The organism is Micromonospora sp. ZG13, assembly GCF_059359355.1.
Window position 1 is genome coordinate 571347 of the sequence record NZ_JCADBQ010000003.1, and the last position, 57671, is coordinate 629017.

Genomic DNA, 57671 nt, shown 5'->3' on the forward strand with positions numbered 1-57671 from the left:
CGGCTGGAGCGCCGGCAGCAGGAGAAGATCCCGCCGCACGGCGACGGGCTGGAGGAGCCCCGCGACGACCTGGACGACGACCGGTTCCGGGACGGCCATCCGGAGGCCCACAGCCGGGAGCCCGAGGGCTGAGCCCCGGGTGGGGCCGCCCGAGCGGCGCGGCCGACGACGCCGGGCGGGCGTGCCCCGGCGGCGGGCGGGGCCCACTCGATCGTCCCGTTTCGCCCGGTACGCCGCCCGGCCAAGCCGTCGTCATCGATTCGCTCACACCGGCCCCCGCTGGCGGCGGTGGGGCAGGGCCGCCGACGTAGCATTGCGGGCATGTCAGCACCCGTCAGCACCGTCTCCGACGCGATCCAGGCCGCGCTGGCCACCGTCAACGACCCGGAGATCCGCCGGCCCATCACCGAGTTGGGCATGGTCCGCTCCGCCGAGGTCGGCGACGACGGCGTCGTACGGGTCGAGCTGCTGCTCACCGTCGCCGGCTGCCCGCTGAAGGACAAGCTGCGCTCGGACATCACGGCCGCCGTCGGCGCGGTGCCCGGGGTGACCGGCGTGACGATCGAGTTCGGCGTGATGAGCCCCGAGCAGCGCCAGGAACTCCAGGCGAAGCTGCGCGGCGGCGGCGCCCAGGAGCCGGTCGTCCCGTTCGCCCAGCCGGGATCCCGCACCCGCGTGTACGCGGTGGCCAGCGGCAAGGGCGGCGTCGGCAAGTCCAGCGTCACGGTCAACCTGGCCGCCGCGCTGGCCGCCCGTGGGCTCTCCGTCGGCGTGGTCGACGCGGACATCTACGGCCACTCGGTGCCCCGGATGCTCGGCGCCGACGGGCGCCCCACCCGCGTCGAGGACATGATCATGCCGCCGCAGTCGCACGGCGTGAAGGTCATCTCGATCGGCATGTTCACCGCCGGCAACGCCGCCGTGGTGTGGCGCGGCCCGATGCTGCACCGGGCGTTGCAGCAGTTCCTCGCCGACGTCTACTGGGGCGAGCTGGACGTGCTCCTGCTCGACCTGCCCCCGGGCACCGGCGACGTGGCCATCTCCCTGGCCCAGCTGCTGCCCAACTCCGAGATCCTGATCGTCACCACCCCGCAGACCGCCGCCGCCGAGGTGGCGGAGCGGGCCGGCGCGATCGCGTTGCAGACCCACCAGCGCGTGGTCGGCGTCATCGAGAACATGTCCTGGCTGGAGCTGCCGGACGGCTCCCGGATGGAGGTCTTCGGCGCGGGCGGCGGGCAGGCGGTCGCCGAGTCGCTGACCAAGACCATCGGCGCCCAGGTGCCGCTGCTGGGGCAGATCCCGCTCGACACCCGGGTCCGCGAGGCCGGCGACGTGGGCACCCCGATCGTGCTGGCCGAGCCGGAGTCGCCGGCCGCGAAGGCGCTGGGTCAGGTCGCTGACCGGCTCGCCGTACGGCGGGAGTCGCTGCTCGGCAAGCCGCTGGGCCTCAAGCCCGCCGGCCGCTGACCGTACGCCGGCCACGGGCCGGCACCGTCGCCACCCGCGCGGGGGCGGCGTTCCCCCGGGAGCGCCGCCCCCGTCGCCGTCTGCGGCGCGGCACGGCGGGCGGGGTCAGGTCGCGTCGTCGTAGCTGACCCGGGGGGCGGGAGCCGGGGCGGCGCCGGTGGCGGTGGCCGGGCGGCCGCCGCCCGCGCGCAGGTCGGCGGCGGAGGCGACGTCCTTCAGCTCGTTGTGCACGCCGGTCACGTCCGCCCGCAGGTTGTCGTAGACGCCCTGCAACGGCTTCCGGATCGCCTGCTCGTCCTCCTCGCTGAGCAGGTGCTTGCGGATGAACGCCTTCGGGTGCAGGTCCTCCAGCTGGATGTCGGTGCCCAGCTCGCGACTGAGGTCGGTGGTGGCGTTGCTGGCCATGGCGCGCAGGTTGCGCACCATGCGCAGCCCGTCGCTGATCACCGCGGGCAGCCGGTCACCGAAGATCAGCAGCGCCAGTAGCAGCAGCGCACCGATCTCCCACCAGTTCAGGTTCTCGAACACTGCGCGGGCCTCCTTCGGCGTCAGCAGCAAGACTACGCACGTCGGGCACCGCCCGGGGAGGGGTGGTGGGGCCCTACTTGGCGTCTGCGGCCAGCGTCACGGAGGCATTCTGCCGGTTGGCGCCCCGGCGGTACTCCACGGTCACCACCGCGCCGGGCGCGAACTTGCGGACCAGCGCGATGAGGTCGGTCGGCTCGGTCATCGGCCGCCCGGCGAGCTTGAGGATCACGTCACCGGCCTTCAGCCCCGCGCCGGCCGCCGGGCCCGACGGCTCCACCGCCGCCAGGCGTACGCCGGTTCCTCCGGTGCCCGCGCCGGCCCCGCCGACCTGGGCGCCGATCACCGTGCGCCGGGCCTTGCCGGTGCCGATGATGTCCTGCGTGATCCGCTTGGCCTGGTTGATCGGGATGGCGAAGGCGAGGCCGATGTTGCCCGCCTCCTGCCCGTCGGAGACCAACGACTTGATGGTCGAGTTGACCCCGATCACCCGGCCCGCGCCGTCGACCAGCGGGCCGCCCGAGTTGCCGTGGTTGACGGCCGCGTCGGTCTGGATCGCCGCGTAGTAGCGCGTGGGACCGCCCGGCTCGCCGGCCCGCATCGTGCGGTCCAGGGCGCTGACGATGCCGGCCGTGACCGTGTTGGCCAGCGAGAGCGGCGAGCCCATGGCCAGCACCGGGTCGCCCACGGCCAGCGCGTCGGAGTCGCCGAACTCGACCGGCCGCAGGCCCGTCCGGGAGACCTTGATCACCGCGATGTCGGACTCCGGGTCCTGCCCGACGACGGTCGCCGGGGCGGAACTGCCGTCGTTGAAGACCACCGACGCCTTGCCGGTCGCCCCCGCCACCACGTGGTCGTTGGTGATGACGTGCCCGTCGGCGCTCGCGATGAAGCCCGAGCCCTCGCTCGTGCCGCCGAGGCTCGCCACCCGGACGGTCACCACGCTGGGCAGCACCCGCTCGGCGACCCCGGCCAGCGACTCGGGCCTGCGCTGGGCCAGGCCGGGCGCCTGCGGGTCCGCGCCGAGCACCGTGTTGGCCACGGCACCCCCGCGCACCGCGAAGGCGTACCCGAGCGCGCCGCCCAGGCTGCCCGCGAGCAGCGCGGTGATCAAGGGGATGAGCAGCAGTTGCCGCAGCGTCGGCCGGCCCGGGGCGTCCGGGTCGAGGACCCGCTCCGGCTCGGTGCCGGGGCTCGGCGCGGCCGGCAGTACCACGGCGGCCGGCGCCGCCGGGTCGCGCCACGGGTCGGCCAGCGCGTCGGACCACCAGGGCGAAGTCGTGCCGCCCCCGCCGCCCTCAGGCGTCGGCGGCCGGCCCACCGGCGGGTGTCCGGGCAGCGGCGGTCTCGCCGGTGCCGGAGTTCCCCCGGGCTGGCGCCAGTCCCAGCCGTCGGTCACGTCGGTGCCCTCCCAGTCCGTCCCCGGGTCCCGCGCTCGACGGACCCGGCGACAGCGTCGCCCGGTCGCGCTCGCCGGAACACCGCTTCCAGGATTACACGGATGCGGCGGATGGAGTCACCGGTTGCCGACCGTGATCGTCGGGTGGCGGACGCGCGGCTGCGCCCGTTCGACGTCGCCTCTAGGCTCACAGTGCCCACCCGCCCCCGCACCACGCATGCCGCCCGGAGGTGTCCCATCGCCACGGTCGCCGGTTCCGGCACTTCGACGGCCCAGACCCTGCACTTCGCCGAGTCGTACGTGACCGAGGATCTCGTCCTGCGCACCGCCCGCAGCCTGGCCCACGAGGTCGGCCTCGAGGCGGTGACCCCCGGCGCCGGCGCGGCGCTGCGGCTGCTCGCCGCCGCCGGCAGCGCCCGGGCGGTGGTGGAGATCGGCACCGGCACGGGCGTCAGCGGCGTCTGGCTGCTGCGCGGGATGCGCGCCGACGGCGTACTCACCACCATCGACGTCGAGGTCGAGCACCAGCGGATCGCCCGGCGGATCTTCACCGAGGCGGGCTTCGCCGCCGGCCGCACCCGGATCATCACCGGCCGGGCGCTGGACGTGCTCCCCCGGCTCGCCGACGGCGCGTACGACCTGGTCTTCGTGGACGCCGAGGCGACCGGGTTCGCCGCCTGCGTCGACGCCGCGCTGCGGCTGCTGCGCCCGGGCGGCGTGGTCGCGCTCAACGGCACGCTGGCCGGCGGCCGGATCGGTGACCCGGCCGCCCGCGACGTGGAGACGGTGACCGTCCGCGAGGCCATCAAGGCGATCCGCGAGTCCGAGCACTGGATCCCGGCGCTGCTGCCGGTCGGCCACGGGCTGCTCGCCGCCGTGAAGTGCTGACCCGCCGCTGACCGGGGGCCCGCCGGGGGCGGGCGCCGCCCGGCGGTCAAGCCAGCGAGCCCAGCCAGCGCAGCAGCGAGCGTACGCCCCAGCCGGTCGCGCCCCGGGTCAGCTCGGCGTCGTCGCCGTCGGCCCAGGACGGCGCGGACATGTCCACGTGCAGCCACCGGTCGCGCAGCTCACCGGTGAACTCCCGCAGGTAGAGCGCCGCCATCACCGACCCGGCGCCCCGGTCCGGCGAGCTGTGCAGGTCGGCCAGTTCGCTGCCGAGGTGCTCGGCGTAGTCGGCGGGCAGCGGCATCCGCCAGGCGGCCTCGCCGGCGGCGGCGATCGCGGCCAGCACGTCCGCCGCGAGCGCGTCGTTGTCGCTGTAGAGGGCGCCGGTGCGCTTGCCCAGCGCCACCGCGTTCGCCCCGGTGAGCGTGGCGAGGTCGACCAGCAGGTCGGGCCGCAGCTCGGCCGCCGCGTACGCGAGGGCGTCGGCCAGCACGAGCCGGCCCTCGGCGTCGGAGTTGGTGGTCTCGCTGGTGGTGCCGCCGTAGTGGCGGATGATGTCGCCGGGGCGGAACGCCGACCCGCTGAGCATGTTCTCCGCCAGCGGCGCGAGCGTGGTGACCCGGACCGGCAGACGCAGGGCCGCCGCGCCGAGGGTCGCCGCGACCACCGCCGCCGCCCCGGCCATGTCCTTGCGCATCAGCTTCATCGCCGCCACCGGCTTGATCGAGATGCCGCCGGTGTCGAACGTGATCCCCTTGCCGACCAGCACCACGTGGGTACGGGCGTCGGCCGGCCGCCAGTCCAGCTCCAGCAGGCGCGGGGTGCTCGCGGAGCCGCCCCCGACGGCGAGGATCCCGCCGAAGCCCTCGGCCGCCAGCTCGTCCGGGCCGCGTACGCGCAGGTGCAGGTCGGGCACGTCGGCGGCGTGGGCGGCGACCTGCTCGGCGAACCACTGCGGGTTCTTGACCGACGAGGGGGTGTTGGTGAGGTCGCGGGCGAAGCGGGTCATCCGGGCCGTCGTCCGGGCCGCCTCGACGGTCGCGGTGTGCGCGCCCGGGTCGGCCACCAGCACGTCGACCTCCGCCAGGGCGGGGGCGGTGCCGGCGTCGGTCAGCCGGAACCGGTACGAGGCCAGCAGCAGCCCCTCGACGAGTCCGCGTACGGCCGCCTGGGTGGCGTCGGCCGACATCGCCAACGTGACGTGTGTCTCATCCTTCGCGGCACGGGCCAGGGCCGCCCCGGCCGCCCGCCAGCCGGCCTCGTCGCCCTCGCCGACGCCGAGCAGCAGCAGCCGGCCCGGCTCCCGCCCGGGTCGCAGCTGCGCCTGAACCTCGCCGGGGCGCCCGGTCAGCCGGGCCGCCGGCGCCAGGGCGGCAGCCTCCTCGGTCACGCCGTCGGGCAGCGCCGACGCGGTCGGGGCCGGTCGGGCCGGGTCGCCGTCGGCCGGGCCGGGCCGGACGGGCAGAACGAGCGTGTCGAGCCGGTCGGGCTCGGCGAGCAGACGGATGGCGAGCACGCGGAGCCGTACCTCCAGGGAAGCTCGCGGAGCGCGGCTCCGCGGGGAATGAAGACCCTGAGCCACCGGCGGGGCCGGTGGCTCAGGGGTTGACGAAAGGCCCGCGCGGGCGCGCGGACCGTTCCTCGGTCAGCCGGCGGCTGCCTTCAGTGCGTCACCGAGTGCGTTGGCCTCGTCGGGAGTCATCTCGACGACGAGCCGGCCACCACCCTCCAGCGGGACGCGCATGACGATGCCCCGGCCCTCCTTGGTGACTTCCAGCGGACCGTCGCCCGTCCGCGGCTTCATCGCCGCCATGTTGTCTCCCCTCAGACCTACACCAGGGTCGGTGGGTTGCCCCACAGCCACTTCGTCTTGACCACCCGCAACCTACGCGGGGGTGTCGACCAACGATTTTCCCTGATGAACACCGCCGGACCCAAACCGAAGCAGCATTGATGTAACAGCATCTAGCTTATCCTGAGAAGGCCTGTCACAATGTGCGGTCATGCAGGCACGGTCGGCACTCTTCGACCTGTACGGCGACCACCTCCGGGCGAGGGGCGGCCGGGCACCCGTCGCCGCCCTGGTCAGGCTGCTGGCGCCGCTCGGGATCGCCCCGCCCGCCGTGCGCACGGCGGTCTCCCGGATGGTCCGCCAGGGGTGGCTCGACCCGTGCCGGCTGACCTCCGGGCCGGGATATTCGATCACACCGAAAGCCGCCCGCCGGTTGGACGAGGCGGCGGCGCGGATCTACCGGACCGGCCGGATCACCTGGGACGGACGGTTCGACCTGCTGGTGCTGGAGGCCCCCCTGTCCCGCCGGGACCGGCAACGGCTCGCCGCCAACCTGACGTTCCTCGGCTACGGCGCCCTGGACGAGTGCACCTGGGTGGCGACCCGGCCGGGCGAGGACGTGGACGTGCTGCTCGACGAGGCGGGCGTGCGCTACGAGCGGTTCACCGCCGCGCACACCGCCGGCACCCCCGGCGCCATGGGCGTCGTGCGCCGGGCCTGGGACCTCGCGGAGATCGGCCAGGCGTACGAGCAGTTCGTCGCCGAGCAGCGGCCGTTGCTGGCCGGGGTCACGGTGCGCAGCCTCGACGAGGAGGCGTACGCCGCCCGGTTCCGGCTCGTGCACGCGTGGCGTACCTTCCTGTTCCGGGACCCGCAGCTGCCCCCGGCGCTGCTCCCCGAGCGCTGGCCCGGCACCGCCGCGGCCAGTTTCTTCGACCGGCACGCGGCCCGGCTGCGGCCGGCCGCAGACCGGTACGTCGAGCAGTGCCTCGACTCCGGCAACCGCATCGCCCGACAGAAGGGTCGTTAGAAGTGACCGAGCCGCTGCTCGTCGACCGCACCGACGCCGTCGTCACCCTGACGCTGAACCGCCCGACGGCGATGAACGCGCTGGACGTGGCGCTCAAGGAGGCGCTGCGCGACACGCTGGCCGAGCTGGAGACCGACCGGTCCTGCCGCGCGGTGGTGCTCGCGGGCGCGGGCCAATCGTTCAGCGCCGGGCAGGACCTGCGCGAGCACGTGCAGACCCTGGAGTCCACCGACGGCAACCCGCTGGACACCGTGCGCGCGCACTACAACCCGATCGCCGCCCGGCTGGCCAACCTGCCCAAGCCGGTGGTCGCCGCCGTGCGGGGGATGGCCGCCGGGGCGGGCGCCTCGCTGGCGTTCCTCGCCGACATCCGCATCGGCGGGCCGTCGACCAGCTTCCTGATGGCGTTCGCCAAGGTCGGGCTCGCCGCCGACACCGGCGCCTCCTGGACGCTGCCCCGGCTCGTCGGCCACGCCAAGGCCATCGAGCTGCTGATGCTGGCCGAGCCCGTGCGCGCGGCGGACGCCTGCCAGCTCGGGCTGCTCAACCGCCTGGTTGAGGACGACGAGCAGGTGCTGCCGACCGCGCAGGAGTTGGCCGCCCGGCTGGCCGCCGGCCCGACCGTCGCGTACGGGGCGATCAAGCGTCAGCTCTCCATCGCCGACGCGGGCACGCTGGCCGACGCCCTGGCCGCCGAGGCGCAGGCGCAGTCGATCTGCGGGGGCACCGCCGACCACCGCGCGGCCACCCAGGCCTTCGTCAACAAGCAGAAGCCGGTCTTCGAGGGCCGCTGACGCCCTCCCGGGCCGACCGGCCCCCGCCACACCGGCAGGCGGCCGGTCGCGCCTGACAGGGCTCGTGAGCCGGCGCGTACGGCGATCACCGGCGGCAGCCACCAGGGCTCGGCGCGCGGACGCCGCCGGAGCGGATCAGTCGTCCTCCTCCGGGTCCTGGTTGGCCTCCGCGCCGAGCACGAACGCCTGCATGGCCAGCTCGTCGCCCGAGGGCGAGACGAACGCGGGCAACTCGCGGGGCCCCAGCTCCTGCACGTACGCCCAGAACAGGCGGACCGCCTCGGCGGGCGACGCGGCCTCGATCGGCAGGTCGAGGCTGACCAGCCAGGTGCGCCGTCGTGGTGGCGGGCCCAACCGGTCGGCCAACTCCTGGAAGGCCGAGGGGTCCAGCGCGGTCACCGGCCCGTCGAGCACCAGCGCGTCGGCCGGCACCGGCTCGTCGAAGGCCCGCCGGGTGTACGCGACCACCAGCGGCGCCTCGACCCGCTCGGACTGGGGATCGTCCGGGTCCTCCCGCTCCTGGCCGGCCGCCGCGGCGACCCGGCCCAGCGCCACCAGCCGGGGCGGCGCGTCGACCAGCACGGCCACCCGGTCGCCGGGGCGGGGCCCGGAGTCGTCGGTCAGGCCGGTCAACTCGAGCGTGTCGTGGTGGACGAGCCGCTCGGCCTCGTAGCGCCCGGTGGGCAGCAGCACCGCCCAGGCGCCCGTGCCGTCGGCGGGGCGGGCCCCGTCCACCCGGTGCGCGGTGTCGGTCGTCATGGCCTCCATCCCATCACGCCGCCCGCGCCGCCACGACGTGGCAGCCCGCAAGGTGGTCGTCGACCATCCCGGTGGCCTGCATGAGCGCGTAGGCCGTGGTCGGGCCGACGAAGCGGAAGCCCCGCTTCTTGAGCGCCTTGGCCATCGCCGTGGACTCGGCCGTCAGCGCCGGCACCTCCGCGAACGACGCGGGTCGGGCCGGCCGGGGCGGCGGGGCGAAGGACCAGAGCAGCGCGGAGAGCCCTTCCGGAAGCTCCAGCGCCGCCCGGGCGTTGGCGATCGCCGCCTCGATCTTGGCCCGGTTGCGGACGATGCCGGCGTCGGCGAGCAGCCGGGCGACGTCGGCGTCGCCGTAGCCGGCCACGGTCTCAATGCGGAACTCGTCGAAGGCCAGCCGGAAGGCGGGACGTTTGCGGAGGATGGTCAGCCAGGACAGCCCCGACTGGAACGCCTCCAGCGTGAGCCGCTCGTAGAGCGCGTCGTCGCCGCGCAGGGGGCGGCCCCACTCCGTGTCGTGGTAGGCGGCGTAGTCGGGGGTGCTGTGCCCCCAGCCGCATCGCGGCAGCCCGTCGGCGCCGATCACCAGGTCAGTCACGCGTCCACGCTAGGACACCGTACCGACGGGCCCGCGCCCCACGGTGCCGCGTCGTGCCTCGGTCGGCGGGCCCGTACCGCCCGGGGTCGGCGACATCGGGGCGTCCCGGGCGGGCCGACACCCCGATGTCGGCGACGTCGAGCCGATCAGGGGAAGCCGCTCGACGAGGGCACGCGAACCGGCCCGCCCACCGTCAGGGCAGCCGGCCCTGCTCCACCAGCCGGCCGAACTTCTTCAACGCCTGGGTCAGGCTGAACTTCGACCCGGGCCAGAGCACCGGCCAGGCAACCCGGCCCGCCGGGCCGCCCGGCAGGTGGAACCACTCGTGCCAGACGACCTGGGTGCGGTCGCGCTCCAGCGGCGTGCAGCGGAGCACACCGGGCCCGCGCAGCAGCTTCCCGCAGTGCACGACGCCCACCTCGTAGGGCGCGTCCACCCGCACCACGCGCATCTCGTCGCGCAGCACGGCGGGGCCGAACGCCGTGACCGCCTCGATCAGGCTGCCCTCGCCGCCGTCGCCCTCGACCACCCGGACGGTGGTGAACGGGATCCAGTCCGACTGCCGTTCCCAGGCCGTCAGCGCCGCGAAGACCCGGTCCGCCGGCGCGTCGACGATCACCGTGGCGGTGACCTCGCCCGCGCCGGGCTGCGTGACGTCGCGCAGGTCCTCGCCGGGTTCCGGCCCGGTCACTTCGACTCCGACCCGACCACCGGGCCGGGACCGGTCGCGTCGCCCGCCGTCCGCGTCGGGCCGTCGTCGCCCGCCCCGGTCCGGGCCGGGGCACGGTCGGCTTCCCCGGTCCGGCCGACGGCGTCGTCGCCCACGTCGGTCCGGTCCACGGCCTCGTCGCCCGCGTCGGCGGTCGGGCCCGCGAACGCGGGGATCGGCTCGACGACCACGTCGGTGCCCCCCGCCGCGTCCGGCCGGTCGGCCCCGACCGGCACCGTCCCACGGGCCGCCGACGACGGCTCGGCGGCTGCCTGCTCCCGCGCCTTGCGCAGGTCGTCGGCGTCCGCCGTCCGGCCCTCGCGCAGCGCGGCGACCTCCGCCTCCAGCACGCCGATCAGCTCGGACTTGTAGCCGATGTCGTAGGCCGCCCGGCGCATCGCGTGGTCGACCTGGGCCATACGGTAGCCGCGCAGCGCGGTGTCGAACCGGACCTCGCCCACGTCGGACTCGCGCAGCGGTCGGGCCGCCGGCAACGGCACGGCCCGCCCGTCCGGCTCGGCGGGCGCCAGGCCGGGATCCCGGCCGGAGACCAGCACCGTCACCCCGAACACGACCGCCGCGACGGTCAACGCCACGACCAGCAGGAGCAGAACCTGACCCATGCACAGATCGTGGCACGTCGAACCGCCCGGAGCGACCCCACCACCCCCAGCGTCCCGGATCCGCGTCACAGCAGCCGCCCCCGGCGCCCGCTGCGGGCGCGACGCGCCGCCCCGGGGCACGAAGCCGATCGTCCTGCTCAGGGGAGTCGAGGGGGACCGCTGCCGCCGGAACGCTGATACCTGCGCGGCATGAAGATACCTGTGTGGTGTCAGACGAGGGGACTACACCGCCGGCCGTCGAGGTCCGGCGCAGCCAGGCACGGTATGTGAAACCGACCGTGGCCCCGCGCCAGCCGTGGCTGGAGGTGCCGTCGCGGTCGTCGGGGCCGCCGGACCGGCGGGGCCCGGCCCGGGCCGACCGGCTAGCGTCGTGACCGGCCGGCGGCGGGCACGGGTCGGCGGCGGTGGACCTTCAGGAGGCGGCATGGCCGGGGCGCTTCGGCTCGGTGGGCGCACGTTCGGCCCCGACGAGCTGGTGGTGATGGCGATCGTCAACCGCACGCCGGACTCGTTCTTCGACCGGGGCGCGACCTTCGCCCAGGACAGCGCGCTGCGCGCCGTGGAGCGGGCGGTCGGGGAGGGCGCTGAGATCATCGACATCGGCGGGGTCAAGGCCGGTCCGGGCGCCGAGGTCGACGTGACCGAGGAGATCCGCCGCACGGTGGAGACCATCGCCGCCGTCCGGGCCGCCTTCCCCGACGTGGTGATCTCGATCGACACCTGGCGGGCCGAGGTGGCGGTGGAGGCGGTGGCGGCGGGCGCCGACCTGCTCAACGACACCTGGTCCGGCGCGGACCCGGCCCTGGCCGAGGTGGCGGCGCGCACCGGCGCCGGGCTGGTCTGCTCGCACGCCGGCGGGCTGGCGCCCCGCACCCGCCCGCACCGCGCGGCCTTCCCCGACGTGGTCGCCGACGTGCTCACGACCGTGACCGGGCTCGCCGAACGCGCGGTCACGCTGGGCGTACGCGCCGACGGGATCCTGATCGACCCGGCGCACGACTTCGGCAAGAACACCCGCCACTCCCTGGAGATCACCCGCCGGCTCGGCGAGCTCTCCGGCACCGGCTGGCCGCTGCTGGTGGCCCTGTCGAACAAGGACTTCATCGGCGAGACGCTGGACCTGCCCGTGGCCGAGCGGCTGGAGGGGACGCTGGCGGCCACCGCGGTCTCGGCCTGGCTGGGCGCCCGGGTGTTCCGCGCGCACCAGGTGGGCCCCACCCGCCGGGTGCTCGACATGGTCGCCTCGATCCGGGGCGACCGCCCGCCGACGCTGACCCGGCGGGGCCTCGCCTGACCGTCGCCGCACGGGGGCGGCAGACCGACCGTCGACCACCCGGGGGCGGTCAGGACCAGCGCAGGATGTTCTTGCGCCAGGCGTAGAGGATGCCGAGCGCCAGCACCGCGACGAAGACCGCCATCTCCACGACGGTGACCATGCCGAAGCCCGGCCGGTTGAAGACGACCGCCCAGGGGAAGAGGAACACCGACTCGACGGCGAACAGCACGTAGAGGTACGCGTACACGTAGTAACGGATCTGCATCTGCGCCCAGTCGGCGCCGACGGGGTCGAGGCCGCACTCGTAGGTGGCGCGCTTGCCGAAGGGATCCGCCGGTCGGGCAGGACGTAACACCCGGTTGGCCGAGAACGCCGTAACGAAGAAGAGGACGCTGGCGAGCAGGAGCAGCCCGAGCGTCGCGTACGAGCCCAGGTAACCGGTCACGGTCGCCGAGCCTACCGGTCCTCGACGCCGCCCGGGTCGAACCCGTTACGGATTTGTTTCCCGCGGGGACTAGTGCCGCTTGGCAACAATTGTCGAATATTGGGATCTCACTCATCGTCACCGGAGGACAGATGGCGCGCGTGGACGTACGGCCCGGCCGGCGGGCGCGTGACCGACGCGCCGTACCCCTGCTGGTGATCGGCCTCGCGGTCGGGCTGACCGTCACGGCGACGCCAGGCTGGGCGACCGCCGCGCCCGCCGTCGCGCGGGTCGCCTCGCCCACGACCGAGCCGGCCGAGGAGCCGGGCGGGGACCCGCCCACGGCGGATCCGACCGAACCCGGACCGGTGCCCACCGAGGCGCCCTCCACCACGGCGCCGCCGCCCGAGAGCCCGTCCCCGCCCGCCACGACCGAGCCCGCCCCGACCACGGCGGCCCCGGAACCACCCCTGCCGACCACCGCGGCGCCCACCACCACCGGGGCGCCGCCCCCGGCGCCGTCCGTGCCGCCGGTGCGGCCCTCCGCGCCCGCCCCCACCCAGCCGGCGCCGGCGGCGGCGGGGGTCAGCGTCACGACCGACGACATCACCCTCACCGCCGGCTACTGGAACGCGCCGAGCACGGTGACCACGCTGCGGGTGACCATCACGAACACGGGCGCCACCCCGGCCCGGATCCGGCTCGCCTACACGCTCCCGGCGGGGCTGACCGACGCCGGCACGGGGGGCTGCGCCCCGGTCGGCGGCGGGGAGCACCGCTGCGGCGAGTGGGCGAGCGCGCCCGGCGCCCGGTTCAGCACCCTGCTCCGCGTACGGGTCGACGGCGACGCGTGGCAGCGGATGCCGCTCAGCGGCTCCGTACGGGTCACCGCGACCGCGCCCGGCGTGCCCGGCACCGTGGGCGACGACGAGGGCTTCGCGGTGCTCTTCCCGCCCGGCCCGCCGGTGCCGGGGATCAGGCTGGACGCCGAGGCGGTCTCCTTCGACATCAGCGGCGGGTCGAGCGGGCTCGACGTACGCCTGGGCAACACCGGCCGGGTGGACGCCGAGGGCCGCGTCGAGGTGGTCCTGCCGGCCGGGGTGACCGTGCCAACTCCCCCGGCCGGCTGCACCCCGGTCGACCCCACCCGTACGCGCTGCGAGCTGGGCACCCTCGCCGCCGGCCGGACCGCGCAACTGCGGCTGCCGGTCTCGGCGACCCCCGAGGCCCAGCGGCAGGCCCCGCTGGCCGGCGCGGTGCTCGGGCAGCTCGACCCGCGCAGCGGTCGGGCGAAGAAGGTGCAGATGAGCTTCCGGATCACCGCCGCCGCCGCGCTGGCGACCCCGGTGGCCTCGCCGCCCGCGCCGACCGGGTCGCAGGGCGTGCTGGCCGCCGACGTCCCGGCCGTCGGCGACGGCGGAGACGGCTCGGTGCGGCGTACGGCGATCCTGCTGATCGTGATCTCCACGCTGCTGGTGGTGTTCGCCCTCGCGTTGGCGACCACGTCGCTGCGGCGGCGGATGGCCGCCCCGGCCGCCGGACCGTCCACGGCGCCGACGGAGTGACCCGGACGGCCCCGACGACGCCGGCTCGGCGTCCCCACCGCTGCGCCACCGGTGATCTGGATTACGGCGGGCGGATGGAAACACCTCAAATCGGGGTGGAATCTCGCTGGATCGCATCCCACAGGGCGGCCTCCGAGAAGGTTGGGGCGGCGATTCGACGTAGGCTCTCAGGTGAGGTAACTACAGCGGACCGGGCCCGCCTCCGCGGGTTCGGTGCAGCGGTGCGTCAAGGAGGTCACGTGGCCGGGCAAGGCGAGGTCACCATCATGTTCAGCCGCCCGCGCGACCGCGCCCAGCGAAGCGAGGTGCAGGCGTGACCAAGCAGATCCGTCAACTGGACCGGGTGGTCATCCGCTTCGCCGGTGACTCCGGCGACGGCATGCAGCTCACCGGCGACCGGTTCACCTCGGAGACCGCGCAGCTGGGCAACGACATCTCCACGTTGCCGAACTTCCCGGCCGAGATCCGGGCCCCCGCCGGCACCCTGCCGGGCGTGTCGAGCTTCCAGGTGCACTTCGCCGACTACGACATCCTGACCCCCGGCGACTCGCCCAACGTGCTGGTGGCGATGAACCCGGCGGCGCTCAAGGCGAACCTGGCCGACCTGCCGCGGGGCGCGGACATCATCGTCAACACCGACGAGTTCACCAAGCGCAACCTGGCCAAGGTCGGCTACCAGTCGAGCCCGCTCGAGGACGACTCCCTCGCGGGTTACGTGGTGCACCCGGTGGCGCTGACCTCGATGACGGTCGGCGCGCTCGCCGACCAGGCGGTGTCGAAGAAGGACGCCGAGCGGGCCAAGAACATGTTCGCCCTCGGCCTGCTCTCCTGGATGTACAACCGGCCCTACGAGTCGACGCTGCGCTTCCTGGAGCGCAAGTTCGCCGCCCGCCCCGAACTGGTCGCGGCGAACGTCGCGGCGTTCCGGGCCGGCTGGAACTTCGGCGAGACCACCGAGGACTTCGCGGTCCGCTACGAGGTCAAGCCGGCGAAGATGCGGCCGGGCACCTACCGCAACATCACCGGCAACGCGGCCCTGTCGCTCGGCCTGGTGGCCGCCGGCGTCCGCTCGGGGCTGCCGGTCTTCCTGGGCGCCTACCCGATCACCCCGGCGTCGGACATCCTGCACGAGCTGAGCAAGCACAAGCGCTTCGGCGTGCTCACCATGCAGGCCGAGGACGAGATCGCCGCCGTCGGCGCGGCGCTGGGCGCGTCGTACGGCGGTTCCCTGGGCGTCACCACCACCAGCGGCCCGGGCGTGGCGCTCAAGAGCGAGACGATCTCCCTCGCGGTGGCGCTGGAACTGCCGCTGGTCATCGTCGACGTGCAGCGGGCCGGCCCCTCGACCGGCATGCCCACCAAGACCGAGCAGGCCGACCTCAACATGGCGCTCTACGGCCGCCACGGCGAGGCCCCGGTCGCGGTGATCGCGCCGAAGTCGCCGGCGGACTGCTTCCACGCGGCCCTCGAGGCGGCCCGGATCGCGCTGACCTACCGCACGCCGGTCATCCTGCTGTCCGACAACTACGTCGCCAACGGCTCCGAGCCGTGGCTGCTGCCCGACGTCGAGTCGCTGCCCGACCTGCGGGTCGAGTTCGCCACGAAGCCCAACGGCGACGACGGCACCACGTTCCTGCCCTACCTGCGCGATCCGCAGACCCTGGCCCGGCCGTGGGCCGTGCCGGGCACCGCCGGGCTCGAGCACCGCATCGGTGGGCTGGAGAAGGCCGACAAGACCGGCGACATCTCGTACGACCCGGCGAACCACGACTTCATGGTGCGTACCCGGGCGGCCCGGATCGAGACGATCCCGGTGCCGGACATCGAGGTCGAGGACCCGGACGGCGACGCCCGGGTGCTGGTGCTCGGCTGGGGCTCCACGTACGGGCCGATCGGCGCGGCGTGCCGGGGCCTGCGCCAGCGCGGCCACGCCATCGCGCAGGCGCACCTGCGGCACCTCGCCCCGATGCCGGCCAACCTCGGCGAGGTGCTGCGCTCCTACGACCGCGTGGTCATCCCCGAGATGAACCTCGGCCAGCTCGCCCACGTGATCCGGGCGAAGTACCTGGTCGACGCGATCGGCTACAACCAGGTCCGCGGCCTGCCGTTCACGGCCGCCGAGCTGGAGACGATGCTGGAAGAGGTCCTGAAGAATGTCTGAGCCCGTCACCCTCAAGCTCACCGCCAAGGACTTCAAGTCCGACCAGGAGGTGCGCTGGTGCCCCGGCTGCGGCGACTACGCGATCCTCGCCGCGATCCAGCAGTTCATGCCGGAGCTGAACATCCCGCGCGAGCGGATCGTCTTCGTCTCCGGCATCGGCTGTTCGTCGCGCTTCCCGTACTACATGAACACCTACGGGATGCACTCGATCCACGGCCGCGCCCCGGCGATCGCCACCGGCCTGTCGGCCAGCCGGCCCGACCTGTCGGTCTGGGTGGTCACCGGTGACGGTGACGCGCTCTCCATCGGCGGCAACCACCTGATCCACGCGCTGCGCCGCAACGTCAACCTGAAGATCCTGCTGTTCAACAACCGGATCTACGGCCTGACCAAGGGGCAGTACTCGCCGACCTCCGAGGTCGGCAAGGTCACGAAGTCGACGCCGGCCGGCTCGGCCGACGCGCCGTTCAACCCGCTGTCGCTCGCCCTCGGGGCCGAGGCCACCTTCGTGGGGCGCACCATCGACTCCGACCGCAAGCACCTCCAGTCGGTGCTGCGGGCCGCCGCGGAGCACCAGGGCTCGGCGTTCGTGGAGATCTACCAGAACTGCAACATCTTCAACGACGGCGCGTTCGACCAGCTCAAGGAGCCGGCCACCCGCGACGACTTCCTGATCCGGCTGGAGCACGGGCAGCCCATCACGTTCGGCAAGGACGGGCAGTTCTGCGTCGTACACCCGCCCGGCGGGTTCGGCCTGGAGGTCCGGGAGACCGCGTCGGTCAGCCCGGGCGAGATCGTCGTGCACGACGCGACGGTCACCGACCCGGCGTACGCCTTCGCGCTGTCCCGACTGCCCGGCCTGGACCTGCGGAACACCCCGATCGGCGTGTTCCGCTCGGTGGACCGTCCGTCGTACGACAGCGTGGTGCAGGAGCAGCTCGCCGAGGCGAAGGCGAAGGTCACCGAGACGCCCGAGCAGCAGCTCGCCGGCCTCCTCGCCAGCGGGGACACCTGGACCATCCTCTGACCGACGCGGCCGACCGCCCCTGAGCGCGAGCCGGGCAGGCGCACCGCCGGTTTGCCGGAACGACAGGAGGGCCCGCAACCCGAACCCGGGTTGCGGGCCCTCCTCGCTCACGTGTGGGCCTCTTCCACCGGGGCCGGTCTCCTCGGGACGTGAGCCGGTCGATCTGCAAACCGCCGACGACCCCCGGCGCGCTCCTCCGACGCCCCGGCCTGGTCACGGTAAGCAACGGGACCCACCTTTCCGCCACTTGCTACGGTGAGTGACGATTCCCCTCGGCGCGGCGAGGGCGGGCACCCGTCATCTTCGAGGTAGAAAGCCCGTGACCAGCACCTTCAGCGAAGGTCGCTCTCAGGCACGACCAAACCCCGCGCGCCCTTTGCTCTGCATCCTCATACGCAACAGGCACTCAGGGTTACTGGTGCGCATGAGGATGCAGAGCAAAGCGTCCGGAGGGCGATGGGCGTCGACCACAGACCGAACACTGAGCGTAACGGCGCGCCAGCCCGACGAGCATGCTGCGCATGTTGCTCCGCGCCCCGTTGTGCCGCACCGGGCGGGCGCCGGGCCCGACGCGCGAGGTACCCGCAGCCGACACCTGCGCCGGGGAGGCATCGCAACGACACCAACCCGGTCGGGCGGCAGCCAGGACGGCCCCGCCCGGACCGTCCGGGTCAGGGCGGGCCGCCGGTCAGGGGGCTGCCGCCGCCTGGGGGCGGTCGTCGCGTACGTGCACCAGCATGTCGCCGGTCTCGATGACCGCGCCGGCCTTGTCCGCCAGGGTGACCACCTTGCCCCGCCGGACCAGCGCGATGACCAGCGAGTCCAGCTCGCGGGGGGAGCGGCCGACCTCGGAGCGCTCGGCGGAGCGCATCGCCAGCGCCATGCCCTGGCCGGGGGTGAGCAGGTCCTCCACCACGTCGATCAGCGGCGGCGCCGAGGTGGACAGGCCCAGCAGCCGGCCGGCGGTGGCCGAGGAGACGATCACGTGGTGGGCGCCGCTCTGCTTGAGCAGCGGGGCGTTCTCCGCCTCGCGGGCGGCGGCGATGATCCGTACCTGCCCGGCGGTGAGCTGCCGTACGGTCAGGGCCACCAGGACCGAGGCGTCGTCGCTGTCCGTCGCGATGATCACCGCCTTGGCGTTGCGTACGTGCGCCTCGTTGAGCACCGACGAGCGGGTCGCCGAGCCCTCGATCGCCACCAGGCCGGCCGAGGTGGCCTGCCGCAGCGCGGGACCGCTGCGCTCCACCACGACGATCCGGGACTTGTCGAGCCCGTTCTCCAGCAGGGCGGAGACCGCGCTGCGGCCCTTCGTGCCGTAGCCGCAGATGATGACGTGGTCCTTCACGGCTCTCCTCCACCGCGACAGGCGACGCCCGGTGCGGTACTGCTCGGTCAGCACTTCGAGGGTGGTGCCGACCAGGATGATCAGGAAGATCACCCGGGCCGGCGTGATGTAGACGACGTTGATCAGCCGGGCGCTCTGGCTGACCGGGGCGATGTCCCCGTAGCCCGTGGTCGAGAGGGTGACCACCGTGTAGTAGAAGCAGTCGAGGAGGGTCATCCCGTCCTCGTTGACGTCGCGGTAGCCGTCGCGGTCGAGGTAGACCACGGCGACGGTGGCGAAGACCAGACCGATGGCGGCGGCAAGCCGGAGACTCAGCGCGCTCAGGGGGCCACGTCGCTGCGCGGGAAAGTGGATCACGTGGGGGCCCGCCCCGGCCCTGTCATCGCCTGCACGACCACAACATAGCCGCCCGCGCGGATCTCGCACGGCGAGGTCGCCCACCGGGGGGTGACGCCCCTCGGGTCGACCCGACGAAGGGCAGGTCCGGGCCCGCGACACCCGGCTGCGGGCACGACGCGCGGCAGGACGGGACGACCCGCGCACCCGACAGGGGGCATGATGAAATCGTCCCTGGACGACGAGCCCGAGAGCGAGGCCCGCATGTCGTTGCTGCGACGAGTGATCGGCGGGGTGCTGCGTCGGCTGCGGCTGAGGCAGGGCCGCACGCTGCGCGAGGTGGCCGAGGCGGCCGGGGTCTCCGTGCCCTACCTGTCGGAGGTCGAACGCGGCCGCAAGGAGGCCTCCTCGGAGGTGCTGGCGGCGATCTGCCGGGCGCTCGGCATCCACCTGTCCGACCTGCTGGAGGAGGCGCGCGACGACCTGCGCCGCGTCGAGCCGCGCATTCCGGCCGCGCCCCGGGCGGGCCTGTCCCGGCTGGAGCGGGCGGAGGGCGGCCGGCCCGACGCCGCCACCCCCGTCGCGTGGGTCGGCCCCCGTACCGGCGGCCCGCTGCTGCACCTGGCCCCACGCACGGGCGGTCCGACCCTCCGGGTCGGGCGGCCCGCCTCCACCGTCGGCGGTCGCCGTGGTCCGCGTACCCGTGTCGCGCTCGGCTGCGCGCGGACGCGGGCGGGCGCGTGGGCATCGACCCTCGCCTAGGCCGGCCGGTTCTGCCGCAGGCTGATCTGCCGCCGGCAGAATCGTTGGCTCCGCGCGGGCGGCTCCGCGCAGGCTGGAGGGGCCGGTCCCCCGGGCGTCCTCCGGTCGCCCGCCGGCGCTGTCGGAAGGACGGACGCGATGATCGGTCTCGACGTGCGGATGCTGGACGGTGGACAGCCGTCCTTCGGTGACCAGGTGTTCGATCGGCTGCTGAAGGAGCGGATCATCTTCCTCGGCACCGAGGTGACCGACGCCTCGGCGAACCAGATCTGCGCGCAGATGCTGCTGCTCGCCGCCGAGGACCCGGAGCGGGACATCGTGCTCTACGTCAACTCGCCGGGCGGCTCGGTGAGCGCGGGGATGGCCGTCTACGACACGATGCGGTTCGTCCGCAACGACGTGGCCACGGTCGCGCTGGGCTTCGCCGGCTCGATGGGGCAGTTCCTGCTCTGCGCGGGCACGGCCGGCAAGCGTTACGCACTGCCCCACTCGCGGATCATGATGCACCAGCCCTCCGGCGGGATGGGCGGCACCGCCGCCGACATCACCATCCAGGCGGAGAACATGCTGCACGTGAAGCGCACCATGCAGGAGCTGATCGCCCGGCACAGCGGGCGCAGCCTGGAGGAGATCCAGCGGGACTGGGACCGCGACCGGTGGTTCACCGCCGAGGAGGCCCGCGAGTACGGCCTGATCGACCGGGTGGTCACGAAGGCCGAGCAGCTCCCGGCGAACTGACGGGCCCGGGCCGCGACGGGAGAGGCCCCGGCAGCGTCAGGTCACACCGGCGCCGGACGCGCCCCCTCGATCCGCGTCCGACCCCCCGGTACGCGAGGGCCGCCGCTGTGCCGGCCGTCGATACGGGAAGCCTATTGCGGCCGCTGGGATTCCGCGCGGATCGCGGGGCACAGCGTCTTGCCGACGAATCTCGTTACATCAGGCGACGGCCCGCAACCGCCCCCACCCGGTGGCGTCGGCCGGTCACGTCGTCACCGGCTCACCCCGATGCCGTACGCGCGCATCCAGGTGTCGATCTCCAGCAGCGGCAGCACCAGGTGGGCCGCGTTGACGTGCGTCATCGTCCGGTTCCCCGACTCGATCAGCGCGCGGACGCGGTCGGGGTCGAACAGGCCGTGCAGCGGCGAGGTCTCGTCGACGACGAGCTTGTTGACCGCGCCCAGCACCGCGGCGTCGTACCCGGGGTCGTGCATCGCCGGGTAGGCGCTCTTCCGGCGCCGCAGCACCTCCTCCGGCACCAGGTCGGCGACGGCCATCCGCAACAGGCTCTTCTCCCTGCCGTCGGCCTTCTTCATCGACCAGGGCGTGTTCCACACGTACTGCAACAGCCGGTGGTCGCAGAACGGGACCCGGACCTCCAGGCCCGAGGCCATGCTCAGCCGGTCCTTGCGCTCCAGCAGCACGGACAGCGGCCCCTGGAGGCTGAGGTAGAGCGCCTCCCGTACACGCGCCTCCGCCGGGTCCTCGCCCGGCAACCGCGGTACGGCGGCGCAGAGCCGCCTGTAGTGGTCGCGCTCCAGCTCGTCGGGCCGGATCCGCCTGAGCACGTCGGGTGCCAGGCACTCCCACAGCCGTGGTGCGTCGCCCAGCCACGGGAACGTGTCCGCGCTGAGGGTGGCGGGATCGTGGAACCACGGGTACCCGCCGAAGACCTCGTCGGCCGCCTCGCCGGAGAGCAGGACGCGGGCGTCGGTGCGCTCCCGCACCCCCGCGAAGAGCAGGTACATCGAGGCGTCGAACTGGCCGCTGATCGGCCGGTCCATGGCGCGCATGGCCAACGGGCGCGCGTCCGCGACCGCCGCGGACGACAGCGCGACCACCGTGTGGTCCGTACCGATCCGCTCGCTCGCGATGCCCACGTAGGGCGCGTCGCGTTCGGGCCGCAGGACGGTCGGGCGGAACGACGCCTCGTCCTCGGGGAAGTCCACCGAGAAGGTGGCCAGCCTGCCCTCACCGCGCGCAGCGAAGGCGCGCGCGGCGATCGCGGTGGTGGCCGTGGAGTCCAGCCCGCCGGAGAGCAGCGTGGCGATCGGCACGTCGGCGACCAACTGCTGGTGCACCACCTCGTGGAGCAGGTCCCGCACGTTCCCCACCGTCGTGGGCAGGTCGTCGGTGTGCGGATCGGTGGTGAGCCGCCAGTAGCACTCCTGCCGTACGCCCGCGCGGTCCACCGTCACCACGTGTCCCGGCTCGACCTCATGCAGTCCCCGCAACGGGGTCTGGCCCGGCAGCGCGAGCCGCCGGTTCAACAGGACCGGCAGCATCGCCTCGTCCACCGACGGGCGGAACACCGGGTTGGCGAAGATGGCCTTCGGCTCGGACGCGAAGAGCACGCCGTGCGGCAGCGGCGCGTAGAAGAGGGGCTTGATGCCGAGCCGGTCGCGGATCAGCACGAGTTGCTGCCTCGGTGCGTCCCACACCGCGAAGGCGAACATGCCGACGAGGCGTTCGGCGCAGGCCGGCCCCCACTCCCGGTATGCGTGCAGCACGACCTCGGTGTCGGAGCGCTCGACGAAGACGTGCCCGCGTCGTTGCAGTTCGGCGCGTAGCTCCCTGAAGTTGTAGACCTCACCGCTGTAGGTGAGGACGGTCGCGGCGTCGGGCGCGACCATCGGCTGGCGGCCACCGACGAGGTCGATGATGGCCAACCGGCGGTGCCCCAGCGCGACGTGCCGGTCGACCCACACGCCGTGGTCGTCGGGGCCGCGCTGCCGCATCGTCCCGGTCATCTCCCGGATCAGCTCGACGTCCTCCCCGAGGTCACGGGTGAAGTCGAGCCAGCCGACGATTCCGCACATTTTCCCTCTCCCCAGAAGTCACGCGGCCGCGGTCCGAGTCAGACTCTTCGCTCGGCGCATCGGTTTGCTCAGCGATGGAACGAGACACGTCGCGACGACGGCCACCGACGTCACCATCGCGACCCGCAGCCCGAACCGGTCGCCGACGATGCCGGCGACGACCGCCCCCACCGGCATGACGCCCCAGGTGACGAACCGGTGCACCGCGGTGGCGCGGGTCGACATGTGGTCGGGGGTCACGAGGTGGCGGATGGTCAACGCGTTGGTCTTGAAGGCCCCCGAGCCCGCCCCGTAGACGAACGTGCCGACGCTGATCATCACGGCGGCGTACTCGCCGAACGCGCAGACCGTGGTGACCAGTCCCGCCACGATCGGCACGCTCACGATCCCGAGGGTCGGCCCGATGCCGAAGCGCCGGGTCAGCCACCGGGCCAGCAGCGTGCCCACCGGGAAGCCGGCTCCGCCGAGGCCGACCGCGAGGCCGAAGACGGCCGGGGACAGGTGCAGGTGGTTGACCGCGAAGATCGCCACCATGGCCATGTACATCGCGATGCCGAGGTTGTAGACCAGGCCGGACGCCATGATCAGGCGCAGCAGCGGCTGCTGGAGCACGAACCGGATCCCGGCGCCGACCTCCTGCCAGACCGGTTTGCGGTCCACGACGGGCACCGGCGCCGCACGGTGGCGGATCAGCAGCAACGTGACCATGCTGACGAGGAACGTCACGGAGTCGGCGAGCATCGCCCGCACCGCTCCGGTCAGGCCCACCACGAGGCCCGCCAGACCCGGCCCCAGCAGCAACGCCATCGACTCGGAGAGGGTCAGCCGCGTGTTGGCCGCGTGCAGCCGGTCGCTGTCGGCGATCAGCAACGGCGCGTACGACTGGTAGGCGATCTGGAAGAAGACGCTGCACACGCCGGTCACCAGCGCGGCCACCACCAGGTGCGCGAAGCTCAGCACCCCGGCGAAGCCGGCGAGCGGCACCGACAGCACGGCCAGCGCGCGGATCCCGTCCGCACCGATCATCGACCGGCGCAGACCCACCCGCGCCACCCAGACGCCGGCGGGCAGCCCGATCAACAGGTACGGCAGCTTCACCGCCGCCGCCAGCAGGCCGACGTCGAACGCGCTGGCACCCAGCGCCTGCGTCGCCGCCAACGGCAGCGCGAGCATCAGGATCTGGTCGCCGACCAGGCTGACGCTCTGGCCGCCCCACAGCCACCGGAAGTCGCGCCAGCCCTGCTTCGCGTCCTCGCGTCCCCGTACGCCGACACTCATGACCGGGCACCTCCCGGTCGACACCGCGCCACGGTCATCGGTCGGCCGCTCCCAGCAGACAGCCGAGCATCGCGCCGCTCTTCACGGTGACCGCGCCCGGCCCGGTGGCCGTGTCGAACCGCATGAGACAGCCGGTGGGCACGCCCCCGACGCAGAACGGGCTGATCACCGGGTTGGCGAGCACCTCGTCGGTGCGACCGGACTCGTCCAGCATCACCCGCACCGGACGCCGGACCGGCGTGACGAGCTCCTGCGCCACGTAGTACTCGGATTCCGTGCCGGTACGCACCAGCTCGGCCCAACGCTCCGGCCCGGTGTTCGCGCCGAAGAACACCTCCAGCGACGACAGTCCGGCCGCACCCTTGAGCACGAAGTGCTCCTGCCGCTCGACGAGCAGCCGGGGCAGCTCGTACGCGCGCCCCCGCCAGTGCACCCGGCGCTCCCCCAGCACCCTGCTCCACGGCACGAAGCGCCGTACCAGCTCCCGGTCCTGCTCGGACATCCACGGCAGGCCCTCGGACAGCCAGGCCAGGACCTTCTTCGAGTCGACGAGCCGGGAGGTCTGCGACGGCACCGCGTGCATCCCGCCCTTGATGGCGGTCAGCAGCGGCGTCATGTCCCAGCCGAGCTGCCCCGCCTCGTCCTCGCAGAACTGGACGACGCCGAGCAGGTCGGTCGGCCGGATCTCGTCGAGCAGGTGCGGCAGCCGCGCGAAGCGGGCGGGCAGGCCGTGTTCGCCCAGCAGCTGGACCTGCATGTCGTTGACCCGGCCACGTTTGCCGGGGTCCTCCAGCGTCCCGATCAACAGGGCGCCGGCCGGGAGGCTCAGCTCGGCGCAGGTTCTCCTGAGCAGCTCGGCGAAGAGCGCGAAGATGTCCTCGCCCGCGAGCGGCGGCAGCCCCGCCGCCGAGCGGACGCGGTGCCAGGCGCGACGCTGCTGCTCGAACTGCACCATGCCGCCGATGCCGGCGCCCACGTTGATCTCGACGAACCGGGGGCCGTCCTCGCCGATGACGACGTCGGCGCGGACCACGTCACCGGTGTGCCGCAGCTCGAACGCCTCGTCCGGGTTCGCCCGCTGGTATTCGGCCGGGTCGACCCGCAGCGCGGCCATCCGGCCCGCCAGGTCCGGCGCCAGGCGCAGCACCGTCTGGTGCGACAGCTCGACCAGGCGCCGGGTGGCCGCCAGCAGCTCCCGGTACGCGTCGAGCGGCATGACGACGGGCTCGGCCGCGATCGGAAAGCCACCCATGGGAATGTCCCGCATGTGATCGGCGAGGATCTCGGCCACCCGCGCCGACGGCAGTCCGCTGAATGTCATGCGATGAGGCTCCTCGTCGACGATCCTTCGGGTACGGGTGCGAGAAACTCGTCGAGGTCGACGTGGCGGGCGCGCCGTACGCCGGGAGAGTTCGCGGGGTAGTCGAGCCGTGGGGGCCGTTGGGCGTCGTGGAAGTAGACGGCCTCGAGGAAGCCCTGCGCCGTCTCCGCCACGAACGGGTTCGCCACCAGGAAGTCGCGCACCGCCGGGGTGTCCCGGCGGACCCGCAGCCACAACCGCTTGCCGCCGAAGTGGTTGGGCGGCAGGATCACGCGCGTACCGATGAGGCGCTTCGACTGGTACGTGCCCTTGCTGAGGAAGGGCTCCGTCCCCTGGAAGTCGAGCTGACGCACCCCGTTGGCCGCCGCCCACTCGATGAGCAGGACGTTCATCGCCTTGATCGCGCCGTTCGAGTAGTGCACGTCGGCGCCGTCGCGCACTCCCACCAGCCGCGACGTCAGCACGCCGGTGGCCGGGTTCCAGTGGCACATCCGCCCGGCGATGCGCTCGCCGTCCTCGGTCAGCACGAACAGCCGGCCGGTGCGGAACAGGCATTCGTACGCCGACTCCCTGGATTCCGTGCGCTGCCGGGCGCCGTGCCGGTTGCGCATGGTGGCGCTGTAGTAGTGGTCGTAGAAGTGGTCGAACCACTCGGCATCCCGCACGATCTCGCCACTCCACCGGTGCCTACGCGAGTTCTTGCGGAAGTTGCGTCGCTGGTTCTTCGAGATCCGGCCGAGCACCGCCTCCGCGTCGTCGTCGAAGTCCACCACGAAGTGCACGCGCATCGGCAGGACCAGCGACGCGTCGGCGGGCATGCGCCGGGCCTGCGCCGCACTCGTGCCGAGGATCGTGATGTCGGCGTCCGGCAGCCGGTCGGCCGACCTGAGGTCGCGACCCCGCAGGGCGGTGGTCCGGCGCACCGCCGTCCGCTCCCCGTCCGCGCCGCGGCGCTGTTCGGTGAAGTCGAGCGTGTAGGCCAGGCCCTCCGGCAGCCCGGAGTACGAGATCGACAGGCCGCCGAGATCCGAGCGCACGGCGGGGAACCGGGCCCAGTCCCTGGTGTCCCAGGCGACCCGGGCCCTGGTCAGCAGCGGATGCCCGCTGTTGCGCCAGTGGTAGCCGGCGTGCAGGCGCAGCCGTCGAAGAAGGGGGACGCGGGCCGGCGCGATCGTTTCAGACACTGGATCGGTTCCTCGTCACTGCGCCGTGATCGCCTGGACAGGGCAACGGCTCGCCGCCTCGCGCACCGCGTCGTGCAACTCGGCGGGCGGCCGGTCGTTCAGCAGCACGACCGTGCCGTCGGCGTCGTCCTGGTCGAAGAGTTCCGGCAGCGCGAGCGCGCACTGCCCGGAGCCGACGCAGAAGTCGCTGTCGACCTGGATTCGCACGTGTTCTCTCCTTCGTTCACCAGGTGACCGGCAGCTCGTGCACGCCGTAGACGCTGACGTTCGTCTTCAGCGGCACCTCGTGCGGTGCGACGGCCAGCGCCAGCCGGGGGAAGCGCCGGAAGATCGCCGGCAGCGCGACGCGCATCTCCATGCGCACCAGGTTCTGGCCGAGGCACTGGTGGATGCCGTAGCCGAACGCCATGTGCCCGGCCGTCCGGCGGCCGAACTCCAGCCGGTCCGGCTCGGGGAACCAGCTCGGGTCCCGGTTCACGGCGGGCAGCGAGATCGTGATCGACTCGCCGGCGCGCAGCAGGTGCCCCTCGAACTCCACGTCCTCCAGCGGCGTGCGGGGCACCCCGAAGTGGAAGATCGTCAGGTATCTGAGCAGCTCCTCCACCGCGTTGTCGATCAGCGCGGGCTCCGCCTGAAGCCGGGCCAGGTGCTCCGGGTGCGACAGCAGGGTGAAGGTGCTCAGGCCCAGCGAGCCCGCCGTGGACTCGTGCCCCGCGGTCAGCAGCAGCACCCCGATCCCGACGATCTCCTCGGTGGCGAGCGTGCCCTCCGCCGCCAGCATGCTCAGCAGCCCGCCGGTGTCGGTGTCGCGGTCCACGACCAGTTGCCGCAGCAACCCGTACAGCTCGTCCATCGCCCGCGAGGCGTCCTCCGCGCTGGCCTCCAGGCTGAACAGCGTCGCGCTGTTGCGCTGGAACTCCGCCCGGTCGCGGTACGGCACCCCCAGCAGCTCGCAGATCGCCAGCGACGGCACCGGCAGCGCGAACAGCGACACCAGGTCGGCCGGCGGCCCGTGCTTCTCCATGGCGGTGAGCTGGTCGTCGACGATCCGCTCCAGCAGCGGCCGCATGTCCTTCATCCGCCTGGCGGTGAACTTCCCGGCCAGTTGCAGCCGCAGCCGGGTGTGCTCCGGCGCGTCCATGTCCACCAGCCAGCCGGGCAACGCGGGCGCGCCGAAGAACGGGTCCGCGCTCGGCCGCGCCACCGGCGCCCGCTTGAACTCCGACCGCGCGCTGAACCGCTGATCGGACAGCAGCCTCCTGGCCAGGCCGTGGCTGGTCACCAACCAGCCGACGTGCCCGTCCGGATAGACCATCCGCCGGATGGGCGCCTCCTCCCGGTACTCCGCCAGCTCGGCTGGCGGGTCGAAAGGGGCGACCCGCGCTGTCGGCAACGGAACCGGCTTCATATCCTCACCTCTTCCTTCAGGAACTCGGCCAGCCGCCGCACCCCGGTGTCGATCTGGTCGACGTCGAGGTAGCTGCACGACAGCCGCAGCTGCCGCTCGCCGCCACCGCCGAGATAGAACTGGGCCATCGGGGTCCAGAGCACGCCGTACTTGCCCGCCGACCGCTCCAGCAGGTCGACGTCCGCCTCGACCGGCAGGCGCATGCGCACGAAGAACCCCCCGTCGGGCCGGTTCCACTCCAGCCGGCCGGAGCGCGCGTCGCCGAGGTGCGCGTCGAGGGCCCCGATCAGGTGCTGGAGGTTGCGCCGGTAGAGCTCGGACTTGCGCCTGGACAGCTCCATCAGGGAACGGCCGTGCTCCAGCAACATGCCCGCGATCACCGCCTGGCACAGCGGCGACGTGTTCACCGTGACCATGGTCTTGAGCGTGGCGAGTTCGTCGGCGAGCAGCCTCCCGCCGTGACCCACGCGCTGGTCGGCGACCACGTAGCCGACCCTGGCGCCGGGGAAGCACACCTTGGCGAACGTGCCGATGTGGATGACGCGTCCGGCCTCGTCGAGCGCCTTGAGCGGTGGCAGTTGCTCGCCGGGCGGCGCGGTGAAGGCGTACGCGTCGTCCTCCAGCACGAAGAAGTCCTCGCGCTCGGCGAGCGCCAGCAGTTCCCGCCGCGCGGCCAGGGTCATCCGGCTGCCGCCGGGGTTGGAGAAGTCCGGCGCGACGTAGCACGCGCGGACCCGCCCGCCCGCCTGCCGGGCCTGCCGGCAGGCGGTCGCGAGTGCGTCAAGGTCGATTCCCGCCGGGGTCTCGCCGATCGCGCGGCGCTCGACGTCCAGCAGCCGGGCCGCCCCGGTCATCCCGACGAAGCAGGGATCGGCCACGGCGAGCACGTCGCTGCCGGAGCGGAACAGCGCGCGCAGCACCAGCAGCATCGCCTCCTGCGCGCCCACGGTGATCACGATGGCGTCCGGGTCGACGTCGATGCCGTGGTCGCGGGCCAGGGCGTCGCGGACGATGCCGTTGATCAGCCCCCGGCCGGGCCCGTACTCGTAGAGCAGCCGTTGCGCCTGGCCGGGCGTGCGGCCCTCGTCGCGCAGGTGTGCCAGGAAGCGGCCGGTGTACCGCTGGACGTCGATCTCGGTGAGGAAGTCCGGGTGCGGCGCGCCGGGCGCGAAGGAGATCGCGTCCGGGTACCTGCCCATCACCTCGTTGAGGAAGCCGATCGACCCGAGCAGCGGGTCCCGCAGCGACGGGTGCAGGGACTCCTGGTCGAGCCAGCCGCCGCTCACCGGCGCGCTCCCGAGCGCTGCCAACGCCGTTCGACCTTGGCCAGGACGTCGTCGCTGTAGGCCCGGAGCGCCTGGGCGTACGCGAACTCGGCCAGGTACTCCCGGAACACGTCCAGCGGCTCCTCCGCGATCGTCAGCATCCGCCGGTTGGCGGCCACGGCCGGTGCGCCGAGTTCCCGTACGGCGCGCTCGATCGCGTCCGGCATGTCCTGCGGCGCGACGACCTCGTCGCAGATCAGCCGGCCCTCCGCGCTCGCCGCGGAGATGCTCCGCCCGCCCAGGATCACCTGGCGGGCGAGCCGCGCCCCGGCGAGCCTGGTGAGCCGGAGGTTGCCGAGCCCCGGCACGATGCCCTCCTCGGCCGCCGGCAGGCTGAAGTAGGCGTCGGGTTCGGCGATCACGCGATCGAGTACGAGCAGCAGCTGCATGCCACCACCGATGGCGAACGAGTCGACGGCGCCGATCCACGGCTTCGCGACCGTACGCTCCGACCAGGGGCCGGCCGCCGCGTCGACGAGCAGGCCGCGGCACATCTTGTTGATGTAGCCGAGTTCCCGGCCCAGCAGGAACTCCAGCAACGGGATCGCGCCGTTGCGCAGGTCCTTGAGGTTGATGCCCGCGCTGAACACCCGCCGACCCTGGTAGCGGGGGTGGTGCACCTCCCCGCCGCGCAGCACACCGACGCGCACCTGCTCGTCCAGCAGCACCAGGTCGACGGCCGTCTCCAGGTCGGCGATCAGGCCGGCGTCCTCTGCGTTGAGGCAGTGGGCGTTGCGGAAGGTGACCTCGGCGGCGTGCCCCCGGCGTTCGACCAGCACGGCGTCCAGCTCCACCACGCCCGTACGCCGGAAGTCGGCGAGCAGCCCGAGGGCCCGCGGGGTGGGCATCAGCATCGCGTCGATCAGGTGCCGCCCGGCCGTGGCCGAACGCAGCACCGCCGCGCAGAAGATGCCCTGGTCGATCTCCCGGCCCTCCTTGTCCGCCTGCGTGTGCCGCAGTTCGGCGCCCATCTGGGCGGCCGACGGCACGAGCCCGGGAAACCGCTCGGCGGCGGCCGAGACGAGGGCGGGCAGTCGCGGATGGCTGGTGCGGCCGTCGGTGAGCAGGTCGTAGACGGCGTCCACGTGCCGGGCGAGGAACGCGCGGCGCGCCGCCCGGCAGGCGGCGTGGATCCGGTCGGCGGCCTGCCGCTGCGAGTCGTCGCGCGCGGCCTTCGTGGGCAGGGCGGCCAGCATCCCCTCGCCCACGGCGACGTACGCGGCCAGTTCCCGCGCGTCGTCGTCGAGCACGCCGACGAGGCTCGGGGCCGTCGCCTCCCACGCCGGCGCACCGGTGGCGGTCACGTGGCGGCTCCCACGGCCAGCCGACGCAGTTCGCGGTCGCACGCGGCCAGGTGCACGCCGAGCGCGTCGTCGTACTCGGCGGCGGACGCTTCGAGCAGCAGTTGCCGGCGCACCGCGAGTTCCTGGTCGGACACGCGGCCCATCAGTACGGTCGCCGTGTGCACCGCGTCGTCGAGGTCCTCGCTGACCTGGTCGACCAGGCCGAGTTCGGAGGCCTTCGCCACGGAGATGTCCATCCCCCAGATCACGATCTGGCGGGCCCTGGCGACCCCGAGGTTCTGCACCAGCCGGTAGACCGACATGCCCGGCCAGAAGTGCCCGTCGTTGACCGGCAGCACGAGCACCAGGTCCGGCGCGCCGATGCGGAAGTCGACGGCCAGCAGCAGGTCGAGCGCGGGGCCGCCACAGGGGCCGCTGGCCACCGCGACGTTCGCGGCCGGCAGCCGCTCGAGCCTGCGGACCGCCCGTTCCCACCGGTTGACGTCGCGGATGCCGACCTCGCCCGGCCACACCCGGCTCTCCGCCGCCGTGCCGTCGAGCCGCAGCACGACCACCGTCCGCCCGGCGCGTCTCTCCACCTCGTCACACATCGCGTTCACGGAGGCGGTCAGCTCCGCGAGCGGTCGCGTGACGTCGACCGTCAGCGCGAGTCCGAGCCCGTCGGACACGCCTGTCAATTCGAGGTGCCTGCTCATCGTGGCGGCCTCCCCTTCCGTCACCAGGCCACCAGGGCCATTTCGATAGTTGATCCGGGTCCCATCGTCATGAGGACGCCGAATTCGCCGGGCGCCGCGTTCCGCTCGGCGAGCAAACGCTCGTAGGAGAAGAGAAAGGACCCGCTCGACAGATTTCCGTGCTCCCGGAGGACACCTGTCGTGTGTCGCACGTCGTGTCGGGACAGCCCGAGATTCGCGCGCACGGAGTCGATCACCTTCTTGCCACCGGAGTGGATGATCCAGTGCGAAATGTCGGAGCGGCGCAGATCCAGCCCGTCGAGCAGCTTTCCGAGCGCGAGCTCGGCGTGCGCGCCGACCACGTACGGCACGTCCTGGTCGAGATGGAAGCTGAACTTGCCGTGGTCGTCGTCCCAGTCGTAACGCATCGCGTCGACGGCGTCGGGAATGATGCAGCTGGAGAAGCGCAGGAGCGCCGGGCCGGTGGGAGCGTCGCCGTCCGGCCTGCACACCGCCACCGCCGCGGCGCCGTCGCCGAACAGGCTGTTGACGACCGACGAGCGCATCGTGCCGTCGAAGACGTACGCCGCGGAGCACGCCTCGATGCAGACCATGAGCGCCAGTTCGCCGGGGCGTGCCCCGGCCCAGCCCGCGACCGCGGTCAGGCCGTTCAGCCCCGCGTTGCACCCCATGCCCACCACGTCGAGGCGCGAGCAGTGCACGCTGATGCCCAGTTCTTTGATCAACAGCGCGGAGAACCCGGGCGTGATGAACCCGGTCGACGAGACGCAGCACAGGTAACGCACGTCGGACAGCGTCGCGCCGGCGGCCTTGAGGCAGGCCTCGACGGCCTCCCTGCCCATGGCCAGACCGTTGGTGACGTGTTTGCGCAGCAGTTCGCCCTGGCTCTCCGTACACCTCGAACCGTCGGGCCCGAGTGGCGGCAGCGTGAGGCCCCGGCGATCGATCGCGCTGTTGAGGAAGACCGACCTGATCCGCGGGTCGGTGATATGGAATTCGTCGAGCAGTTCACGCTGGCTGTACGACGTCGTCGGCACCGCGGTGCCGACCCCCACAATGCGCGGGGAATCGACCCGCTCCTTCACCCCGAGCCTCATCGACCTATTCCTCCCCATGAAGTCGAGCCGGCTAGACTCGCCGTCGTGTCCAATGGAGTGCGTTACGAGAAGAGCGGCCATGTCGCCGTCGTGACCCTCGACCGGCCCGAGGTGCTCAATGCGATGGACCTGCGCATGCACCAGGAACTCGCCCGGGTCTGGGACGATTTCGAGGCCGACGACGACATGTGGGTGGCCGTGCTCACCGGCGCGGGAACCAGAGCCTTCTCCGTCGGCCAGGACCTGAAGGAGCTGGCCGAACGGGTGCGGGCGGGCAGCGCGGGCACGGCGACCTTCGGCAGTCGCGGCAAGCCCGGCTGGCCCCGGCTGACCGAGCGGTTCGACCTGACCAAGCCGGTCGTCGCCAAGGTGCGCGGGTACGCCATGGGCGGCGGCTTCGAGCTCGCGCTGGCCTGCGACATCGTGATCGCGTCGGCCGACGCGACGTTCGCGCTGCCCGAGGCGCGGCTCGGCCTCATGGCGGGCGCGGGTGGCGTGTTCCGCTTGACCAGGCAGGTGCCGTGGCGCAGCGCGATGGGGCACCTGCTGACCGGCCGGCCGATGACCGCCCGACGCGCCTTCGAGCTGGGCCTCGTCAACGAGGTGGTGCCCGCCGACGAGCTCGACGCGTGCGTCGACGGTTGGGTGGCCGACATCCTGCGGTGCGCACCGCTGTCCGTGCGGGCGATCAAGGAGGCGGCGACGAAGTCGGTCACCATGCCGCTGGAGACCGCGTTCTCGACCCGGTTCGTCTGGGAGGAACGGCGGATGCACAGCTCGGATGCCGTCGAGGGGCCGCTCGCGTTCGTCGAGAAGCGCGAACCGCGCTGGCGGGGCCGCTGACCCGCCCATCAGCCGAGATAATCTTCCGCGCCGCCCTCGCGGACGGTGTCCAGGGTGAAGCAGTGGAAGCCCCCGCCGAAGAGCCGGCGATGCCGGTGCCGGACCGGTACGACGGTGAAGCCGTTGCGTTCCAGCGTGCGCACCAGCTCCGGACACGCCTCGTTGACCAGGACCGTCCCCGGGTCGACCGAGAGCACGTTGAGGTCGATGAACGGGCTGGTGAGGATCAGGTCGTCGTCGTCGTAGCGGGGGAAGTTGTCGCCCTCCGGCTCGGGCGCGACGATGTGGTCCCACCTGCGCAGCGGCTCGGGGAGCTTCTCCACCACCTGGGCGGAGCGCACCAGCAGGGTGCCCGGCCGCAACGCCAGCACCATGCTGTCGATGTGGCTGTCGCTGAGCTGGTGCACCCGGTGGATGCGGAAGCGCCCTTCCAGGTGGCGTTCGAGCCAGTCGCACGCCAGTGCGTGGTTGGCCGTCGAGACGTTGGCGACGACGTCCCGGCCCAGTCGCAGGCACTGGGCGCCGTCGAACATCATCTCGAACCCCACGTCGTACGGTGAGGGACGCGGATCCTCGATCGCCTCGGTGGGCCCGCCCGCCGTGCCGGTCCGGACGTAGGACAGGTCGAACGACGCGTCGGTCATCAACGGCCGCGGCATGACCGTCCATCGCGCACCCCGTCGGAAGTACTCGGCGAAGATCGGCTTGAGCAACTGCGTCTCGAAGTACCGCGAGCGGATCATCGGTGGCGTCTCGATGATCTCGTCGCCGAGGATCAGGGTGTTGTCCCGCACGTTGAGCGGCGGGACGACGGCGGCCGACCACGCCGGCGTGGCCACCTCCACGGTGGACGCGTCCACGTCGAGCGGCCGGTGGACGGTGACCGACAGGGACTCGAGGGTCTTCGCGATCCCGTCGAGGTCCTCGCACAGTTCAGCGACGTACCGCTGCTTGATCGGCACCCGGCCGGGCTCCGGCGTCGACCCGCCGGCGCCCCGCGCCGCCAGCCGCGGGTAGTACCACTCGGTGCGGAACGACCGGTTCTCCCTGATGTTGTCGTGGAAGAAAAGATCGAATGACAGCTCGCGCTCGTGCGACACGTAGTTCTCGGCCGACCCGACAATTACTTCCTTGAGCGGCGACCACTCATCAAAGCTGTTGAGCTGCATGCACTCCCCCGGGGCTGCATCCGATTAGTCTGCGCCGGACACCCCGCGGTGCCAGTGGTTCGGCTCCGCCGGGAGGTGTCAAGGGGTGCGCAAGACTCTGACCGACAAGCGCTTTCATTCGCTGATCCGGGCGCCTGAGGCGTTCGTAATCACCTAATCACAGAGAATCACCTCGGTACATGTGATCCACGTCACACTATTTGGGTCGTCCCGCCTTTGAGCCTTCCGGTAGTCTCGCCAACGCGGTCCACCCATTCAGTCTGCTCGATCGAGTCGTGGGTGATCAAAAGAGACGGACGGGGGTCTCTGCGACACAAATTCCGAGTTCAAACGCGGCGGCCATCCGCGCTGGCGATTAATCGCGAGATGGCGCCGAAACAATTCCTGCCCGGAATTCTCGCCAATCCACACAGGAGCGATGGGATTTATGCGCGCCGTACACGAAGGCGATCCGGTCTACGACCGTTTCCAGTTCTTGATGAACGCTCCCGCGTTGTTCAACGCGGTGGCCACCTCGGTCGAGCTGAGGATCTTCCACTTCCTCGCCGACCGGCCGGAGTCGACGTTCGACCAGATCCGCGAGTTCACGGACCTGCCGCAGCACCAGCTCCGCGTCCTCCTTCAGGCGGTCTGTTCGACCGGGCTGCTGACCCGTCGCGACGGTCGGTACGCGAACTCGGCGGTCGCCCAGGACCTCCTCGCCTCCGACGACGAGGACAGTTGGGCGCACATCATCGTCGGCTGGAAGGAGGTCTACTACCCCGCCTTCGCGCAGATGACGAAGGCGCTGCGAGCGGGCACCAACACCGCGCTCGACGCCTATCCCGGCGACGAACCCACGCTCTACCAGCGGCTTTCCCGCAATCCCGAACTCGAGGCGGTGTTCCACCGCGCGATGAGCGCCTTCACGCTGCGCTCCGTCGACGCGCTGGTCGAACGGCCGGAGTTCGCCGAGGTGCGGCACCTGCTCGACGTCGGCGGCGGTGACGGCACGACGTCCATCCGCCTCGCCGCCCGCCACGGTCAGCTCAAGTCGACGATCTTCGACATCCCCAGCGTGTCCAGACTCGCCGACGGCAAGACGACCTCGCTGGCCGACCGGGTCGACCTGCTGCCCGGCAACATGTTCACCGACGACTTCCCCCTCGGCCCGGACGCCGTCCTCTTCAGCCACGTGCTGGAGATCTTCTCCGGCGAGCAGATCCTGGCGATGCTGAAGAAGGCGTACGACGTGCTGCCGGCCGGCGGACGGGTATTCCTCTACGGTTACAACGTCTCCGACGACGAGACCAGCGGCATCTTCTCGGCGCGACTCGGCCTCTACTTCAACGTGCTCGCGAGCGGGCAGGGAATGGCCTACCCGGCGGCGGACTATGAGCGCTGGTTGCGTCAGGTGGGTTTCCAGGATGTGACGACGGTCCGCGGCCTTCCTTTCGAACACGGCCTCAGCATGGGCACCAAATAGCATCGACGACCGAAACAAGCGCGGAACCGGAAGGCTGTCCACATGCTTCTCGAGAACGCCCTCGCACACTATTACCCGCAGGTTCAAGAGGCACTGCGAACGCTGCTGGGCAATTCAGGGTCGAGCGAGTTCACGCCCGGTGTCGACCTGCCCGAACTGACGCCCGCGGTGCGTGAGTACCTTTCGGCCTCCGAACTGAGGCACACCCGGATGGGGCAGTACCGCGGCAAGGACCTCTCGCTGCTGGACCTGACCCGCAATCCCGGGACGATGACGACCAAGACGTTCGCCTCGCTGGTCATCGTCGCCCGCGCGGTCCGGCACATCCAGAGCACCGGCGAGCGCGTCACGATCGTCACGCCGTCCTCCGCCAACAAGGCCGTCGCCATGCGCGACGCGGTGCTGCGGGCGATCACCGCCGGGTTGGTCACGCCCGACCAGCTCAACGTCGCGGTCGTCGTGCCGGCCGGCTCCGTGCACAAGATCCGCGCGTCGGAACTGCTCACCGACCCGTACCTACGCGCCCGCAATCCCATCGCGGTGTACCGCGGCGAGGTGGCGGGAACCGTGAAGACGATCGCGCGGAACATGATCGACAAGCACGGGGAGGCGCTGGAGAAGAGCGCCAAGACCAACCTCTGGTACACCCTCCAGTTGGAGAACTACCTGGCCGCCGACGTGGTTCGGGCGCTGGCCGAGGCCGAGTTCTTCCCGCCGGCCACGGATGAGCCGCGGCTGCACGTGCACGCCGTGTCCAGCGCGTACGGCCTGCTCGGGCACGCGTACGGCCGGGAACGGTTCGGCGGGCCCGGCCTGCCCTCGCGGTACTTCCTCGTGCAGCACCTCGGCGCGCCGGACATGGTGATCAGCCTCTACCACGACGGCGAATTCGACACCGCACACCTGCCCGCCTACTCCTACGAGGCGGAGTCCGGCCACTACGTCCAGCGGGAGAGCCCGCACTTCCCGGCGGTCACCTTCGACCCGCGGGAGACGCTGGACCCGACCTTCTACACCAGGACCCCGGTGACCTCACCCCGGATGAACTCGCTGATCCACAACCAGGGCGGCGGCGGAGTGGTCGTCTCGCTCGCCGAGTGCCTCGAGCGGTTCGGCCAGGTGCGCTCCCTGCTGGGCGCGGCCGGTGTGCCGATCGCCGCGAACCCGACCGCCCTGCGCGAGTGGTCGCTGGTCATGGCCGTGACCGGGATCCTGAACGCCATCGACCGGGACCTGGTGCCGGAGGACGACATCGTCGTGCACGGTTCCGGCTGCTACTCCGTCGGCGACTTCGACGAGGTGACCCTCCGCGACATGCACGAGGTCGGCACCGACGACGACTCGCTCAGGAACGTGGTGCTCGAAGCCACCGCGCTGTGACCGCCCCCCGCCGCTCCACGAGGAAGGGAACCTCTCGATGCGCCTGAACAGCTACGACGACTTCTCACCGCTCAAGGAGGTCGTCCTCGGCTCCGCGGCGAACTACCTCGAACGCATCCACGACCTGTCGTTCGACATGTTCGTCAGCGACAACCTCACCGGCGCCAAGGGGTACTACCCGAGCATCACGGACTGGTACGACGCCGCGTCCCGCGCCAGCCGCAACGAACCGCACCGGCTCGCGACGAAGAAGCGCTTCCTCGGCGAACTCATCGAGGACGTCGAGGGCATCTCGACCATCCTCGAATCCCTGGGGGTGCGGGTCCTGCGGCCGATGCCGCTCGACCCGCAGCCGAAGGACGTGGCGACCCCCGCCTGGTCGGCGCCGGTCACTCCCCCGCTGAACGTACGGGACAACACGCTGATCCTCGGCGACGAGATCATCGAGACGCCGCCGACCCTGCGGGCGAGGTACTTCGAGACGCAGTTCCTCAAGCCGATCTTCATGCGGTACTTCGCGCAGGGCGCGCGCTGGACGACGATGCCCCGGCCGATGATGACCGACGCCTCGTTCGACCCGGAGAACGTCGCGAACGCGGCGCCCAACATCGAGGTGCCGGTGCACCCGCAGCCGTCGCCGTACGACGTCGGCCCGGAGATCATGATCGACGGCGCGAACTGCCTGCGGCTCGGGCGCGACCTGATCGTCAACATCTCCAACGCCAACCACGCGCTGGCGTGCGACTGGCTGGAACGGCACCTGGCGGGGCGCTTCCGCGTCCACCGCATGCACAAGCTGACCCAGAGCCACATCGACAGCGTGGTGATCCCGCTGCGGCCGGGCACCCTGCTCATCAGGTCCGAGCGGGTGCTCGACTTCCTGCCGGAACGGCTGCGCAGGTGGGACACGATCGTCTCGCCGGTTCCGGACGTCGGCGACTACCCGCAGTACGACAACGACGATCCGATCCCCGCCAGCCCGTACATCGACCTCAACCTGCTGTCGATCGACGAGAACACCGTGCTGGTCAACGACGCCTGCAAGACGCTGATCCGCACGCTGGAGGACCACCGGTTCACGGTGGTACCGGCACGGCACCGGCACCGCCGGCTGTTCGGCGGCGGCTTCCACTGCTTCACCCTCGACACCGTCCGTACCGGCGGCGCCGAGGACTACCTCAGCTAGGAGGGGCTCATGGCGGTTCTCGACTGCGCATCGGCCCTGTCCGACGCACTGCTGGAGCGGAAGTTCGCACCGTTCTTCGGCACCCCCTGCGGCATCCTGGCGCCTCTCTACAGCCGGCTCGAGGCCGCCGCGAACCTGTGCACCGTCTCGCGCGAGGACAACGCGGTCGGTGTCGCCGCCGGGGCCGCGATGGCGGGGAGGAGCCCCGTCGTCCTGATGCAGAACTCCGGCCTCGGCCAGTCGGTGAACGCCATCGCGTCACTCGTCGTGCCGTACCGGATCCCGATGCTCCTCATCGTCAGCCTGCGCGGCGTCCCCCCGGACTTCACCACGGAGAACATCGTCATGGGTCGTCTGACCGAACCAATGCTCCGCGAGGCGGGGATACCGACCGCCCAGCTCGACGAGGAGAACCTGTCGGCACGCACCGACTGGGCCAGCACCCTCGTCGTCGAGCGCCGCCAACCGGCGGCGCTGCTCGTTCCCCCGTCCCTGTTCGGGTGGCGGGCATGAACAAGACGGCCGCCATCCGCGCGCTCATCGAGGCGACGTCCGCCGACCCGATCATCTTCACCACCGGGTACTCCTGCCGCATCGCCAGGAACGTGGCCGACCGGCCGAACCACTTCTACATGACCGGCAGCATGGGCCTGGCGGCCTCCATCGGAACCGGCATCGCCATGTCGACGGGCAAGCTCGTGGTCGTCGTCGACGGTGACGGCGCACTGACCATGAACCCCGGCTGCCTCATCACCGCCGGCGCGCTCGCCCACCTTCCGCTCTTCCACCTCGTCCTCGACGACGGCCGGTACGAGTCCACCGGAGGCCAGAGCGTCCCGTCGCGACGCATCAACTTCACCGCACTCGCCGAAGCCGCCGGATACACCGGCGTCTGGCACGTCGACGACCTGAGCAAGTTCAAGGAGTTGCTGCACAGCGAGCTGAGCACGTGCGCGACCCCCACGTTCGTGCACTGCGAACTCACCGAACAGGACGAAGCCGGTGCGCCGCCGAGGATCGAGGCCGAACTCGCGCAGCACCAGCTCCGGTTCAGCGGACACCTCGCCGCACGCCGGTGACCACCGGCCGACGCCAAGGCCGCTGAGGCCAGTTCCAAGGCCACTCGTCGGCAATCGTTCCGTGGATGGTCCGTGGCGGTCCGGGCCATCCACGGACCGGGCTGCGACCGACGGTGCAGGCATTGATGCGGTACGGCCAGCTGGCCGTGCCCCTGCCCGAGCGAATCCGGGAGTACCCCGGGTCGGCCGCTGGAGGATGACGGGACGGCGTAGTGCGGCCCACTTCACTAGGGTGGACGGTCGGATCGCCGACCCACCGGAGGACGCTTGTTGTCCGAAACACCGGACGCCGGACCCTATCTCCGCAGCTACGACCCGATGATCAGGCCCGATCACCTGACCTGGACAGAGGTGGATCCGGCCCGGAATCCGTTCGACCCGGGCACCGCCCTGGCCATCATCCGGTCGCTGCCGATCGCCGCAACTGTCCCCGCCCGGCCACCTGGCCGCTCCGGCAGACCGGAGGTGTACGACTGGGGACAGCAGCAGGGCACCCGGTGGGCCGATCAGATGAGCTTCGCGATCGTCGGTCGTTACGGACGCTGGGCGTCGGGCTGGCGGTGGGGCGTCGGCGAGGCGGACTTCAACGGCGGCCCCGTCCACGCCTGGTGCTGCCCGACCGACAGCATGGGTAGCCCGGAGCAGACGCTCGGCGTGGTCACCGAGTCTCTGGTGGAGTGGCGGGGGTGGCTGGAGGAACTGTCCGAACGCTTCGACCGGTTCCTGCCGCCACTCGCCGCCGACCCGGCCGACCCCGATGCCTGGGAACGTGCGGTGCTGCATTTCGTCACCGTGGTGGTCGACCGGACCTGCGCGGACGGCCACTGGGAAGGGCACTGCCGGCAGGTGCTCGGCTGGTTTCTCGGCCTGACGGGCGTACCGCCAGAACGGCACAAGCCGCTGCTCAACCATTCGATCGACGGCCGATTCGACGACTTCCGCGCCCCGTCGAGCCTCCTGATCCTGGACGTCGCCGAGCGATTCGGCCGGGCGGCAACCGGTCGGTGATCATGTCGATCGCCGGCGGGTGCGTGACGTCCGACGGCGTGCACAGGTGTTGATCCTTCCGAGTTCACCGTCGCTCAGCCGATCCCACGATCGCCTCGGCCGCCGTCGTGCGGCTGGTCTTCGCCAGCTCCAACGAGGTCACCGGACGACTCGACCAGATCGATGAAGCGTCGAAATATCGGCCACGGAATCCGCCCGTCACCGGCCTGCACCAGCACACGATGTGCCGGCTGCGGCGTGAACGGGCCGTCATCCGGAGTCGCGTCAGGGATGACGACCGCGACATGCCCGTCCGCCTCCGACATGCCGGTCAGCTCGTACTGCCAGGCGTCGTCGGGCAGGCTGTAGTACGAGTTCACCTCGTACAGCTCGGTGCCGGCGGCTTGCCCTGTCGCCGGCTCGCCGCGCGCCTGGACCCAGGCATCCGATGGCAAGCCGCGTAGCGGCGCGGCAGCCGATCGCCCCATCCTCGACGGCGGCCGATCACCCCGCGATCGTCAAGGCCCTGTCGCTCCGCCACTTGGAAGATCGGCGGATCAGCCTGGCCCTCGGCTATCCCTGCCAAGCGGGCATCACCTGTCGTGGGAGGCGCCTGCCTTGGTAGCGTGCCGGCCGTGCTGGACGAGCGTGTGCGGATCTACCGGTTCGAGCCCTACGCCGACCACCTGGCCGTCGTGCTCTCCGACGCAGAGGCGACCGAGGGTGTGTTTGATGGGGACACCTGGGACAGGGCCGATGAGGCGTGGCGGATTGCCGCAGAGCGTCACTGCGTCGTGATCGGCACAGCTCGCTATGACTACGTGCCGGTGAGGCTGGACATCTGGTGCGCTCCTCCTGTTTCCGATCCACTCGACGCCTATGACCATGTCGCGGAAGCCGACGTCGAGTTCCCGTCCGGGAAGCTGGCAGTCACGGGTGCTACGCAGCTTCCGGAGGAGGTGGAACCGGTCCCTGTCCCGGCAGGGCGATACCGGGTGCGCGTGGGGTATCTCCCGACTGGGCATCGGCCGTCGAAGTTCTCTGAGACAGACCCGGGCGATCATCTGGAGTACCGGGTCACCATGTGGCCAACGGTTGAGGAGCGCGGGGTCCGGATTCTCAAACAGGGCCAGTCGCCATGGGCCTACTGAGCGCGACCGGGGCAACGTGGTGTCCTCGTCGACGTACTCCCGGGTCTGGGAAGAGGCGCGGACGCTGAGCCTGGCCCCGGACCGAGTGGCCTCCCCCTGGCCGGGCGTCCTTACGACCTGCGGCACGCCGGGGTATCGCTCTGGCTGAACGCCGGGTGCCGGCGCCCGAGGTCGCGCAGCGGGCCGGGCACTCGGTTGACGTGCTGCTCAAGGTGTACGTGAAGTGCCTCGACGGGGACCGCAGCCGGGTGAACGAGCGGATCGAGGCGGCACTGAAGCGGTGAGCGGTGGTCGAACCGATTTGCTCGATGATGGCTTGCTGACCCTTCGCCTAGCCTGCTACCTCTTCCAGCTATCGAGGAGCTTGAGCCGCGCCAACTTGGCTGGACTGGTTGAACGCTCACGGCCGGGGTAGCGGTACCGCCGGGGCGGGCGGGGTGGCAGCAGCGGTGCGATCTCGGCCCAGAGTTCGTCCGAGACGCTCCACGGCGGCTGCTCACCCTTCCTCACGTCCAGACAGAATGATCCTCACGTCCCGAGGACACGCCCACCATCATCCCGTTAGGAGTTGTCAGACGCCGACCGGGCTGCCGGCGTCAGCCGGTGGGTCGGTGCGACCCCGGGCCTGCCGGGCCCGCCAGGAGCGCTCGACCAGCGCCACGACGAGTAGCCAGATTCCCATCCCCAGGCCGACCCAGATGCGTCGCATCGGAGCGAACGCTTCGGCGTCCCTGGCCCAGTCACGCTCTTCGAGGTAGACGACGGTCATTCTCTCCCCGACCCCGGGAGTCCCCTTCCAGGCCCACAGCTCCGTCTCGTGCCCCGAGGCGAGCCGGACCCGGACGAGGTCGGAGCGACCGACGTGCCGTGCCCTGACGACCTCGGCCGGCGCGCTGACGCCGTTCGCGCTGAGATAGAGACCCTGGCCGATACTAAACAGCGCCCAAGTGACCAGCAGCGCACCGCTGAGCACGAGCGCCAGCATCCGCCGTCTCGGGTTGGCGGTGAACGGGCCTGACGTCGACGCAGGCTGAGGCTGCGGGGTAACCATCGCCCCAGCGTGTCACCCACCGGCAACGGGGTGCGGTGGACCCGGCGGGGGCCCGTCGCGGCCACCCCGTTCGAGTAGGACGAGGAGCGGACCCATCGTCACCATCACGGCTGACCCCTGCCTACAGGGTGTGGAAGCGGGCCGGCACGAGGATCTTCAGCTCAACCGCCCAAGATCATTGCGCGCAGGGCTGCAAACAGCGGCTTCGGGTGGCATCTGGCTGCGCAGGATGACCGATCGACGCGGAGGCGTATCCGCTGCTCAGATGGCATTTTGGCTGATCTTCGAGGTGCCCCCGGCAGGATTCGAACCTGCGACACACGGTTTAGGAAACCGATGCTCTATCCCCTGAGCTACGAGGGCGCGAGGGCCTAGTCTAGCGACCTGGGGGTTCACCTGGGGTGGCAGGGAGTGGCCCACGTTCACCCGCGTCACCCGGACCCGCGTTCGCCCAGCCCAGGACCACACCTGGAGCACACGACCCCGGGTTGCGACCGGCGGTCGCCGCGGTGACCCGCGTTGGCACCGGTTGACCCCGGTTGGCATCCGCTGGAGAGCACACACCGCGCACATCATCGAAGATCAACGACGTTCCGTCCGCATGCCCACAGTCGGCGCCGCCACCAGAGACCAAAGAGCGCTCAGCCGCATCGGCACTCGAACGTCGAGGCGGGAGTCACAGACGTCTCCCTCACCGAGAGATCCACACATCGAGGAATCGGCTGCGCTCGCCACCCCTCACGCAACGTCACTGCCTTGATCATGACGCTAAGTCCAGGGGCCGCCCTCGTGCGTAGGTCGAGATCAACTCGGCGGACACTTGCAGCCGTACCTATTTTTGCACTCAAACCTGTACGCCGCAGGTGAAGCCTCGGTCAGCGGCGGTGCCGACTGGTGTCTCGCTGGCGGCGACGCCGCTGCGGTGCAGAAGCTGCTGGTGGGCGTGCAGGAGCCGTTCGGCGGCGGCCGAGTCGCCGAGCGCGGTGAGTTCGTCTGCGGCGCACTGGTGCAGGTCCTGGTTGTAAGGGTCGACGAGGATCGCCGCCTGCAGGGTCCGCAGCCGGTCGTGCGGGTTGTTGTGCACTGCCGCGAGGCTGGCGTAGGCGTCGAGGACCAGACGGCGGATGGCCTCGCGGGGCTGATCGATCCACGGCCAGGTGTGACCTGCGGCGAGGTCACCGGTGTAGGCGTCGATCGCCGTTTGCCAGGCGGGCACCGGATCGGTCAGGTTGGCGGCGGCATGGTGGGCGGCTGTGCGCAGCCGCCACAGGTCCACATCGACACCGTCGGGATCCAGGGGGTAGCGGTCGTCGGTGCTGGCGAGCACCGTCACGGAGGTCGCCGCGCGGACGGCGGCGCGTAGGGCGCTGATAGTGGTGTACAGGCGGCCGGTGACGGTGTGGACGGGCACGCCGGGCCAGATGGCTTGAACCAGTTGCGTGGTTGTGGCGCCGTCGGGCTGCACGGCGACGAGGACCAGCACCTGCAGGGCGGCGCTGCGTCGGATGGTGACCGGCTGCCCGTCGATGATCAGGGCGGGACGGCCGAGCACCCGCAACTGAACCGCTGGCGACGCGGCGGGTGGCGGAATGACCGGGGGTGGGATGTCACCGCCAGGCTGGCGGGGAATCCGAACGCTTACGTCAACTGGCGGCTTCTGTGGTGCGGGCGTCGATGAGGTGCCGTCGGACACCGAGGGCGTGGGGTGGGCGAGGACGGTGAGCAGGTCCGTCGCGGCGTTGCGATCGAGGACGCACAGCCGCGGCCCCGCCTGCCCGGTCCGAGCGTCGATGGTGTGACCGTGGCGGTCGATGTGCCAGGTGCACACGAGTGGTGCCGCGCCGAGCGCGACGACTTGTGCTCTCCTCGTCAGGCCGGCCAGCCGGTCAGCCGTTGCTGCGGAGGGCGAGGCGGTGATCAGCACCAGGGGGCCGATGTTGTTCTCGAACAGTGCGGGCGCGCCGGCTGGAGACGGCAGCAGCGAAATGGCCTTCTCGACGGTGTCGGCGACTCTCAGCCCGGGGATCGTGATGGCTGCGGCTGCGAGATCGGGCAGCAGGGTGGTCAGCGCGGTGCGGGTGACAAGCACCCGGGCGGTGTCGGGTGGGTCGCGCAGGGCGGCGAGTAGGCGCGTGACCAGGACACTGCGGGTGGCGTCGGCAGCACCGTCGCCGACGTACGCCACCCCGGTAGCGGGCACGTCCGGCACTGCGGCCTTGGTGGTGGACGGTGGCGGCTGGCGGTCGACGACGGCTGCCCGCACGGCGTCCACCGTGTCCGGCATCGGCGTCAGCGGTGCGGCATCGCCGGAATCGCGGCCGGGTTGGTAGGCGCGACGGCGGCGCAGCCACACCAGGGCTGCTGCGGCAGTGACCTGTCGGGCGGTCTCGTCGGGAAGCCAGCCCCCGGCAACCGTCACTCCTTCGCCGGCCCGAACTGTCACGTCGGAGGGGAGCTGGTGGGGTCCCTCCGTGGCCGCCGGGAGAGGCACGTCCGGCAGCCCGGAGGCGGGAACGTGGGCGTGGGCGGTCGTAAGGGCGGCGGCGCCGGCCATACTTGTCGCAGCGGCCTGCCACGGCGTGGGCAGCGGCAGGCGGCGCAGCCAGCGTGCCCCGGCCCGTAGCCGACGGGCAGCCGTCACCGCGATCGTGTAGGCCACCGCCAGCCAGAGCAGCCATGCCAGGGCGGTGAGTCCGACGGTGAGTGCCTGCGGGGTCAGCGGGTCCGCGATCCAGTCCCGGAACTGCGCCCCGGTCGGCCATCCTGGCAGCGGCGGCCCGACGACGGTGGCCAGCACCCATGGCGGAGCCGCCAGCACCAACAGTACGAGCGCGATGCCCGTCGCCCGGCGGGGTCAGCTCACCCCCGCCACCCCTTCGCGTGGACGCGGCAGCGTGCCGTGGCCGACAGGCTCATCGCAGCGGTCGACCAACTCTGCCGGGCAAGATGCATGTCCGCAGCTGACGCAGCCACCATGCGGCCACCGCGATGGCGTAGATGACCCCGAGGATCCCCGAGGCCGGCCTGCTGACCAGCGCGGCGGTGATGACCCCCAGTGGTGCGCCCAGGATCAGCCGCAGAATCGGCTGGGGTACCACCGCCATGATGGTTCCAACGCCGAGGAGCAGGCCACCAACACGACCGGCGAGGTCGATCCACACCACCATGTCGGGCCAGCGGTCGGCGGTCAGCGAGTACTGGATCATCGCCATGCCCAGTCCGGCGGTGATCACCGACCCGGTCGGAAAGGCGAGCATCTGCGACCAACCGCCCACCGGCGTGCGCCACTGCCGGGCCGCGACGAGGGCCATCACCGCGGCAGCGGCGACGATCGGGGCGACCGGCAGCAGCGACCACCGCAGGAATCCCGCGACGGGATCACCGATATAGAGACTGCCGACCACGGCGTACATGCCGACGATGGCGACGCCGAGGGACGCTGACGCCAGGATCCCGGTGCCGGTCTGCGAGCCAGGGTTCAGCAATGGTCCCGCCGCCAGGCTGGTCCGGGCGGCGACCCCGAGCCGAGGACGGTGCCGGCGCCAAGGCTGGCGATCACCGCGAACACCGCCGCCACCGCGAGCTCACCCCAGTTGAGCACCGCTGACCGGTACATCATGGTGCCGTTCCACTCCGGCGTGAGCAGGAACTGCGAGACCAGGCCCAGCGATGCGAAGCCGGGCACCGCGATCGCCACGGCGCGCCGCACCGGCGGCACCGGCGGTACCGCCGCCGCGCCGGGGCTGGTGGCGCCGACGTCGGCAGCGCCAAGTACCGCCGCCATCGCCGGCTCCGGGACAACGGTCAGGGCCACCGGCACCGCGTCGGCGAGGACCTGCCGCAGCAGCGGCAACCGGGCGACACCGCCCACGCAGTACACGCCGGCGAGGTCGTGCACACTGATTTCCGCTGCGGCAATCGCCTCGGCCGCCAGGTGCGCGACGCGCTGTAGGACAGGATGAGCGGCCTGTTCCAGCAGCCCGACGGTGAGCACCGTGGCCGAGGCGTCGGGCAGGGGCAGAGTCACCGCGGCGTGGTCGGTCAGGGCGTGCTTCGCGGCCCGGACGCTGGCAGCGAGAGCCCACTGGCCGCCGTTCCCGTCGTGGGGACCGTCGTGGGCGGTGAGGGCCATGATGATGGCGTCGTCGATTGCCGTGCCTCCGGCGGCCGGGTCGGCCAGGGTGGCGAGGACCTCGAATCCGGCCGGGCCCCGGCGCAGGACGGTGACCTCCGCCCCCGCTCCGACGTCGCAGATCACGATGAAGGATCCGACCGGCAGTTGTACGCCGGTGGCGAGCAGATGCTCGGCGACAGCGACCGGCGCCTCGACCAGTCGCGGTTGCGCCAGACCCGCGCGATGAGCGGCCTGCCGCAACCAGGTGCGCCGTCGAGGCCCCCACCCGGCGGGCACCACCAGCCGCACATCCTCCACCCGCGCCCCGACCGCGTTGTACGCCTCATGGGCGACGCGGCGCAGCGTCGCGGCCACTAGGTCGACGCCGTCCACCTCGGTGTCGGCGATGGTCAGGCGGTGCTCGTCAGGTGAGTGACGCGGGGCCGGAACGAACCGGTCCGGGACGCTCGCGGCCGCCTGCCACGCCTGATGACCGGTCAGCATGGCACCGTCAGGGGCGAGCAGCACAGCGCTCGGCAGGTCCGGCTCGCCGTCGAACAGCAGTGGCGTCCAACTGCCGTCCGACCATGCCACCGCCGCAGTCGTACCCAGGCTTCCACAGTCGATTGCCAGCCGCGCTTCCCCCGCCCGCATAGATCCAGTCAAACATGAGGATCATATTCACGTCACCCACGAACCACTCTCAGCAAGCGACGATCGGCGTCGGGACCGGCAGCACGCTTTCGATGCCCGCCGATGGGTAACCGGGCCGCCATCTGTTCAACGAACTGCACCAGCGGCGGGAGGCGGCGTGGCCCAGCGGGTTGCACCCCCTCTAGGTGGGCAGTCATGACCAAGCAGCCGCTCGCGGGAGAGGGGAGGATTTGATGTTCGACGTCACATTTGCCGCTGGCCGTCGTGCAGTGCGAAGCACGGAGTAGCCGCTCGTGGAGTCCTGTCCGGTGACGGTACGAAAGTGAGCTGCGATTAGGCTGTCGCCTTCGACGGGTCCCGGCAGCGGTCGTGGGGCACAGGCACCGCGCCTGTGACAGGCACGCCGAGCCCGACGAGAGCGACGGCGGGGATGCGTACAGGACGCATGCGAGGTGCGAGATCATCGATGGCTGTTGGCGGCACGAGACTCTTCACCACCGTCGGGCGACGGGACACGATCTCTGACCAAGGTTCAGGTGGTGACGCGGCGAGGTGAAGAGCCGCCGGTGCTCGTGCGGATATGGTCGGGCTGGGGTGTGATGACGAACCACGGCGATGGTGGCTTCCCGCCGCCGGGTAGCGCTTCGGGAAGACCCTGGGTGGCTACGACCGAGGGGAGCCACCTGCGGGGCCGCCGCACACGGGACACCGCACCCGAGGTCGCGTTGCGCCGCGCCGTGCACGCTCTCGGCCTTCGATATCGCTTGGGCCGAACCCTGTTCAACCGGTGCCGGCCGGACCTCGTATTTCCGGGCCCGCGCGTCGCGGTGTTCGTCGACGGGTGCTTCTGGCACGGATGTCCTCAGCACGGGCCATCCCGGTTCCGAGGTCCCAACGCAGACAGGTGGGCGGCGAAGATCGAGACGAACAGGCAGCGTGACCAACGGGTCGACAACGAGTTGGTCGGGGACGGCTGGCGAGTGGTCAGGGTGTGGGAGTGCGAGGTGCGCCGAGAGGCAGGTGAGGCGGCACGCCGGGTTGCTGATGTGGTGCGTGACCCGTCATGTCCGGACACCCTTCCTGCGGGTTCGGTCGCCCGCCGTTCACCCGGCCGGCGTTCCGCCCCTAACTAACCTCCCTGCCGCCGCCCGTGAGCCGGAGTGTGCTCCTTTACCTGCAGCGCGGCGAGCCGGTTAGGGCCGCCGCGAGGCACATCAGAGCCTTGGTCGTTCGATCCATCGCGCCGGTCGTACCCCCGTCTTAGGGTCGGCGGCGTGCGCCCCGGTCCCCCTGCGGCCCGCTTCTGTCATTGGTCCGCCGCCCGGGTTGGACCCACCGTTGCATGTCGGATGGGCCGTGGCCGCTCCATGCTTCCGGAGGCTGGTCCGAGCCCGGCTGACCGGCGGCCGCACGTGTGACTGCCGGTCACGGGTTGGTTGCCGTCGAACTGGTGTGCGTCCGACGGTGTGACTGGCGGGAGAGTATGACATCCTGGTCCCCGTCATCGTTTTCGACCGGAGGAGGCGTCGTGAGCGCTCGGAACCTGTACAGCGTGGCGCCGTCTGCTGCGCGGTTGACCGACTCGCTGCGCGACATCGGTTACGACTTTCCGACCGCCGTGGCCGACGTGGTGGACAACAGTGTTGCCGCGGGCGCGAGTCGCGTCGAGATCGACATCGTGTTCGACGGATCCGAGTCGTGGGTGATGATCGCCGACGACGGCGAGGGTATGAGCGCCAACGGCCTGTTGGAGGCGTTGCGCTACGGAAGCCGGCGCGACTACGGTCGCGGCGACCTCGGCCGGTACGGGCTGGGATTGAAGACCGCCTCTCTGTCGCAGTGTCGGTCCCTGACGGTGGTCAGTCGCAGGAGGGCGGCCACGGCCCGCACCGTGTCGCGGATGATCGACCTCGATCTCATCGCCGAGGTGGATGACTGGGTCGTCGCCGAACCGGCGAACGACGAGCAGGTCGCCAAGGCCCGCGAGACGGTGGCGGACACGGGGGGCACCGTGGTGCTCTGGCGCGGACTCGACCGCGTTCTGCCCGAACGTAAGCCAGAGGGCGGCTGGGCGCGTCGCCGGTTGGAGGCACTGGCGGGCAGGACGGCTGACCACCTGGGTACGGTTTTCCACCGCTTTCTTGAGGGCGAGGTCGGCGGCGGCCTCGTGATCACGGTCAACGGCGAGAAGGTTCGGCCGTGGAACCCCTTCGCCCCGAACGAGCCATCACGGGAGATGCTTCCTCCGCTCCGTTTCGAGGTGACCGTCGGTGAGGCCACCGGCACGGTGTCATTGCAGCGGTACGTCCTGCCGTCCCGCGACCAGTTCTCGTCGCAGGCGGAGTTCGAGCGGCTCTCGGGCCCACTGAACTGGAACCGTCAGCAGGGCCTGTACGTCTACCGTGCCCAGCGGCTGGTCCAGTGGGGCGGCTGGAACGGCATGCGAGGCATCGACGAACACACGAAGCTCGCGCGGGCGGCGCTGGATTTCGACACGGATCTTGACGTGGTGTTCAACATCAACGTGGCGAAGATCAGGGTGGCGATGCCGCCGCAGTTGCGTCAGCTGCTCGAACGTCCGGTGCATGAGCTGTGTATGCGGGCAGACGACGCCTACCGAAAGAACTCGCGCAGTGCCTCCGAGGGCGGCTTGAGGGTGGCCTCCGAGCAATTGGCCGCCCTGTCTCGCAGCGAGGCGTCTGGGGCTACGCCGCCGATGCCGGTTGTCGGCTTGGCGCTGCGAGCAGCTGCTATGCGTGCGGGTGAGTACGCGGCCCTGCAACGCATCGGGGAGAGGTTGCGGGCTGAAGCCCCTGACGTCGCCGCCGCGCTCGGCTTCAGGGACTGACCACCGGCTGCCGGTCGGTCCGACTACCCCGTTTGGCTGCCTCGCTGCATGCCTTGTTGACGGGGCAGCGTGAGCAGGCAGGGTCGGTGGGGCGGCAGACGGTAGTGGCTAGCTCGATCAGGCCAAGGTGTGCCCGCCGCGCGTTGGTGTCATCGCCGATCATTCGGGCGATGGCCAGACGCCCTGCGGTCATCCTGTGGCTGCGTTCGACGTGCTCGCCGGTGAAGCGGGCGGCGACGCGGTGGGTGCCCTTGGTGATGAGCACGGGTTCCTCCGCGTTGTCCTCGTCGCGCGTTGGAATCGCGAGGACGGCGAGGTCGACTACCGAGGCGTCGACCCCGCGAAGGTTGTGGATCTTGTCGTCGTCGAGCAGGTCCGGTTGCGAGGTGAGCGTGCGCGCCAGTTCGAGTAGCCGCTCGGCGCGGTGCTCCCGGTTGATCCACCGCCCGATCTCGACGAGTTCGTCGCCGGCGTCGACGGTGTCCTGCGGCTGCTCCCATCGTTCGAGCAGTGACCAGAGGACTCGGACCTGCTCGGGTGCTGCCCGGTCGAGAAGCATCTCCGCGGAGATGACCTGCCACCGCGTCCGGGCGCACAGCCACGGGAGGGCTAGCTCGCCGAGGTCGTCGAACCAGGTCGCGAGGGCTTGGGCGATGTCGCGGCTGCGGTAGGCAACTGGCTCTGAGGCGTCCAGCGCTGTCATGACGGCGCGCCCAAGCTGGGTGCCGAGCGCCGGCGGTACGGCGTTACCGATCTGGCGGAACGCGGCCGTGGGTGGGCCGGCGAAGCGGAACCAGTCGGGGAAGGTCTGTAGCCGCGCGGCCTCACGCACGGTCAGTGTGCGGTCCTGTCGGGGATGGATGTACCAGTAGCCATCCTTGGCGATGTGCGCGGTGATGGTGCGGGAGTAGGTGTCCTCGCTCAGGCGCTTGTACTTGTCGTCGAAGATGTCGTCGCGGTAGCGCTTGACGTCCTCCGGTAGGTCTGAGTACCGGGTGCAGGCGTCCATCATGTCGAAGGCTCGCTGGTCGTCCTCGCGTACGGGTCGGGTGATGTGATCGAAGACCTTGCCCGTGTCCGCTCGTGCAACACCGCGACGCATCTGCCTCTGAAAGGCAGAAGCGGGACCGGCGTAGTCTGACCAGCCGTCGGCGCCGCCCTCGGGCCTCCAGCCGCCCTCGACCTCGGGTAGGTCGCCGATCGCGTTCCACACCGACACCCGGTCCGGTACCTCTGTCGGCCAGTCGAAGGCGACTCCATCTCGCAGCGCAACCAGGATCAACCGCTGGCGGAACTGGGGTACGCCGTAGCGCAGGGTGTCAACGACCCGTTCCTCGACCGCGTAACCGATCGACTCCAACTCGTGCACCATGGTGCGGAGAATGAACATCTCCCGATCGAGCGCCATGTCGGGGACGTTCTCCATGATCACGGCGGCGGGTCTGGCCAGCTGGATGACCTCCAGGAACGAGCGCCAGAGGTCCCGGCGTTCGTCGTGCGCCGGGCGGAGACCGTGACGGACCTGGTGACGGATCAGTGAGCGGCCCGCCCGGGAGAAGGGTTGGCACGGTGGGCCGCCGGCCAGCAGCTCGATCCCCGCCTCCTTCACCAGATCGGCGATCCGCCGGACGTTGGCGGACTCTCCCAGGTCGCAGTCGAGGGTGAGGCCCGGGTAGTGGTGACGATGCGTCTCGACGGACTCTGGGTCGCGGTCGGCCGACAGGACCACACGAAACCCGGCCTCCGTGAGGCCCAGACTCAGGCCACCTGCACCACTGAACAGGTCCGCCGCCAGCCGCTCACCCCGCTCACGGCAAGCTGCGGCGAAACGGAGGAACTCGGCGTCGTCCCCGCACGCCTCGGCGTGTGGCGCAAGACGGACGAACGGGCCGCGCACGAGCTTGACGCCATAGCCTGCCCGACGTCGGTCGACGGTATCGTCCGTCACCCGTGTCACCTCCCCGATCGTCAGAACGCACTGCGCAGGTTACCTCTGCGGTCCGACGCCCGGCGTTGGCCGTCCCGCGTCGTCACGCCTGGCTGCCCGCCTAACGGGTTGCCGCGCGAAACTCTTTTAAGCTCCGCTCGCGCCCCAGGTGACTGTGTGGGCCCGGAACAGGACCGATGAGGTGATCACGACTCACCCGCCGGGTCTTGTCGGTCCTGTCCTTATCGTGGAGAGTTGGTGCCATCACGCAACCGAGTCGGCGCGAACAGTCACGTCACTTACCAAGTAATCCTCCGGAGAACTACATGCCCCTCACAAGTCCGCCCGGGATGTGCGGCCCGTCGTGCCGAGCCCGCGTCCTGCGGCACAGGGGTACACATGGCTGAGCCGGATGTCAGCGCCTATGCACACGGCCTCATCGAGGACGTCAGGGCCCAGGCTGAGATCGAGGGTTGCGACCTTCAAGAAGCATTCACCCAGCTGATGCTCGACCAGTTGGCCGCCGACGGACACACCGAGGATGCCGTGGCGGTGCGCTTCAAGGACCACGGTGTGGAGATCAGCGGGTACGGTGCCGCGTCCGACGACCGGTCGTTGGACCTGTTCCTCACCCACTACAGCCCCAGAGCTGACGACGACCACAAGATCGGCCGTGCCGAGGTTGAGGCGGCGTTCAAACGCCTGGAAAACTTCCTGTCCCGCTGTGTCGCCGGCAGCCTGACCAGGCGTGACCGCTCCTCGGACGTGGCCGGCATGTGTGCCGCCGTCAGCGAGAGATTCGGTCGAGTCGAGTCGGTGCGTCTGGTTTTGGTCACCAACGCTCGCAGCGTGGTCCGCGACAGCATCGCGCCGATGCTGTTCGAGGGCCGACACGTGAGCCGCGAGTTGTGGGACCTGCGACGTCTGGCCAACTGGTCGACCTCCGGAAGTAAGGCCGAACCGATCGTTGCGGAGTTCCCGGAAGGGCTGCCCTGCCTGGCGACCCCGCGGACCGACGAGGACTACTCGGTTCTGTTGGCCATCGTGCCCGCCAGCGGATTGGCCGAGCTGTACTCGGCCCACGGGGCTCGGTTACTGGAGCTGAACGTCCGCTCCTTTCTGCAGGTACGCGGGGCGGTCAACCGAGGGATCCTGGACACCCTGAAGAGCAACCCCGAGCGGTTCCTCGCATACAACAACGGGATCGCAGCCACCGCCTCCAAGGTCGAGTTCGACGACACGACGTCCGATCAGCGGATGATCCGCCGCATCCACAACCTTCAGATTGTCAACGGAGGGCAAACCACCGCGACCATCCACCACGCCCACCGCAACAAGGTCGACGTCGGTGCCGCGCACGTGCAGATGAAGCTGACGGTTGTCTCGCCGGACCGGCTCGACGACATTGTTCCGCAGATCTCCGCCTACTCCAACACCCAGAACCGCGTCACCGCCTCCGACCTGAAGGCGAACAGCGCCTTCCACGTCGACGTCGAGCGAATCATGCGGACCCTGTGGGCACCACCCAGCCCCGCTCACCCCCACGACACCCACTGGTTCTACGAACGGGCTCGGGGTCAGTACGCCAACGCTCTCACTCGTGAAGGGACACCAGCCCGACAGAAGGTGTTCAAGGCCGCCAACCCATCAGCCCAGAAATTTACCAAGTCCGACCTCGCCAAATTCGAACACTCCTGGGGTATGGAACCGCACCTGGTCAGCCTCGGGGCGGAGAAGAACTTCACCCTGTTCTCGCAGCGTCTCGACGAGCAGCCACCGGTCGTGGACAAGCAGTACTGCCGGCACCTAGTGGCCAAGGCGATCCTGTTCAGGAAGGTCGACAAGCTCGTCGCCAAACAGAACTTCGGTGGCTACAAGGCCAACATCGTCACCTACACCGTCGCAAAGCTCGCCCACGCGACCAGCCAGAGAATCGACCTCGACCGTATCTGGCGCAACCAGGACCTCACTTCCACGCTGCAAGACGCAATAACCGACCTGTGCCCGCTCGTACAGAAGATCATCACGTCGCCGCCCGAGGGCCGTACAAACGTGGGCGAGTGGACCAAGCGACCGGAGTGCTGGACAGCGGTACGCGAACTCGACTGGGTCATCCCGCCACCACTGGAGACAGAACTCGCCGACATCGACACCTACGGCGACGACCTGAAATTGGTCCGGCGCACCACCGGTGCTGACTGGAGCGATCTGACCGCCTGGGGCGCCGCCACGGGGATCCTCAGCCAGGAACAACGGCGGTCGGCGACCGAGGTCGCCCAAGCCCTACACCAGGGTTGGGACCCTGCCGGCAAGCACCTGCGCGGCGCGCTAGAGGCCATGCGCCACGCCCGACGCCGCGGATTCCGTCCCGTCAACGGATTCTGACAGTTCCGCCTTCACCACCGGCTACCACCCACTGGAGCGTCGATGTCCCTCTGGTCTCAGGAGGTCCCCACCGAGGGAGCGGTGCAGCTACCGCCGGACCCGCGGGCTATGGACGCCTTGGGCCGCAACCACTCCCTGGAGACCGCCCTCGCCGACTTGGTGGACAACTCCATCGACGCCGGTGCCACAAAGGTCCTGGTCCGCTTCGTCCAACGCGGCACCCAGCTGGTCGGGCTCTATGTTGTTGACAACGGCCGCGGCATCGAGCCGGACCGTATCGACGCCGCGATGACCATCGGTGGTCAGCGCACCTACACCGGTGACGACCTCGGACACTTCGGCGTCGGTCTCAAAGCCGCCTCGTTCAGCCAGGCTGCCAGCCTCACCGTGCTATCCCGTGCCGCCGGACGCCCGGCCGTGGGGAGACGCTGGCAACTCGCGTCCGGCAGGCGCGACTTCACCTGCGAGATCGTCCCCGGTGCGTTCGCTGCCGCCGAACTCGACCGCAACTGGATGCTCTCCACAAGCGCGTCGGGCACCGTCATCCGTTGGGACCAGGTAAACGGCCTGCCGTCGTCCGACGACCCTGAGCAGATCGACGAGTTCCTCAGCCGAACCATCTCGCACCTGCAGGGCCACCTAGGCCTGACCTTTCACCGCATCCTCGCCCACCGCAACATCCAGATCGTGATCGACGTCGAGGAGGTGGCGGCTGGCGTCGGCGTCCGTCACCGGGTCGCGCCCCTCGACCCGTTTGCCTACCCGGACACGCTGCTCGGCTGGCCGAAGGACCTGAAGGTCCAGACGGGGGAGACGGACTTGCTCCTGCGCTGCCACATCTGGCCACGCCGCTCCAACTCGCCTGAGTACCGACTGCCCGGTGGGGCGGAGATGCGACAGGGGCTCTACTTCTACCGCCGGGGACGGCTCCTGCACGCTGGCGGTTGGGAGGGCATCCACGCACCCGATCCCCGGCTCCAGCTTGCCCGGGTCTGCGTCGACATCGACGGAGACAAAGCAGGCCTGTTCGCCATGAACCCCGAGAAGTCCCGTGTATCGGCCGGCCCCCGCTTCGCCCAAGCCGTCGCCAGGGCACGCGCCGAGGACGGCACCACGATCACCGACTACCTCCAGGCTGCTGAGACGGCATGGGTCAGCGCCAATCGACGCACCACCGCGCGACGCAAGGCTGTGCTCCCTCCGGGCAAGGGCTTCCACCCCAAGGTGTCCCGAGAGATCCGAAACGAGCTGCCCCTCCTCCCCGTTGAACCCTTCAACATCCAGTGGAGGCGGTTCAACACCGACACGTTCCTCCAATTCGACCGCGGAACCAGCACGCTGTGGCTTAACCAGGCATACCGGCGGGCCCTGCTGGGCGGACGACGCGGCGGCGCCAACGACGCACCAGTCCTCAAGGCCCTACTGTTTCTGCTCGCCAGCAATGTCTTCGAGGGCGCACACTTCGGTGCACGCGACAAGGACAACATCGACCTCTGGCAGGAAGTCCTCACCGCCGCAGCGAAGGCGGAGAGGTCTACCTTCGAGGCTCGCTCATGACGGCGCCAGCCGACCGCCACCTCAGCGCTGACAGCTTCGCCGGCTACCTCCGAAGCAGCGTCCCGATCGACCATCCGATCCCCGGATCACCACGGCTGCTGCTCTTCGTCGACCCCCACGCCAGCCGCGTCGGACTCCGTGGACCCGCAACCTCCCACGAGGTTGCACCAGCCGGACTGGAACACCTCACCGTCCGCGCCGTGCATCATGACGGGCAGCGGATGATCGAGGTCGCCGTCACCGATCCCCGGCTGTTCGTCGATGCCTACCCGCTGCTGTGCGCCGTCGCCGACCGCGTCCAACTCGACCGACAGACACTGACCGCCGCACTGACCGAGACCCTGCGCCGCCTCGGACACCTCCTACAGACTGAGGACGTCCTTTCGCAGGAGAAGGAGACAGGGCTCGTCGGGGAACTGATCCTGTTTGCCGGCCTCACACAGGCAGTCGGGCCAGGCACCGCCCTCGCATCCTGGCGCGGCGGACAGGCCGAAGAGCACGACTTCGGGCTCCCCGACCATGACGTCGAGGTCAAGACCACCATCTCCGAACGCCGCGCCCACTGGATCTCCTCGCTGACCCAGCTGGTCGAGACCGGCGAACGGCAACTCTGGCTGGTGTCCCTGCAGATCACCGCCGCCGGCAGTACGGGCCGCACGTTACCGGACCTCGTCACGAGTGTCCGCGGCCAGCTGCCGTCCACCGCCCACCGCGTCGCGTTCGACGACCTGCTCCGCGGCTCCGGCTGGCGAGACCGCTACTCGGCCACCTGCCAGCGCCGGTGGCGTCTACGAACCCCACCCGAGGCGTTCCGCGTGAACCGGGCGTTCCCCCGCCTCACCCCCCGCCTCCTCGCCGACGCCGGCGTCGATGCCACCCAGGTGACCGACGTCCGCTACCGCCTTGACCTGACGGGACGAAGCGGTGACCCGACGCCGCAAATCCTCACCGACGCACTCACGAGGGGACAGCGGGAACTGCCATGAGCGACACCGTCACCACCGCCTACAGCGCCGCCCTCGACGCCATGCAGCGTCCCGGACCAAAGCCGCTGCACACCCTGGCATCCATGCTGGGCGGCGACGCCCCCGGCCTCGCCGACGGGTCCGCCCTCCTGAACCACCTCCGAGACGCCGGCCCCGAGGACGCCCTGCGCCAGCAATTCGCCCACGCCCTCGCCGCCTGGGACCACGAGCAGAGCGGCGCCCCGTGGACCGGCGGCACCAGCCACAACACCGTCGAACGCCGAGCGGCGCTTGTCGCCGCCCTCGGCGTTGACGAGGCGACTGCGGCCCTGTTCGCCGAGTTGTTTCCCTTCGCCGCCGCCGACGGTCCCATCGTCATCGCCGACGACTGGGAGGAGTGGCGCACCCCCCAACGTCGCACCGAACGCAGCTTCTACTGGGCCCACTACCAACGCTACCTGCTCAACAAGTGGCGCAACCCCAACGCCGTTGCCGACCTCGACAAGGCCACCGAGGAGGTCGTCCGCCGCCTCTCGGACCCGACCCGACCTGTGGCGTACCAGGCCAAGGGCCTCGTGGTCGGTTACGTCCAGAGCGGCAAGACCGCCAACTTCACCGGCGTCGTAGCCAAGGCCATCGACGCTGGCTACCGACTCGTCATCGTGCTCACCGGCACCACCAACATGCTCCGCGCCCAGACCCAGCGACGTCTCGACATCGAACTCTGCGGCCGGGAGAACATCGAGCGGGAGATCTCCCCCCACGACCAGAAGGCCCACGAGTACCAGGACGACCCGGACTGGAAACGCGACCGCTTCGTCCGCCACGGCGGACGGCCGTCCGACGCCGGGTACCCGGACATCCATCGCCTGAGCAACCACGCCGGCGACTACCGGCGGCTCAAGATGGGCTTCTCCGCGCTCGAGTTCAGGGGACGAGAGCGCAACCGGAAGTTCTTCGACCCGGCGAACCTACACACCAGCGACGCTCGTCTCGTTGTCGCCAAGA

The 57671-nt window shown here is 71.0% G+C and carries 53 protein-coding genes and 1 tRNA gene (2 of these 54 cut by a window edge); 26 read left to right on the plus strand and 28 right to left on the minus strand.

Annotated features, from left to right (window positions below):
* Together AC5L34_RS10185 and AC5L34_RS10190 are read left to right on the plus strand one after the other, a co-directional pair.
* On the plus strand, window positions 1-132 hold the 3' portion of the coding sequence (locus AC5L34_RS10185) for a DUF1003 domain-containing protein (RefSeq protein ID WP_441174530.1). Its footprint begins 489 nt before the window's first position; 132 of the gene's 621 nt are visible here — the last part of the coding sequence; its start codon lies beyond the left edge, outside the window; the stop codon is at window positions 130-132.
* A gap of 189 nt (window positions 133-321) precedes the next feature.
* Window positions 322-1467 (plus strand): Mrp/NBP35 family ATP-binding protein, encoded by a 1146-nt coding sequence (locus tag AC5L34_RS10190; protein ID WP_441174531.1) that lies wholly within the window; start codon window positions 322-324, stop codon window positions 1465-1467.
* 105 nt (window positions 1468-1572) lie between these two features.
* On the opposite strand, the gene AC5L34_RS10195 is transcribed toward AC5L34_RS10190, so the two are convergent.
* Together AC5L34_RS10195 and AC5L34_RS10200 are read right to left on the minus strand one after the other, a co-directional pair.
* Window positions 1573-1995: a twin-arginine translocase TatA/TatE family subunit gene (locus AC5L34_RS10195; protein WP_101414027.1), complete on the minus strand. Its 423-nt coding sequence runs from the start codon at window positions 1993-1995 to the stop codon at window positions 1573-1575.
* A 73-nt stretch (window positions 1996-2068) separates the two neighbouring features.
* Window positions 2069-3391, minus strand: coding sequence for a S1C family serine protease (locus AC5L34_RS10200; RefSeq protein ID WP_441174532.1), 1323 nt, complete (start codon window positions 3389-3391; stop codon window positions 2069-2071).
* A gap of 300 nt (window positions 3392-3691) precedes the next feature.
* Between AC5L34_RS10200 and AC5L34_RS10205 the strand changes: the two genes are divergently transcribed.
* Window positions 3692-4279 carry an O-methyltransferase gene (locus AC5L34_RS10205; RefSeq protein WP_089003702.1) on the plus strand — a complete coding sequence of 196 codons (588 nt, stop codon included), beginning with the start codon at window positions 3692-3694 and terminating at the stop codon, window positions 4277-4279.
* 46 nt (window positions 4280-4325) lie between these two features.
* On the opposite strand, the gene AC5L34_RS10210 is transcribed toward AC5L34_RS10205, so the two are convergent.
* Entirely contained in the window at window positions 4326-5792 is a 1467-nt protein-coding gene (locus AC5L34_RS10210) for a leucyl aminopeptidase family protein (protein WP_441174533.1), read from the minus strand.
* Between the two features lie 129 nt (window positions 5793-5921).
* The gene (locus tag AC5L34_RS10215) at window positions 5922-6089 is read right to left on the minus strand and encodes a DUF3117 domain-containing protein (protein WP_007455245.1); all 168 of its coding nucleotides are present in this window, start codon (window positions 6087-6089) and stop codon (window positions 5922-5924) included.
* Between the two features lie 190 nt (window positions 6090-6279).
* Between AC5L34_RS10215 and AC5L34_RS10220 the strand changes: the two genes are divergently transcribed.
* Both AC5L34_RS10220 and AC5L34_RS10225 read left to right on the plus strand, forming a co-directional pair.
* A complete protein-coding gene (locus tag AC5L34_RS10220; protein ID WP_089002167.1) occupies window positions 6280-7098 on the plus strand; it encodes a PaaX family transcriptional regulator in 819 nt (272 codons plus the stop codon).
* 2 nt (window positions 7099-7100) lie between these two features.
* On the plus strand, window positions 7101-7892 hold the full coding sequence (locus AC5L34_RS10225; RefSeq protein ID WP_441174534.1) for an enoyl-CoA hydratase/isomerase family protein: 792 nt from the start codon (window positions 7101-7103) through the stop codon (window positions 7890-7892).
* A gap of 135 nt (window positions 7893-8027) precedes the next feature.
* On the opposite strand, the gene AC5L34_RS10230 is transcribed toward AC5L34_RS10225, so the two are convergent.
* From AC5L34_RS10230 to AC5L34_RS10245, 4 genes are all read right to left on the minus strand, one after another.
* Window positions 8028-8651 (minus strand): hypothetical protein, encoded by a 624-nt coding sequence (locus AC5L34_RS10230; RefSeq protein ID WP_441174535.1) that lies wholly within the window; start codon window positions 8649-8651, stop codon window positions 8028-8030.
* Window positions 8652-8664: 13 nt separating this feature from the next.
* On the minus strand, window positions 8665-9246 hold the full coding sequence (locus tag AC5L34_RS10235; RefSeq protein WP_101414022.1) for a DNA-3-methyladenine glycosylase I: 582 nt from the start codon (window positions 9244-9246) through the stop codon (window positions 8665-8667).
* Between the two features lie 193 nt (window positions 9247-9439).
* Entirely contained in the window at window positions 9440-9937 is a 498-nt protein-coding gene (locus AC5L34_RS10240) for an SRPBCC family protein (RefSeq protein ID WP_441174536.1), read from the minus strand.
* Complete coding sequence (locus AC5L34_RS10245) at window positions 9934-10578, minus strand: DivIVA domain-containing protein (protein WP_494824596.1); 645 nt, start codon at window positions 10576-10578, stop codon at window positions 9934-9936. The genes AC5L34_RS10240 and AC5L34_RS10245 overlap by 4 nt, the downstream gene beginning before the upstream one ends.
* 424 nt (window positions 10579-11002) lie before the next feature.
* Between AC5L34_RS10245 and folP the strand changes: the two genes are divergently transcribed.
* Window positions 11003-11872 carry a dihydropteroate synthase gene (gene folP / locus AC5L34_RS10250; protein ID WP_441174538.1) on the plus strand — a complete coding sequence of 290 codons (870 nt, stop codon included), beginning with the start codon at window positions 11003-11005 and terminating at the stop codon, window positions 11870-11872.
* Window positions 11873-11921: 49 nt separating this feature from the next.
* Here the strand turns inward: folP and ndhC are convergent, their stop codons facing one another.
* Window positions 11922-12299, minus strand: a complete 378-nt coding sequence (gene ndhC, locus AC5L34_RS10255) for an NADH-quinone oxidoreductase subunit A (RefSeq protein WP_441174539.1) — start codon at window positions 12297-12299, stop codon at window positions 11922-11924.
* Between the two features lie 131 nt (window positions 12300-12430).
* Here ndhC and AC5L34_RS10260 point away from each other — a divergent pair, with 131 nt between their 5' ends.
* The 3 genes from AC5L34_RS10260 to AC5L34_RS10270 all read left to right on the plus strand — a co-directional run bounded on the left by AC5L34_RS10260 (window position 12431) and on the right by AC5L34_RS10270 (window position 17031).
* Entirely contained in the window at window positions 12431-13843 is a 1413-nt protein-coding gene (locus AC5L34_RS10260; protein ID WP_494824599.1) for a hypothetical protein, read from the plus strand.
* 313 nt (window positions 13844-14156) lie between these two features.
* Window positions 14157-16004 (plus strand): 2-oxoacid:acceptor oxidoreductase subunit alpha, encoded by a 1848-nt coding sequence (locus AC5L34_RS10265; protein WP_441174541.1) that lies wholly within the window; start codon window positions 14157-14159, stop codon window positions 16002-16004.
* Complete coding sequence (locus tag AC5L34_RS10270) at window positions 15997-17031, plus strand: 2-oxoacid:ferredoxin oxidoreductase subunit beta (RefSeq protein ID WP_494824603.1); 1035 nt, start codon at window positions 15997-15999, stop codon at window positions 17029-17031. The genes AC5L34_RS10265 and AC5L34_RS10270 overlap by 8 nt, the downstream gene beginning before the upstream one ends.
* A 688-nt stretch (window positions 17032-17719) precedes the next feature.
* Here the strand turns inward: AC5L34_RS10270 and AC5L34_RS10275 are convergent.
* Window positions 17720-18733 (minus strand): potassium channel family protein, encoded by a 1014-nt coding sequence (locus AC5L34_RS10275; protein WP_441174542.1) that lies wholly within the window; start codon window positions 18731-18733, stop codon window positions 17720-17722.
* A 243-nt stretch (window positions 18734-18976) separates the two neighbouring features.
* Here AC5L34_RS10275 and AC5L34_RS10280 point away from each other — a divergent pair, with 243 nt between their 5' ends.
* Together AC5L34_RS10280 and AC5L34_RS10285 are read left to right on the plus strand one after the other, a co-directional pair.
* Window positions 18977-19474, plus strand: a complete 498-nt coding sequence (locus AC5L34_RS10280) for a helix-turn-helix domain-containing protein (RefSeq protein ID WP_441174679.1) — start codon at window positions 18977-18979, stop codon at window positions 19472-19474.
* Between the two features lie 138 nt (window positions 19475-19612).
* On the plus strand, window positions 19613-20212 hold the full coding sequence (locus AC5L34_RS10285; RefSeq protein WP_441174543.1) for a ClpP family protease: 600 nt from the start codon (window positions 19613-19615) through the stop codon (window positions 20210-20212).
* Between the two features lie 251 nt (window positions 20213-20463).
* Here the strand turns inward: AC5L34_RS10285 and asnB are convergent, their stop codons facing one another.
* The 10 genes from asnB to dpgA are packed head-to-tail and all read right to left on the minus strand — an operon-like array spanning window position 20464 to window position 31902.
* Window positions 20464-22290: an asparagine synthase (glutamine-hydrolyzing) gene (gene asnB / locus AC5L34_RS10290; protein WP_441174544.1), complete on the minus strand. Its 1827-nt coding sequence runs from the start codon at window positions 22288-22290 to the stop codon at window positions 20464-20466.
* Between the two features lie 18 nt (window positions 22291-22308).
* The gene (locus tag AC5L34_RS10295) at window positions 22309-23568 is read right to left on the minus strand and encodes an MFS transporter (RefSeq protein WP_441174545.1); all 1260 of its coding nucleotides are present in this window, start codon (window positions 23566-23568) and stop codon (window positions 22309-22311) included.
* Between the two features lie 34 nt (window positions 23569-23602).
* Window positions 23603-24889 carry a hypothetical protein gene (locus AC5L34_RS10300; RefSeq protein WP_441174546.1) on the minus strand — a complete coding sequence of 429 codons (1287 nt, stop codon included), beginning with the start codon at window positions 24887-24889 and terminating at the stop codon, window positions 23603-23605.
* Window positions 24886-26073, minus strand: a complete 1188-nt coding sequence (locus AC5L34_RS10305) for a GNAT family N-acetyltransferase (RefSeq protein ID WP_441174547.1) — start codon at window positions 26071-26073, stop codon at window positions 24886-24888. The genes AC5L34_RS10300 and AC5L34_RS10305 overlap by 4 nt, the downstream gene beginning before the upstream one ends.
* A 15-nt stretch (window positions 26074-26088) precedes the next feature.
* Complete coding sequence (locus AC5L34_RS10310; protein ID WP_363893119.1) at window positions 26089-26280, minus strand: ferredoxin; 192 nt, start codon at window positions 26278-26280, stop codon at window positions 26089-26091.
* Window positions 26281-26296: 16 nt separating this feature from the next.
* On the minus strand, window positions 26297-27481 hold the full coding sequence (locus AC5L34_RS10315; protein WP_101413989.1) for a cytochrome P450: 1185 nt from the start codon (window positions 27479-27481) through the stop codon (window positions 26297-26299).
* A complete protein-coding gene (locus AC5L34_RS10320) occupies window positions 27478-28767 on the minus strand; it encodes an aminotransferase-like domain-containing protein (protein WP_494824609.1) in 1290 nt (429 codons plus the stop codon). Before AC5L34_RS10320 ends, AC5L34_RS10315 begins: the two co-directional genes overlap by 4 nt.
* On the minus strand, window positions 28764-30110 hold the full coding sequence (gene dpgC / locus AC5L34_RS10325) for a (3,5-dihydroxyphenyl)acetyl-CoA 1,2-dioxygenase DpgC (protein ID WP_494824611.1): 1347 nt from the start codon (window positions 30108-30110) through the stop codon (window positions 28764-28766). The genes AC5L34_RS10320 and dpgC overlap by 4 nt, the downstream gene beginning before the upstream one ends.
* Window positions 30107-30778: an enoyl-CoA-hydratase DpgB gene (dpgB, locus tag AC5L34_RS10330; RefSeq protein WP_357716113.1), complete on the minus strand. Its 672-nt coding sequence runs from the start codon at window positions 30776-30778 to the stop codon at window positions 30107-30109. The genes dpgC and dpgB overlap by 4 nt, the downstream gene beginning before the upstream one ends.
* A 47-nt stretch (window positions 30779-30825) precedes the next feature.
* Window positions 30826-31902: a 3,5-dihydroxyphenylacetyl-CoA synthase DpgA gene (dpgA, locus tag AC5L34_RS10335; RefSeq protein WP_101413988.1), complete on the minus strand. Its 1077-nt coding sequence runs from the start codon at window positions 31900-31902 to the stop codon at window positions 30826-30828.
* Between the two features lie 45 nt (window positions 31903-31947).
* Here dpgA and dpgD point away from each other — a divergent pair, with 45 nt between their 5' ends.
* Entirely contained in the window at window positions 31948-32745 is a 798-nt protein-coding gene (dpgD, locus tag AC5L34_RS10340) for an enoyl-CoA-hydratase DpgD (protein WP_494824613.1), read from the plus strand.
* A gap of 8 nt (window positions 32746-32753) precedes the next feature.
* Here dpgD and AC5L34_RS10345 read toward each other — a convergent pair whose 3' ends face one another.
* Window positions 32754-33914, minus strand: coding sequence for a glycine amidinotransferase (locus tag AC5L34_RS10345; RefSeq protein ID WP_393400404.1), 1161 nt, complete (start codon window positions 33912-33914; stop codon window positions 32754-32756).
* A 478-nt stretch (window positions 33915-34392) separates the two neighbouring features.
* Here AC5L34_RS10345 and AC5L34_RS10350 point away from each other — a divergent pair, with 478 nt between their 5' ends.
* From AC5L34_RS10350 to AC5L34_RS10375, 6 genes are all read left to right on the plus strand, one after another.
* Window positions 34393-35379 carry a methyltransferase gene (locus AC5L34_RS10350; protein WP_494824616.1) on the plus strand — a complete coding sequence of 329 codons (987 nt, stop codon included), beginning with the start codon at window positions 34393-34395 and terminating at the stop codon, window positions 35377-35379.
* A gap of 42 nt (window positions 35380-35421) precedes the next feature.
* A complete protein-coding gene (locus AC5L34_RS10355; protein WP_494824618.1) occupies window positions 35422-36759 on the plus strand; it encodes a DUF6002 family protein in 1338 nt (445 codons plus the stop codon).
* 37 nt (window positions 36760-36796) lie between these two features.
* A complete protein-coding gene (locus AC5L34_RS10360) occupies window positions 36797-37945 on the plus strand; it encodes a glycine amidinotransferase (RefSeq protein ID WP_441174555.1) in 1149 nt (382 codons plus the stop codon).
* A gap of 9 nt (window positions 37946-37954) precedes the next feature.
* Entirely contained in the window at window positions 37955-38458 is a 504-nt protein-coding gene (locus AC5L34_RS10365) for a thiamine pyrophosphate-binding protein (RefSeq protein ID WP_441174556.1), read from the plus strand.
* A complete protein-coding gene (locus tag AC5L34_RS10370; protein WP_441174557.1) occupies window positions 38455-39024 on the plus strand; it encodes a thiamine pyrophosphate-dependent enzyme in 570 nt (189 codons plus the stop codon). Before AC5L34_RS10365 ends, AC5L34_RS10370 begins: the two co-directional genes overlap by 4 nt.
* A 318-nt stretch (window positions 39025-39342) precedes the next feature.
* On the plus strand, window positions 39343-40032 hold the full coding sequence (locus tag AC5L34_RS10375; RefSeq protein ID WP_494824621.1) for a hypothetical protein: 690 nt from the start codon (window positions 39343-39345) through the stop codon (window positions 40030-40032).
* Between the two features lie 74 nt (window positions 40033-40106).
* Here AC5L34_RS10375 and AC5L34_RS10380 read toward each other — a convergent pair whose 3' ends face one another.
* Window positions 40107-40391, minus strand: a complete 285-nt coding sequence (locus tag AC5L34_RS10380; protein ID WP_494824623.1) for a hypothetical protein — start codon at window positions 40389-40391, stop codon at window positions 40107-40109.
* A gap of 255 nt (window positions 40392-40646) precedes the next feature.
* Here AC5L34_RS10380 and AC5L34_RS10385 point away from each other — a divergent pair, with 255 nt between their 5' ends.
* Both AC5L34_RS10385 and AC5L34_RS10390 read left to right on the plus strand, forming a co-directional pair.
* Entirely contained in the window at window positions 40647-41162 is a 516-nt protein-coding gene (locus tag AC5L34_RS10385) for a hypothetical protein (RefSeq protein WP_494824625.1), read from the plus strand.
* Between the two features lie 155 nt (window positions 41163-41317).
* On the plus strand, window positions 41318-41446 hold the full coding sequence (locus tag AC5L34_RS10390; protein WP_494824626.1) for a hypothetical protein: 129 nt from the start codon (window positions 41318-41320) through the stop codon (window positions 41444-41446).
* A gap of 287 nt (window positions 41447-41733) precedes the next feature.
* Here the strand turns inward: AC5L34_RS10390 and AC5L34_RS10395 are convergent, their stop codons facing one another.
* From AC5L34_RS10395 to AC5L34_RS10415, 5 genes are all read right to left on the minus strand, one after another.
* Window positions 41734-42147: a hypothetical protein gene (locus AC5L34_RS10395; protein ID WP_494824628.1), complete on the minus strand. Its 414-nt coding sequence runs from the start codon at window positions 42145-42147 to the stop codon at window positions 41734-41736.
* Window positions 42148-42503: 356 nt separating this feature from the next.
* Window positions 42504-42576 (minus strand) — tRNA-Arg (locus tag AC5L34_RS10400).
* Window positions 42577-43057: 481 nt separating this feature from the next.
* Window positions 43058-45010 carry an AfsR/SARP family transcriptional regulator gene (locus AC5L34_RS10405; RefSeq protein WP_494824630.1) on the minus strand — a complete coding sequence of 651 codons (1953 nt, stop codon included), beginning with the start codon at window positions 45008-45010 and terminating at the stop codon, window positions 43058-43060.
* A 115-nt stretch (window positions 45011-45125) separates the two neighbouring features.
* Complete coding sequence (locus AC5L34_RS10410) at window positions 45126-45626, minus strand: hypothetical protein (protein ID WP_494824632.1); 501 nt, start codon at window positions 45624-45626, stop codon at window positions 45126-45128.
* A 65-nt stretch (window positions 45627-45691) separates the two neighbouring features.
* Window positions 45692-46921 (minus strand): Hsp70 family protein, encoded by a 1230-nt coding sequence (locus AC5L34_RS10415; protein WP_494824634.1) that lies wholly within the window; start codon window positions 46919-46921, stop codon window positions 45692-45694.
* Window positions 46922-47580: 659 nt separating this feature from the next.
* Here AC5L34_RS10415 and AC5L34_RS10420 point away from each other — a divergent pair.
* On the plus strand, window positions 47581-48114 hold the full coding sequence (locus AC5L34_RS10420; protein ID WP_494824670.1) for a very short patch repair endonuclease: 534 nt from the start codon (window positions 47581-47583) through the stop codon (window positions 48112-48114).
* 395 nt (window positions 48115-48509) lie between these two features.
* A complete protein-coding gene (locus AC5L34_RS10425) occupies window positions 48510-49829 on the plus strand; it encodes an ATP-binding protein (RefSeq protein ID WP_494824636.1) in 1320 nt (439 codons plus the stop codon).
* Here the strand turns inward: AC5L34_RS10425 and AC5L34_RS10430 are convergent.
* On the minus strand, window positions 49819-51777 hold the full coding sequence (locus AC5L34_RS10430) for a DNA cytosine methyltransferase (RefSeq protein WP_494824638.1): 1959 nt from the start codon (window positions 51775-51777) through the stop codon (window positions 49819-49821). The genes AC5L34_RS10425 and AC5L34_RS10430 overlap by 11 nt on opposite strands.
* A gap of 378 nt (window positions 51778-52155) precedes the next feature.
* Here AC5L34_RS10430 and AC5L34_RS10435 point away from each other — a divergent pair, with 378 nt between their 5' ends.
* The 4 genes from AC5L34_RS10435 to AC5L34_RS10450 all read left to right on the plus strand — a co-directional run.
* Window positions 52156-54141, plus strand: coding sequence for an AIPR family protein (locus AC5L34_RS10435; RefSeq protein ID WP_494824640.1), 1986 nt, complete (start codon window positions 52156-52158; stop codon window positions 54139-54141).
* Window positions 54142-54249: 108 nt separating this feature from the next.
* Window positions 54250-55698, plus strand: a complete 1449-nt coding sequence (locus tag AC5L34_RS10440; protein WP_494824642.1) for an ATP-binding protein — start codon at window positions 54250-54252, stop codon at window positions 55696-55698.
* Window positions 55695-56684: a PD-(D/E)XK motif protein gene (locus tag AC5L34_RS10445; protein WP_494824643.1), complete on the plus strand. Its 990-nt coding sequence runs from the start codon at window positions 55695-55697 to the stop codon at window positions 56682-56684. The genes AC5L34_RS10440 and AC5L34_RS10445 overlap by 4 nt, the downstream gene beginning before the upstream one ends.
* Window positions 56681-57671: the 5' end (the start) of a Z1 domain-containing protein gene (locus tag AC5L34_RS10450; protein WP_494824645.1), read on the plus strand. Its footprint extends 1913 nt past the window's final position; the window shows 991 of its 2904 coding nt (coding positions 1-991); the start codon lies at window positions 56681-56683; the stop codon falls past the right edge of the window. Before AC5L34_RS10445 ends, AC5L34_RS10450 begins: the two co-directional genes overlap by 4 nt.

Bases quoted from the DNA above. Each gene is read 5' to 3' on its own strand.
- AC5L34_RS10230 (WP_441174535.1), bottom strand. From the start codon at position 8,651: ATGACGACCGACACCGCGCACCGGGTGGACGGGGCCCGCCCCGCCGAC.
- AC5L34_RS10410 (WP_494824632.1), bottom strand. From the start codon at position 45,626: ATGTACGCCGTGGTCGGCAGTCTCTATATCGGTGATCCCGTCGCGGGA.
- AC5L34_RS10355 (WP_494824618.1), top strand. From the start codon at position 35,422: ATGCTTCTCGAGAACGCCCTCGCACACTATTACCCGCAGGTTCAAGAG.
- AC5L34_RS10280 (WP_441174679.1), top strand. From the start codon at position 18,977: ATGTCGTTGCTGCGACGAGTGATCGGCGGGGTGCTGCGTCGGCTGCGG.
- AC5L34_RS10270 (WP_494824603.1), top strand. From the start codon at position 15,997: ATGTCTGAGCCCGTCACCCTCAAGCTCACCGCCAAGGACTTCAAGTCC.
- folP (WP_441174538.1), top strand. From the start codon at position 11,003: ATGGCCGGGGCGCTTCGGCTCGGTGGGCGCACGTTCGGCCCCGACGAG.
- AC5L34_RS10300 (WP_441174546.1), bottom strand. From the start codon at position 24,889: ATGACATTCAGCGGACTGCCGTCGGCGCGGGTGGCCGAGATCCTCGCC.
- AC5L34_RS10375 (WP_494824621.1), top strand. From the start codon at position 39,343: ATGATCAGGCCCGATCACCTGACCTGGACAGAGGTGGATCCGGCCCGG.
- AC5L34_RS10245 (WP_494824596.1), bottom strand. From the start codon at position 10,578: ATGGGTCAGGTTCTGCTCCTGCTGGTCGTGGCGTTGACCGTCGCGGCG.
- AC5L34_RS10295 (WP_441174545.1), bottom strand. From the start codon at position 23,568: ATGAGTGTCGGCGTACGGGGACGCGAGGACGCGAAGCAGGGCTGGCGC.
- AC5L34_RS10435 (WP_494824640.1), top strand. From the start codon at position 52,156: ATGGCTGAGCCGGATGTCAGCGCCTATGCACACGGCCTCATCGAGGAC.
- AC5L34_RS10360 (WP_441174555.1), top strand. From the start codon at position 36,797: ATGCGCCTGAACAGCTACGACGACTTCTCACCGCTCAAGGAGGTCGTC.
- asnB (WP_441174544.1), bottom strand. From the start codon at position 22,290: ATGTGCGGAATCGTCGGCTGGCTCGACTTCACCCGTGACCTCGGGGAG.
- AC5L34_RS10190 (WP_441174531.1), top strand. From the start codon at position 322: ATGTCAGCACCCGTCAGCACCGTCTCCGACGCGATCCAGGCCGCGCTG.
- AC5L34_RS10260 (WP_494824599.1), top strand. From the start codon at position 12,431: ATGGCGCGCGTGGACGTACGGCCCGGCCGGCGGGCGCGTGACCGACGC.
- dpgA (WP_101413988.1), bottom strand. From the start codon at position 31,902: ATGAGGCTCGGGGTGAAGGAGCGGGTCGATTCCCCGCGCATTGTGGGG.
- AC5L34_RS10285 (WP_441174543.1), top strand. From the start codon at position 19,613: ATGATCGGTCTCGACGTGCGGATGCTGGACGGTGGACAGCCGTCCTTC.
- AC5L34_RS10395 (WP_494824628.1), bottom strand. From the start codon at position 42,147: ATGCTGGCGCTCGTGCTCAGCGGTGCGCTGCTGGTCACTTGGGCGCTG.
- AC5L34_RS10420 (WP_494824670.1), top strand. From the start codon at position 47,581: ATGACGAACCACGGCGATGGTGGCTTCCCGCCGCCGGGTAGCGCTTCG.
- AC5L34_RS10365 (WP_441174556.1), top strand. From the start codon at position 37,955: ATGGCGGTTCTCGACTGCGCATCGGCCCTGTCCGACGCACTGCTGGAG.
- AC5L34_RS10215 (WP_007455245.1), bottom strand. From the start codon at position 6,089: ATGGCGGCGATGAAGCCGCGGACGGGCGACGGTCCGCTGGAAGTCACC.
- AC5L34_RS10220 (WP_089002167.1), top strand. From the start codon at position 6,280: ATGCAGGCACGGTCGGCACTCTTCGACCTGTACGGCGACCACCTCCGG.
- AC5L34_RS10445 (WP_494824643.1), top strand. From the start codon at position 55,695: ATGACGGCGCCAGCCGACCGCCACCTCAGCGCTGACAGCTTCGCCGGC.
- AC5L34_RS10345 (WP_393400404.1), bottom strand. From the start codon at position 33,914: ATGCAGCTCAACAGCTTTGATGAGTGGTCGCCGCTCAAGGAAGTAATT.
- AC5L34_RS10315 (WP_101413989.1), bottom strand. From the start codon at position 27,481: ATGAAGCCGGTTCCGTTGCCGACAGCGCGGGTCGCCCCTTTCGACCCG.
- AC5L34_RS10370 (WP_441174557.1), top strand. From the start codon at position 38,455: ATGAACAAGACGGCCGCCATCCGCGCGCTCATCGAGGCGACGTCCGCC.
- AC5L34_RS10350 (WP_494824616.1), top strand. From the start codon at position 34,393: ATGAACGCTCCCGCGTTGTTCAACGCGGTGGCCACCTCGGTCGAGCTG.
- AC5L34_RS10440 (WP_494824642.1), top strand. From the start codon at position 54,250: ATGGACGCCTTGGGCCGCAACCACTCCCTGGAGACCGCCCTCGCCGAC.